This is a genomic window from Amycolatopsis sp. DSM 110486 (genome assembly GCF_019468465.1).
Classification (GTDB): Bacteria; Actinomycetota; Actinomycetes; order Mycobacteriales; family Pseudonocardiaceae; genus Amycolatopsis.
On record NZ_CP080519.1, the window covers coordinates 4003734 to 4059674 of the forward strand.

Genomic DNA, 55941 nt, shown 5'->3' on the forward strand with positions numbered 1-55941 from the left:
GTCCGACGTCGCGCTGCCGCAGCCCGTGCGCACGCCGCCGGTGAAGAAGCGCGTCGGCGCCTTGCGGTAGGTCTGGCCGCTGCGCGCGAACTCCTGCGACCAGTAGTCCTGCACGGAGTTGATGATCGCGACGATCGCGCAGTCGTGGTCGCGGTTCGCGTCCGCGCCGGTGTGGCACTTCTGCGAGAGCGTGGTGCTCTCCAGTTGCTGGCCGGACCCGACGTTGTCGAGGCCCAGTCCGCTCGACGCGCTGTTGGTTCCGAGGCTCGCCCCGCCGAACTGCGAGATCAGGAAGTAGATGATCAGGCCCACCACCCCGATCCCGCCACCCCCGATCGCCACGCGGCCGCCGATGCCACCGCCGCCACCACCGCTGCCGCGGAGGTCCTGGACCTCCGAGGTGTCCAGCCCCGCGTCGTCGTCGAATTGCACAGCGGCAGCGTAACGGGCGAGCCGGACACAAGCCGTCCTGCGGGCCGTACCCCGGATACAAGCCTGGGTGCGGCCCATGCGCTGCGGACCGCACCCAGGAACTACCGAGGTTCTTCTGTTGACGGCGGTTGGCCACCGGCCGGGCCGGCGTCCGGCGGAGCCGTCGCGGTGCCGAGGCCGCGAGGAGAGAACAACGCCAGATCGACGCCGGATGCGCGAGAAGAATGCCGAGCGCACCGTAGATGCCCACTCGTGCTGTTCACAGTCGCGACCGGTCCGTATTCAGGCCGTGCCGGCCGCGGGGACACAGCGGGCGGTCAACCGCGGGAATCACCTGCCATGCAACCACCTGGCCTTCCCGGTGGGAGGTCGGTCCGACGGTGCCCTGACGGCCCGCCTGATACCTGATCAGCCCATCCGTTGACAAGAAGGATGCGCTTTTTCGGCTCAAGTCTCAACCGTTTCGTAACCCACCTTCGGGGGAAGCTTCCCGAGTTTTTCACCTGACTCCTCGGTTGGGTCTCGACCTGGTGCCGGGACGCGCAGCGCGTCGGCCCGCCTTCTACCCTTTTGCGATGACCGACGAGCAGGCCGTGCGCTGGCTGACCGGCGTCGAGCAGCACGCGTGGCAGATGTACATCGTCGCCTCGCTCCGGCTGCGCCAGCGCCTGCATCGCGAGCTCACCGAGGCCCACGGGGTTTCGCTCGCCGACTACGAGGTGCTCGTCTGCCTCGCCATCTACCCCGACAAGCGCGTCCGGATGTCCGAGCTCGCCTACCAGCTGGGCTCCACGAAGAGCCGCCTGTCGCACCAGATCAGCAAGCTGGAGGTCGGCGGCCTCGTCCGGCGCTGCCCCGACCCGGACGACAAGCGCGGCGTCATCACCGAGCTCACCGGCGCCGGCCAGGCCCTGCTCGACGCCGCCGCGCCGACCCACGTGCGCGGCGCCCGCGAGCACCTCATCGACCTGCTCACCCCGGAGGAACAGTCCACGGTCGGCGCGGTGTTCGGCCGCGTCCTCGAACACCTGGACGACCTGGACAACCGGCGCGATACCCTGACCGACAGGGAAGCGTGGCAGAGCGGCCGAATGCAGACGCCTTGAAAGCGTCCGTAGGGAAACCTACCGGGGGTTCAAATCCCTCCGCTTCCGCAAGTGCTCGTCGAAAAAGCCGCTGAGGGCGGCTTTTTCCTTGCGCAGCATGGTCTCCGGGTCTACGTCGCCGATCACGGCGCGCACCTTCGCCGGGTCGGCGCCGAGCTGCGGCAGCCACGCCTGGTAGTCCGTGAACGAGCCGTGCTCGCCCGCCGGCTCGTGGAGGTCGACGAGCGGCCCCCGCTGATGGCTGACGAACGAAGCCCAAGACGGATCGGTCGCGCTGCTGTGGTCACCCGCGCTCATCAGCAGGAACGGCCGGTCCAGCCCCTCGGTCGCGGCTCGGCCGAACCGGCCCTCGGCCGCGTTGAAGACCATGCTGCCGTCGAGGTTCGCGCCGGCCACCACGCGCGGGTCGTTGGCCATGACCTCGGCCGCGGTGAACCCGCCGGCGGAGTGGCCGAACATGCCGACGCGGTCGAGCCCCAGCCGGTCCAGCACGAACTCCACGTCGGCCACGCGGGTGGCGATGAGCTTCCGGTTCACGGCTTCCGATGAAGGCGGCAGTGTGCTCGGTTCGACGCGTCCGCCGGGCAGGTCCACCGCGAGCGCGTCGTGCGTGTGGTCGAGGCTGACGACGACGTAACCCTCACTGGCCAGCTGCTCGACCAGCACGGTGCCGAGCAGGCGCGAGCTCTGCGCGCCGGGGGAGTAGAGGAGCACCGGGTGCCGGCCGGGCAGCATCGGCGCGCCCGCGCGGGCGGGCGTCGTGAAGCCGAAGTCGAACGGGCCGGCGCCGAGGGCGGCGTGGGCCTGCGCGTTCACGGCCGCGGCGATGCCGTCCGGCAGGTACGGCGCCGGCCGGCCGCCGGGCAGCGCCGGATAGGTGAGCGTGATCATCAGCTCGCGCGGCCCGCCGGTCCACGGGTCTTCGCGCGTCCGGTCCACGAGGTAGCGGTCCTGCGTGCCGACGGCGTGACGCCCGCTCGGCGCGGGCAGGTGCAGCCGCGGCGCGGCCGTCGCGGGGACGGAGCCGAGCAAGCACAGCGCGGCGGTGAAAACGGCGATCAGGGATCTTTTACGCATGCCGCCGACGCTAGGGAGACAGCCGGTCGGCGCGGATCGGGAACGTCCCCGAGCCCGACCCTGAACCTGTCACTCCGGCGGACCCCCAGGTCGCGCCTCGAACGCCTGACTCGTTCCCAGGCTGCGTCAGGGCTTCTTCAGTTCCTTCAACGCCATCCGCGCCCGCACTTCCGGCCGGCGCAGCGGCGGCACGGTCGCCGGGGGCTGACGGCGGTCCGGGAGCTCGTCCAGCAACCGCGCGGTGATCGCCGCGATTTCCGCCACCGCCGCCTCGAACGGGTCGCGCGTGGCGTCCGAAAGCGACTGCACGCCGGTCACCTTGCGGACGTACTGGCGTGCTGCCGCTTCGATCTCTTCGGTTGTCGCGGACGGTTGGAGCCCGCGCAGCGTCGTGATGTTTCGGCACATGCGTGACAGGGTACGTCCCTTCGGGAGCCCTCATCACACTGTCGGGCCATCCTCGTTGACGCCGCCAGACGCGCTTGGGCAGTCTCGATGAAGTGCCCCTCAGACCACGTTCGCTGCGTCCCGCCCGCTCCGCCGTCGCTCAAGAAGTCCCTGAAGACACACCGATTCCCGAACAGGTCTGGCAGCGCGTGCCCGCCGATGAACTGGTCACGCTCGTTTCCCTGATCCTTGTGGCACATGATTTTCCCGACGATCGTGCGCGCATGGCCTCGGAAGCCTTGTGCCACGGCGATCTCACGGGTTCGCCCGACACCGGCGTCGTGGAGCTGCTGCGAATTCACCTGCCCGCTTTGGAAAACGGTGAGGTCGCGGCGCGCGCCGAGCCGTTGCTGATCGCCGACCGCGGTGCCGCCGCGCTCATCGACTACCGGCGCGCCACCGGCCTGTGGGCCGTCGGCGACGCGATGGACCGCGCCGTCACGCGGGCCGGGCGCTTCGGCGTCGGGCTGATTTCGATGCGGGGCGTCGGGCCGTTCGGTCGCGTCGGGCACCACGCGGCGCGCGCGTTGCCCCACGGGATGATCGGCCTGGTGATGGCCGCCGGCGAGGTCGGTGCCGGCCACCCGCTCGGCATGGCCGCGCCCGCCGGCGCATACCCGGAGTTCGTCCTCGACGTCGACCTGGGCGACGCCTCGCGCAACCCGCAGTTCGCGGGCTTCGCGTTGCTCGTGGACGTGCTGGCGGGCGTGCTCTCCGGCGTCGCCGACCACGAGAACGACACGGGCCTGCTCGTGCTCGCCATCGCACCCACCACGCTGCGCAGCGCCGACGGCTTCTACCGCGCGGCCAGCGCCTTGTTCGGCAGCATGCTCGGCTGGGAAGGCGGCACGCCGATCCGCTACCCGGGCTGGCGCGAAGCCCAGTACCTCGAACAATGCCGGGCGCTGGGCGTGCCCCTCAGCGCCCCGGTGCGGCGTCAGCTCGATTCGCTGGCGCTCGGGTTGGGGCTACCGCCGCTGACCAGCATGGGTTAGCGCGCGAGCGCCACCCGTCCGCGGTCGCCACCGACGGCCACCACGTCGCCGTCGGAGAGCTGGCGGCCGCGGCGGGTCTCGACCTCGTCGTTCACGGTGACCTCTTCGTTCTCGATGAGGTCCTTGGCGTGGCCGCCGTCCTCGGCGAGACCGGCCAGCTTCAGGAACTGGCCGAGCCGGATCGGTTCGCCGGTGATGGGCACGTCACGCACGGGCTCGCTCATACGCCGCATCATCCGCCATCGGCGCTCATGGGCGCGAGGTGGCTTGCCGGTACAGCGCGGTGACGTCGTCGTCGAAGTAGCTGGAGTACGACACGTCGTCGGTATCGCCGCCGGTCTCAAAGCCGCCGATCACGCCGACGACGGTGCCGAGCTTCGTGCGCGGGTGGGCGTCGACCACGAACGGGCCGCCGCTGGTGCCGGTGGCGAAGCCTGGGCAGTCCACGCGCAGCTGGAACGTGTCCTCCTTCGACGTCGTCGTGCTGCAGACGGCGGGGACGTCGGAGCCGTCGGGGTAGCCGGTGACCGTCACGGATCGCGCGAACGGACCGTTCGCGCCGAGGCGGTTCGCGCCCGTCACGGTCTCGAGCGGTCCACTCGCGCCGGCCTGGTGGGCGGTGGCGAAGCCGACGTCGAGGTCCGGGTCGGAGTCGTCGGCCCAGCCCTGCGCCACGAGCTCGTCGCCGACATCCCAGAAGCCGAACGGAGCGACGCCGTCGTGGAAGCCGGGCGCGAAGGTGACGCCGGTGAAGTACGTGCCGCCCGCGCGGTCGTGGAGGCAGTGGGCGGCGGTGAGCAGCTCGTCGCCGCGGTCGCTGTGGACGACGCTCGCGGTGCAGTAGTGGGAGCCGTTGAGGAACAGCGCGCCGACGGCCGCGGTGTCGGGCTGTGAAGCCGTTTGCGCTGGTGACGCACGGTGTCCGGCGACGGCCACGACGGTCCCCGTCGCGCCGAGCACCACCACCGCGCCCAGCGCGAGCACCACCCGTGCCCGCCGCATCCATCCTCCCGAAGATCGCTCCCGCCACTAGTATCCAAAACCTGGAGCACCGGACGAGGGGAGCGGCGATGAAGGAGTTCACCGACAAGGTCGCGGTCATCACCGGAGCGGGCTCGGGCATCGGCCGCGCGCTCGCGCTCGGGCTGGGCCTGCGCGGCGCGCGGCTGGCACTGTCCGATGTGGACGCCGAGGGCCTGGAGAGCACGGTCGAGGCGGCGAAGGCGCAGGGTGCGGACGTACGGGGTTACTCGCTCGACGTCTCCGACCGCGCCGCCGTACTTGTGCACGCGGACGAGGTGGCCAGTGCGTTCGGCCGCGTCAACGTCGTGGTCAACAACGCCGGCGTCGCGCTGGGCGCCACGGTGGAGGACATGACGTTCGAGGACTACGACTGGCTGATGGGGATCAACCTCGGCGGCGTCGTGAACGGGACCAAGGCGTTCCTGCCGCACCTCATCGGCTCCGGCGATGGACACCTCGTGAACATTTCGAGCGTGTTCGGATTCGTCGGAGTGCCCACTCAGAGTGCTTACAACGCGGCCAAGTTCGCCGTTCGCGGATTCACCGAGGCGTTGCGCGAAGAAATGCTCGCGGCGCGTCATCCGGTGGCCGTGAGCTGCGTGCACCCGGGCGGCATCAAGACCAACATCGCCCGCCACGCGCGCGGCGGCAACGACGGCGATCAGGAGGCCGCGGCGGCGGGCTTCGAGAAAATTGCGCTGACCACACCGAAGAAAGCCGCCGAAACGATCATCCGCGGGGTGGAACGGCGGTCCGCCAGGATCCTCATCGGACCCGACGCGTACGTCATCGACGCCATCCCGCGATTGCTCGGGTCGGCGTATCAGCGGCCGCTCGCGACTATGGCGCGGCTCGGCTTCAAACGGATGGGGAAGAACTGAATCGCGTCCGACGTGCGGGAGTTCGGTTGCCCCGGAAAGTCACCGTCACCCAATGGAGTTGCCTTTCTGACAAACCCGTCGGAAATGCACCAGAATGCTGACGTCCATCCGAGTGCCCGTACCCCGGAGGTACCTTCCATGCCGCGCACCGCCGAGCGACGCGCCACCTCGCCCGCCGATGAGCTGCTCGACCGCACCGGCATCCTCGCGGCGAGCGTGCCGCGCGGGCGCCGCAGTCCGGAGGACACCCAGCCGATCCCCGTGGTGCCCGCCCTCCTGCCCATCGCCGGCGACGGGGCCAGCGCCACGGTGCTCGCGTTTCTCGCGCCGCGCCCGCGCGTCGTCGCCCGCCGCCGCACGCGCGGATGGGTCGCCGGCACCGCCGCTTTGGCCCTGCTCGCCCTCGGCTGGTTCGCCGGCGGTCTCTTCTCGGGCTCCTTCACCGGCCGCACCACCACCGATGACGTCGCCGTGCCGGCCGACCAGCGCGAGCTTGTCGCCCCGGCCGCTCCGCTTCCAGCCCCCGCCTCGACGCCTGTCGCCCCCGCCGCGCCCCCGGCCGCCCCGGTGACCGTGTACGTCCCGGTCCCCGACCACAAGGCCGCCACGCCCGCGAAGCAGCACGTTGCCAGCCGCCCCACCACCCCCCGCACCTCCGCCGGCGGTTCCGACCACCGCCCCACCTCCACCCCGGACGACGACGACCTCCGCTCCGACACGAAGTCCACTCCAGCCAAGTCACCGGCCGCCACGCAGTTCGACGAGTACATGTCGCAGTGGCAGCCGTGGATCGACTTGGCGGACCGAATGTCACGTCGCTGACCAGCGGTTCTTTGAGTCCGGCCAGGGTCAGCCGATCCAGACGTACTCGTGTTCCGGGCGTCCGGTCGCCCCGTAGCGCAGGCGCATTTCCACCGCGCCCGAGTCGGCCAGGGCGGTGAGGTAGCGCTGGGCCGTGGCGCGCGCCATGCCCAGCTCGCCAGCGATCTCCGCTGCCGACAGCGGAGCGCCCGACGTCCGCAGCTGCTCCGACACGAGGCGGGCCGTCGCGCTGGACTGGCCCTTCGGGGTGGTCGCGCGGTCCTGGTCGTGCAGTGCCCGGTAGGCGCGGTCGACGTCGTCCTGGGTGAAGGGGCGGTCGGTGGTCACCTGGGTGCGGAAGCGGGCGTACGCGGTGAGCCGCTCGGCCAGCTGACGCGTCGTGAAGGGCTTGATCAGGTAGTTCAGGGCGCCGGCGCGGATGGCGGCGGTGATGGACGCCGCGTCGGTCGCGGCGGAGAGGACGATGGTGTCCGTCGCGAGGTCCGGCAGCACGGAGAGGCCGGGCTCGTCGGGCAGGTAGACGTCGAGCAGCACGAGGTCCGGCGTCAGTTCGCGCACGCGGGCGCGCGCCTCCGCGGCGGTGTGCGCGATGCCAGCGACAGTGAAGCCCGGCACCTCCGCCACGAACCCTGCGTGGACGCCCGCCACCCGGAAGTCGTCGTCGACGATGAGCGTGCGGATCATGAGCGAGCCTCCACCAGCAGATCAGGGAGTTTCGCGACGAACAACGCGCCCGCCGCCTCGCCGCCGGCGTCGGCGAGCCAGACGTCCCCGCCGCGAACGCGGGCCGCCTGCCGCGCGAGGGCGAGCCCCAGCCCGTGGCCGGGCGTGAGTTTCGTCGAGACGCCTTCGTCGAAGAGTGTGTCACGCAACGGCTCCGGCACGCCGAGCCCGCTGTCCACAACGGACACGTGCAGCGCCGAGCCCTCCGCGAACAGCCCGACCTCCACCGTCGCCGGCCGGCGCGGACCCATGCGGGCGGCGTGCAGGGCGTTGTCCACGAGGTTGCCGATCACGGTCCCGGTCGCGACGGGGTCGGTCACCGAGCCGCGCACGAACGAGTCGTCCGCCAGCTTCAGCTCCACGCCCTTTTCCAGCCCCTGCTCGGATTTCGCCACCAGCAACGCCTGCAGGTACGGGTCGCGCACCGCGTCTCCACCCAGCGGAGCCGAGCGCGCGGACGTCGTCTCGGTCAGCGTCTGCAGGTACTCCTCAGCCTCTGCGTGGTGCCCGAGCTGCAACAGCCCCGACAACGTGTGCAGCCGGTTCGCGAACTCGTGCCGCTGCGCGCGCAGGCCGTCGGACAGCGAGCGGATGCCGTCGAGCTCGCGGCTGAGCGTGTCGAGGTCGGTGCGGTCGCGGAACGTCAGCACGGTGCCAAGCGCCCGGTCCTCTCGCTGCACCGCGCGGGAGTTCATCACCAGCACGCGGTTTCCCGCCACCGCAAGGAGATTGTCCACGGGCTGCCCGTCGGCCACGGCCTTGCGCACCCGCGGCGACAGCTCCAGCTCGTCCAAAGTGGCCCCCACCGGCAGGTCGATCCCGAGCAGCCGCTCGGCTTCGTCGTTGCGCACCGACACCCGGCGTGACCCGTCGACGGCCAGCATCCCCTCGCCGATCCCGTGCAGCACGGCTTCGCGTTCGTAGAGCAGCTCGGTCAGCTCGTGCGGTTCGAGGCCGTGGGTCACGCGGCGCAGCCGGCGGTTGAGCAGTGCGGACGCGCCGGCGCCGAGCAGCAGCGCGCCCGCCGCGAAAGGAAGCGTGATCAGCAGCAGCCGGTCGAAGTCCTCGGTCAGCTTGCCGACCTGGTAGCCGACGCTGACCTCGCCGACCACTCGTTTCCCTTGCCAGATCGGCGTCTTGCTCCGCACGGAAGGCCCGAGCGTGCCGCCGTCGAACTCGCTGATGACATCGTTGCCCGCCAGCGCTTCCGCTGCCGAGGTACTGACCTTGTCGCCGATCTCGGTCGGCGTCGGGTGTGCGAGGCGGATGCCGCGGTCGTCCGTGACCACCACGAACAGCGCGCCATTGACCTTCGACACCGCGGCCGCGTGCGCCTCCAGCACCCCACCTTGCCGCCGCGCCGCCGCACCCTCCACCACCACGGGGTCCACCGCCACCGACTTCGCGACCGCCAGGGCGCGCTCGCCGTATTGCTCCGTCAACGTCGACCGCAGCTGCCAGCTCACGAGAGCGACGCCGAGCCCCACCACCAGCACCACCACCCCGATCTGCAACAGCAGGACCTGGCGGGTGAACCGCATGCGTTCGAACAACGCCCACTTCGGCATGCCAGGCAACATACCCCCAGCTCAGGGCCGTGCGCGAAATGAGCAAAACGTGGAGAACGAGCAGAGCGCACGCAGAACGTCGACAAGCTTCCCGGGCTCTTGATGCGCTCTTAACCTCCGTCGCAGTCCCCACCGTGACGAAGGAGTCACCACGATGGCGCCACCCCTCATCGAACTCGAGCACGCGACCAAGAGGTTCCCCAGCGGCTCCGGGTCCGTGCACACCGCGGTCCGCGACCTGACCATGACCGTGCAGCCGGGCGAGTTCGTCGCGGTCGTCGGTCCCACCGGCTGCGGCAAGTCGACCACGTTGTCCCTGGTCAGCGGCCTGCAGCCGGCCTCGGCCGGCAGCGTCCGCGTGAACGGCGCCGAGGTGAAGTCCATTCCGGACGGTGTGGGCTACATGTTCCAGACCGACGCCGTGATGCCGTGGCGTTCGGTGCTGGATAACGTCGCGTCCGGCCCGCGCTTCCGCGGAGTGTCCAAAGCGGACGCTCGCGAGAAGGCCCGTGACTGGATCGGCCGCGTGGGGCTCGAAGGCTTCGAGAAGTACTACCCCCACCAGCTTTCCGGCGGCATGCGCAAGCGCGTCGCCCTGGCGCAGACGCTGGTCACCGACCCGAAGATCCTGCTGATGGACGAGCCGTTCTCCGCGCTCGACGTGCAGACCCGCGCCCTCATGCAGGACGAGCTGCTGCGCTTGTGGTCCGGTTCCGGCGCCGCCGTGATCTTCGTGACGCACGACCTCGACGAGGCCATCGCGCTCGCCGACAAGGTCGTGGTTCTGACCACGAGCCCGGCGACGGTGAAGGACGTCTTCGAGATCCCGCTGGAACGTCCACGCAAGGTCGAGGACCTGCGCCTCACCGAAGAGTTCCGCTCGATCTACTCCGACATCTGGGAATCGCTGCGCGGCGAGGTCGACAAGGCCCGCCAGAAGGGGGCGACCAGTGTCGCTTGACACCACCGCGGCACTGTCGGTGCCGGTGCTCGAAACCGAAGAGGACGTGCTCGCCAAGGCCAAGCGGTCCGCCGGGCGGCGCAAGCGGAACGTGTGGCTGCTGCGGCTGGCGATCGTCGTGGTGTGGCTCGGCAGCTGGGAGGTCGCCGGCCGCTACTGGATCGACCCGTTCTTCTACTCGATGCCCTCGAAGATCTGGGAACGGATCGTGGAGTGGTTCACGACCGGGACCGACTTCGGGTCCATCTGGTACCAGATCTTGGTGACGGTCGAGGAAGCCGTGATTGGCTTCGTGCTCGGCGCGATCGCCGGTGTGCTCTGCGGTGTGGTGCTGGGGCGCAGCCGTTATCTCGCGGAGGTGCTCGCCCCGTTCATCAAGGCCGCCAACGCTTTGCCGCGCATTGTGCTCGCCGCGTTGTTCGTGATCTGGTTCGGGCTCGGGCTCTCGTCGAAGATCGCGACCGTGTTCATCCTGGTGTTCTTCGCGGTGTTCTTCAATGCCTTCACCGGTGCTCGCGAGGTGGACCGCAACCTGATCGACAATGCCCGCATCCTGGGCGCGACCCGGTGGCAGGTGCTGAAGTCGATCGTGCTGCCGAGCGCGACGTCGTGGATCCTGTCGTCGCTGCACGTAGCGTTCGGGTTCGCGCTGATCGGCGCAGTGGTCGGTGAGTACACGGGTGCCAAGGCGGGTATGGGTTTCCTGATCTCCAACGCGCAGGGCACGTTCGACACCGCGGGTGTCTACGCCGGGATGCTGATCATCACGGTGGTCGCACTGTTCGCGGAGTGGCTGATCGGCACCGCGGAAAACCGACTGCTGAGTTGGCGGCCGCAGATGGCCGCGGACGACGGACGTCGGGACATCTGATGCGTCTGAAAAGGACACTCGCGGTCGGCGCCGCTCTGCTCACCCTCGCCGGCGTCACGGCCTGCCGTGACTCGCGCCAGATCGACCTCGGCAACGGCGGGAAGCCGCACCTGAAGATCATGATCGGCGGCATCTCCAAGGTCATCTACCTCCCAGGTCAGCTCGCCCAGCAGCTCGGCGAATACGAGAAGCAGGGCCTCGACGTCGAGCTGTTCGACCAACCGTCGGGCGCGAATGCGGAGACGTCGCTGCTGGCCGGTGAGGTGCAGGCCGTGGTCGGGTTCTACGACCACACGATCGACCTCCAGGCCAAGGAGCAGTGCCTCACGAGCGTGGTGCAGTTCTCGAACGTTCCGGGTGAGGCCGAGATGGTCGCGTCCGCCAAGGCGCCGGAGATCCAGTCCGGAAAGGACTTCCGCGGCAAGAACCTCGGCGTGACGTCGCTGGGTTCGTCCACGGACTTCCTCACCAAGGCGCTCGCGAGCCGCGGCGGAGTGGACGGCAAGGACTACACGCCGGTGAAGGTCGGCGCCGGCCAGACGTTCATTTCCGCCATGCAGCAGGGTTCCATCGACGCGGGCATGACCACGGACCCGACGATCGCGCAGCTCACCAACACCGGCCAGGCCAAGATCCTCTACGACATGCGCACGGTCGAGGGCACGCGCGCCGCGCTCGGCGGGCTGTACCCGGCCAGCTCGCTCTACATGAGCTGCGAGATCGTGAAGCGCTACCCGGACATCGTGCAGAAGCTGGCCAACGCGTACGTGGATTCGTTGCGGTGGTTGAAGAACCACACGGCGGAGCAGGTCGCCGACGTGATGCCGCCGTCGTTCGCGGGCGGGGACAAGGCGTTGTACGTGAAGTCCCTCAAGGACAGTCTCCCGATGTTCACTGCCGACGGCCGCATGGATCCGGCCGGGGCGCGGAACGTGCTCAACGTGCTCGGCGCGTCGTCGAGCAACGTGAAGCCGAAGAAGGACCAGATCGACCTCTCGAAGACCTACACCACCCAGTTCGTGGACGCCGCGCTCACGCGCTCGGCGCGGTAGTCCACCCGTGTCCGTCCTTCCGCGCGGAGGACGGACACACCGTGGCGGCCGCCTCGCCTTCCCGGGGCGGCCGTCACGGACTTCGGCGTACAGAAGGGAAATTCGGGACATATTGGTGAAGTTTTCCCGAGATGTGAATACCCTTCGAAAGTAGCTACCCACCTGCTCACGCGGATCCAACACTTGTTACCGGTGCGCACCGCCTGTAACACCCCGAGTCCCCATCGGTGATCAGATTGGATCCGCATGAACTCCCTCCTCTCCTCACGGACCGCGCGGGTGCTGGCCGTCACGGCGGCCGCCGCGGCGAGCATCGCGGCCGCGGCCGGCGTCGCCACGGTCAGCACGCCGTCGTTCGGCTCGTTCCACGGCCAGAGCTTCTCGGGCGGCAACTGGGGCGGCTACGTGAGCTTCGGCAGCTTCACGACCGCGACCGCGAGCTGGACGGAACCGTCGGTGACCTGCCGGTCCAGCAACGACCTGTTCGCTCCGTGGGTCGGCATCGACGGTGACGGATCGTCCACTGTGGAGCAGACGGGCGTGGCCACGGACTGCTCCAGCGGCCGCCCCGTCTACCAGGCCTGGTACGAGATGTACCCGGCGGCGCCGGTGTACTACTCGTCCTCGTCCGCCCCGGTCAGCGCCGGTGACCACATCGCCGCAACGGTCACGCGCACCGGGACGAACACCTACAAGCTGGACATCAGCGACACCACCAAGGGCTGGTCGAAGACGATCAGCAAGACCTTGACCTCCAAGCACTCCTCGGCCGAGGCGATCATCGAGTCGCCGACGGACTCGTACCCGACGATCTCGGGCGGGATCTCGTTCAGCGGCGTGAAGTTCAACGGGCAGAGCCTCGCGTCGACCAGCCCCGAAGGCCTCGACGCGGACGACCGCGGCTCCGCCACCTTCAGCCCGGGCGCCATCGGCTCGGACGGCCAGAGCTTCACGATGACGCGGCACTGACGTTCGGTCCGGTCCGCGGGGCTCGGTGCTTCGCGGACCGGACGTCAGCGCGTGAAGCCGTACGACCGCTCGACGCGCGCCACCCGCACTTCGAACTCCTCGTACCACTCCGCGCGGCCCCGTCGGCGGCTCTCGGTGTGCTCGAGGTTCTTGCGCCAGCCGGCGATGGCCTCCTCGTCCCGCCAGTACGACACCGTGATCCCGAGGCCCGACTCGTCGCGCGCCGACTCCTCGCCGAGGTACCCGTCCTGCTCCGCCGCGAGCGCCGACATCCGGGCGGTGCGCTCGGCGTAGCCGTGGTCGCCTTCGGTGCGGCGGGACGTGAAGATCACCGCGTAGTACGGGGGTTCGGGCATGCTCGGTGTATACCTGGTTGGGCCCGTGTCGCGCGAATGCTTATCCCTGCAGCGCTCCGACCGCCCACGCGAACACCATCACCGCGAGCAGCAGCGACACCCCGGCCTGCACCATCATCGTCAGCTTCGCCCAGATCCGCAGCGGCATGACGTCGGTGGGACTGAAAGCCGTGGAGTTGGTGAAGGAGAGGTACAGGTAGTCGGCGTAGCGCGGCTCCCAGTCCTCGCTGGTGAGCTCGGGGCTGTCCATCTGAGGGAACTGCAGGTCGGGGAACTCCGCCCGCCCCTTCGCCCGACGCGCCGGTCCGCCGCGGTCGAACTCCCAGTACCAGAGCGAGAAGACGACGATGTTCGTCCAGTACACGATCGCGCCACTCACCAGCACCTGCGGCGCGTGCCCGCTGAACGACCCCTGCACGATCCCCAGCACCAGCCGCACCGCCGACGCCGCCGTGGTCGCGCTCACCAGCGCCAGCAGCACCAACGACACGATCCGCTCGACCCTGCTGAACTCGCCCATCCGCCCGGGATTGATCAACAACAACGCGACGAGCAACAGCACCGACACCGCGGGCAACAGCCACCACGGCCTCAACACCACCCTGTCCGGCAACGCCAACTGCAACGCGAGCGTCCCCACCACCACCCCGGCCGCCGGCCACCGCGTCTCCCCGGCGGTCGCCCTCCGCCATGCCGGCAGGGCGCCGGCTTCACCTGAGTTCACGTGCGTCACGGTAAGGCGGTGGGGGGTGTGGTGCAGCACGTGGTGGTGGGGTGGGGTGTTTGGCTTGATTGGGTATCTCGCTCGTTCCGTCACGACGGAGCGGCTGGAGTCTGCCGCCGAGCTCTCCGCTTCACGGCTACCTGCCGAAGCGGCTTCAACCGTTGCCCGCCGCGGTCCACGGCCCGCTTCCGCGGCATCCCGCGACGAATTTCTCGCGATTCCGAGCTTTCACTCGGGCGGGCCCATCCCGCGCGACTCCGGGACACCCACGCCGCCGGCACTTCCCTGCTGCTGCGCGAAGTCCGGCCGGTCGCTCGGTTGTCCACAACCATGCCGAGTTGTGGACAACTGAGGCCCCTGACTGCGGACTTGGGTTTTTTGTCGTACCCCGCCGATAGACTTGGCTTGGGGACGCCCCCCAAGGGAGGGCGGGGGCTGTGTGTCGGGCGGCCGGAGGCGGGCAAAAGCGCCGGCACCTGACCGGCGGCAGCGCACATGTACCGGCGCGCCGGGTACGACCTACGGCACCGCCGCAAACGCGTCATACGTCCGCGGGTCGAACCGGGCGCCTTGGGAGCCCTGCGCTGTGTCGGCAAGGACTGGGGTAGGGCCGGCGCCGACCGGCGACCACCACACCGCGGCGCGCCGGATACGGACTACAGCACCGCCGCGAACGCGTCATACGCCCGCTGATCAAACAACACAAACCGCACAAAATCGAACGCCGACGTATCCGCATCCCGAACCGTCGACACCGCGATCCGCGCCGCATCCTCGAGCGGCCACCGATACACGCCCGTCGAGATCGCCGGAAACGCGACCGTCCGAGCGCCGAGGGAAGCGGCCACCGCGAGCGAGTTGCGGTGGCAGTCCACCAGCAGGGAGGACCGGTCTTCCGAAGAAGACCACACCGGCCCCACCGTGTGGATAACCCAACGGGCAGGCAGCCGGCCCGCGGTAGTGGCCACGGCCCGACCTGTGCGGAGCCCCTTCCCGTAGTGGCCGGCGCGCAACGCACGGCACTCGGCCAGGATCTCGGGGCCGCCCTTGCGGTGGATGGCGCCGTCGACTCCGCCGCCGCCGAGGAGCGAGGAGTTGGCGGCGTTGACGATGGCGTCGACGTGTTGTTCGGTGAGGTCGCCGAGGGCCAGTTCGATGGGTGCCATCCAAGCACCCTGTCACGAAACCGCCGCATCTCCCGACGGAAGGTGGCGGCCGACGTCCGCCCGCCCCCGTGCCCCCAGCTTGCGCAGCACCTTCGCCACGTGTTGCTCCACCGTGCGCGGCGACAAAAACAGGCCGTCGGCGATCTCGCGGTTCGTCCGGCCTTCGGCGAGCATGCGGGCGACCTCGCGTTCGCGCGGGGACAGCTCGCGGCCGTAGCCGCGGCGGCCGCGTTGCGAAGGGGCCCACGCGCCGTGCTCGCGGAGCAGGTGGTGGCAGCGGCCGGCGTCGCGCGTGGCGCCGAGGCGTTCGTACGCGCGGGCCGCGGCGGACAGCGCGTCGACGGCCGGGCGTTGGCCCGCCAGCAGGCGCAGGCAGGCGGCGCGCTCGACCATCGACGTCGCCAGGTACGGCATCGGCAGGCGTGCGTATGCGGCGGCCGCCGCGTCGAAGCCCGCGGCCGCGGCCAGGTGTTTGCCGCGGGCGCCCGTCAACACCGCGCGGCCCGCGGACAACGCGGCCACGGCCAGGGGTGCGTCGCGGCCGGTGATGCCGCGCGCGAACTCCTCGACGAACGCGTCGGCGTCCGACCAGCGGCCCGCGCGCGCGAATGCCTCGGCCGCCGCGGGCACCAGGGACGCCGCCCACACCCAGACGCCCTTGCGTCGCGCCGCATCGACGGCGACGTCGGCGACGGCGACGGCACCCGCCACGTCCTCGCCCGCCAACAGGATCCCGATCTGCACCGAAGCGGCCGAAAGCACCACGGGGATCGGTCCGTCAGCGGGAACCGACGCGCGCGCCAAATGTTCAGTAGCCACAGCGAATTCGCCCCGAACCGCCGCCAAACCGCCGAGCACCAGCGAAGTCTCCATCACGATCGGCCCCAGCTCCGGGTACCGCGAGCGCACGTCCTCCGCCGTCTCCGCGAGCCCGTCCCACTCGCCGCGGAACCACGCCAGCCGCGCGTGTGTGCCCTGGATCAGGCCGATCGCGTACAGCGCCCCCGCGTCCGAAGCGCGCCGCGCGCCCTCCTCGACGAGCCGGGTGGCCCGGTCGAGGCGCCCGGCCCACGACTGCGCGTCGGCCAGGTTGCACCACAGCCGCGCGAGCTGCACGCGCTCGGCCACGCTGTCGCCGACGTCCGGCAGCGCCTCGAACTCCGCCCACGCCGAACCGTCGCCGATGTGCGAAGCGTTGGTGATCCGGTCGACGGTCAGCGCCAGCCGCAGCTCCGGGTCCGGCAGTCCGGAATGGACTTCCCGCGCCCGCCGCATCCAGCCTTCGTGCCACGAAAGGGGAGTGAGCCCGTCGATGGGTTGCGCCAGCAGGTTGATGCCGCGCGCGGCCAGCTCCGGCCGGTCCACGAGCTCGGCGACGGCACGCTCCACCTCCTCGCGCCCGCGTTCCAGCCGTCCGATCGTGCGCACCAGCAGCATGCCGAGCGACAGCCGGATCGTCCCGCGCACGGTCGGCGGCAGCGGCCGGTCCTCCAGCACGCGTTCCAACGTCTCGATCACGTCCGGGCGAAAGCCGCGCAGCGCCACCTGGCTCAGCTTCGTGGCGAGCCGTCCGGCGTCGTCAGAGGCCGGCAGCACGGCCTGCAACAGGTCGATCGCGCGCGAGGTCTCGCCGTGGACGATGGCCTCGTCGGCCGCCGCCTCCGCGTAACGAAGCCATTTCTCCGTGCGCCCGGCCGCATAAGCGTGCTGAGCCAGCAACAACGAGGGCGGCGACGGCAACGAACCCAGCACCCGCATCGATTCCGTGTGCAGCAAGGTGCGCTCCGGGCCGCTCACCGTGTCGTACACGGCCTTGCGCACCAGTGGATGCCGGAAGCCGTACCGGTTCTCACCCAGCTCAGCCACCAAACCCCCGGCCAACGCGGCCAGCAGCGCCGCCCGCAGCGACTCCTCACCGAGCCCCGCCACCTCGGCCAGAGTCGCCGGCTCCGCGGGCACCGCCAGCACCGCCGCGGCCCGCGTCAGCTGCGCCGCCTCCGCGGGCAACGCGGCCAGCCGCTCCGTCACGGACTCCCGCAACGGCGCCGGCACCTCCAGGTTCTCCAGCAGCCGGTCCGACAGTCCCTCGCCGGCCGGCAACGGCACGTTCCGTAAGGCCCGCAACGTTTCCTCGACCACGAACGGGATCCCACCCGTGCACTCGTGCAGCTTCGCCGCGAACTCGTCAGTCACGCGCGGCAGCTCAAGCACGTGCACAGCCATCGCCCGCACCGCCGCGACGTCGAGCGGCCCGAGCGCGACGCGTGCCGTGTGGACACTCGGCGCCGCCCGCACCGGCGCGCCCAACGGCCCCGGCCACGGCTGCGCGCCCGTGCGATAAGCGGCCACCACGGCCAGCTCGGGCGGCAGGTCGACGGCGAGGAACCGCATCAGGTCGCACGTGCCCTCGTCGGCCCACTGCAGGTCGTCGACCAGCAGGATCGTCGGTCCACAAGCGACAAACAGCTCCCGCACGGCGCGGAACACGCGGTGCCGCTGCGCGTTCGGGTCGTCCAACGGCTCGGGCGTCGGCGGCAGCCGGTCGGCCAGCTCCGGCAGCAGCGGCCGCAGCACGCCGGCCACGGGGCTCAGCGGTCCCAGCGGACGCTCGCCCACCGCGTGCAACGCCTCCAGCACCGGCCCGTAGGGGAACGGCTCGCGCAACGGCTGGCAAATCCCACGCAGCACGCGGCCATCGGAGAACTCGGGCCGTCGCGCCAGCTCGGCCAGCAGGCGCGAGCGGCCCATCCCCGGTTCACCCTCCACGAGCACGGCGGCCGGTCGGTGGGTGAGTACCTCGGCCATCGCGGTGAGCTCCTGGTCCCGGCCCGCGAAAGCCGTCGGCCCGGTGCGCACGGTGACCGACGTCGGACGGGGGACGGCCTGCGACATGTCGACCTCCCTGCACGCTTGTCCGTTTCGTCGGGAGCCTAAGCAGCGTTCAGCCACCCGTAAACCAGCCGACGACCTGCGTCTCGGCACCCGGCTCACACGTCTGCGTACACAGCGTCACCGGTTGGCAGACGGATCTTCGGCGCAGGATCACCATGCGTACGAAACTTCGGGCATCCCCTCGTTCCAGGGGCGCATAACACGTTCCGGCCGCTGAAAGAGCTACGCAAAGTAGTTGCCGGAATCCCTACTTATGGACGGTGCCGCGAGAGAAAATGGTGCCGATACGGCGTCTGGAGCAGGACGTTCGGCCAAGGGGATTGCGTATACCTATCCGCGCCGAGCCCTTATTGCAGTGGACTGGACCACGCTGCACGCTCTCATCCCGGGGGAAGGGATGCGCCGCGTGGCCGCACCGGTGCCGCGCGTAATCACGAGGGAGGAAGCATGAAGATCATCAGATTCCTCGGTATCGCCGCCGTCGCCGCCGCGACGGCGGGCACGATGGCCGCGGTCACGAGCCCGGTCGCGGGTGCCACCTTGTTGAACCCCGACATGGTGCCGGCGATGCAGCGCGACCTCGGTCTCACCCACGACCAGGCCATCGCCCGGCTCGCCGCCGAGGACTCCGCAACGAAGGTGGGCCAGGCGCTGGAAACCGCGCTCGGCGACAGCTTCGGCGGCGCGAGCTACGACGCGGCCACGGGCAAGGCGCGCGTCGGCGTGACCGACGCTTCGCTCGTGGAGAAGGTGCGCGCGGCGGGCGCGGAGGCGCAGGTCGTGCGCTTCAGCGAGCGTCAGCTCGACTCCAGCGTGGCCAAGCTCAACGCGGGTGAGAAGACCGCGCCGCAGTCGGTCACGGCGTGGGGCGTGGACCCGGCGTCGAACCGAGTGACGATCACCGTCCTCAAGGGACAGCGGGCGGCGGCGGAGAAGTTCGCCCGCCAGTCCGGTGTGGACACTTCCGCGCTGGAGGTCACGGAGACCGCCGCCAAGCCGCAGCTGCACTACAACGTGCTCGGCGGTGACGCGTACTACATCGGCGGTTCGTCGCGCTGCTCCGTCGGCTTCTCCGTGAACGGCGGCTTCCTCACGGCCGGCCACTGCGCCGCGCTCACCGGTGCGGGCCCGCTGACCGGCTACAACCGGGTGTCCATGGGCTCGTTCTCCACCTACCGTTTCCCGGGCAGCGACTACGCGTACGCACGGGTCAACAGCAACTGGACCCCGGTCGGCCAGATCAACAACGGCACCCGCGTGACGGGCTCGACGGCTGCGGCCGTGGGCGCGTCCGTCTGCAAGTCGGGCTCCACCACGGGCTGGACCTGCGGCACGATCCGCGCCAAGAACCAGACCGTGCGCTACCCCGAGGGCACAGTCAGCGGCATGGTGCTCACCAACGCCCGCTCCGACCACGGCGACTCGGGCGGCTCGTTCATCTCCGGCAACCAGGCGCAGGGCCTGCTTTCCGGCGGTGACACCGTGAACACGTACTTCTACCCGATCGTCAGCGCCCTGTCGGCAACCGGCACGACGCTCGTGCGCGGCTGATTTCCCCCGCGAACAGAAGAAGGGCGGATCGAGTGCCTCCAGAGCACTCGAGCCGCCCTTCTCCTGTTACTAGTCCGGCCAAAAGTAGGCCGAACCCCACCCGGCACGTAACCGTTGCTACGAAGCCATTCGGCCGTGACTGTGGTCGGACTGGTAACGATCGGCCCAGTCCGCCGCGGGATCGGCAGTCTCAGGGGTCAGACGTTGCTGATCTCCTCGATCAGCCCGTCGATGTCGAAGTTTTCGCTCTCGGTGCCGAGTGGAACCAGTTCGTAGGAGGACTCCAGGAACGTCTCGACGTCCTCGCGCTCCAGCTCGAACGACGCGTACCCGTCGGGTGACTCGATCTCCAGTGTGAGCATCGCCGGATCCTGGGACAGGTCGGGGCGGATGCGCACGTCGCCCAGCCCGGATGGCTCCTCGAGCCCGGTCACGAGCAGGTCACGTGCGAACGTCCACTCGATCCACCGGCCGCGCTCGGTCCGGAACGCCACGGTGACCGCGAACGGCTCCGCGCAGTGGTAGGACAAGCGGGACAGCACCGGCGTGGTGCTCTCGTTCAGCAACACGAACTGGGTCTGGTGTACGGCGTCGGTGTGCACGGCTGCTCCTGGGGTTTCCTCCGGTGGTTCGCGCCCTGCGAACTGGTCGGCAAGGAGATGATCAGCTTCGGCTCTCGTGACGCCGGTTTCCCGCCATTCACGCGATCGGCTGCATCCGTCCTCAATGGCGTAACACGGACCACATACCCCTTGCGTTCGACCGCTGACCATCCGTCACCCGGGAGGGCAGGGGGTGGGGGACTTTCGTGCAGGGTCACGGAAGTGTCACGGTCCGATGTAGACCGTGGCTTTTCCGGTGCTTTCCGTGGGGTTCAGTCCAGTGGAAGCGTGAGCCCGACCTTCACCCGGTCCATGGCCACGCTCGTGGTGAAGTGCCGGACGTTGGGGTTGTCGAAGAACATCCGCCGCGTGAATGCCTCGAACCCCGCCATGTCGGGGCAGGTCACGATCAACACGAAATCCGCCGTGCCCGTGACGTAGTAACACTGCTGCACGCAGTCGTCGCCCAGCACCTGCCGGCGGAACGCGTCCAGCACGGCCAGATTCTCCCGCTCCATCTCCACCATGACGACGAACGTCATCGACAGCCCGAGGGCGCCGGGGGACAGCACGGCGACCTCCTTCTCGATCACGCCCGTCTCGCGCAGGCGCTTGATGCGGCGCTGCACGGCGGCGGCCGAGAGGCCCACCTTCGCGCCGATGACCTCGGCGATTGTGCGCGAGTCGGCCTGCAGGCAGGCGAGGATGGCGAGGTCCAGCCGGTCGAGGTCGGGAGTGAGCACGCTTCAGGCTAACCGGGTGCACCGACTCGACGCTTCGTCTTTACCGAGGCTCACCCACTGATCAAGAACGGGTTCGCCCAATACCTCCTATCGAGCGAACGTGAAAGAGGAGGATTAGTGACGTGCACCACAACTGACCGGTCTACCCAGGGGTAGCCCATAGAAGTGGAGCGAGCCGGTGGAACCGCCGTCCACCGGCCGGGGAGGTAGTAACTGTGAGTCCTGTCGGGTTCCCACCTGGTCGTACCGCTGTCGTGACCGCTCTCGGCCGCGCGCTGCCCGAACGGGTCGTGACCAACGACGAGATCGCGCAGACCCTCGACACCTCCGACGAGTGGATCCGCACGCGCACCGGCATCCGCGAGCGCCGCATGGCCGCGCCCGGCGAGTCCACAGTGGATCTCGCCGTTGCCGCGGGCCGCGAAGCGCTCGGCGACAGCTCCGTCGACGCCGTGGTGCTCGCCACCTCCACCGCCGACCAGCTCTGCCCCGCCAGCGCGCCCCAGGTGGCCGCGCGGCTCGGGCTCGGCACAGCCGCCGCGTTCGACGTGAACGCCGTGTGCAGCGGCTTCGTCTACGCCCTGGCCACCGCGCAGGGCTTCATCGCCGGCGGCATCGCCAAGCGCGTGCTGGTGATCGGCGCCGACGTCTTCACCTCGCTGGTCGACCCGACGGACCGCACCACCGTGCCCATCTTCGGCGACGGCGCGGGCGCGGTCGTCCTGCGCGCCGGCGACTCGAACGAGCCGGGCGCGATCGGCCCGTTCGACCTCCACAGTGAGGGCGAGCTGGCTGACCTGCTGTGGGTCGAGGCGGGCGGCTCGAAGCACCGCTTCTCCGAGGACCCGCGCGACCATCACCTCGTCATGCAGGGCACGGCGGTGTTCCGCCACGCGTGTGCGCGCATGGCCGAATCGTCGCGTGCCGTGCTGGAGCAGGCCGGCTGGATGGTCGGCGACGTCGACCGGTTCGTGGGCCACCAGGCGAACATCCGCATCCTCCAGGCGACGGCGAAACAACTCGGGCTGCCTGCGGACGCTGTGGTGGCCAACATCGACCGCGTCGGCAACACCAGCGCCGCCTCGATCCCGCTCGCTTTGGCGGACGCCGTGGAGGACGGGACGTTGGTGCCCGGCCACCGGGTGCTGCTGACCGCGTTCGGGGCCGGGCTGACCTGGGGTTCGACGTTGCTGACCTGGCCTGAGCTGGGCTAGATCGTCCAGGCCCTAGTTCGTCCACGCCTCAGTCGCTTGCTGACGGCCGCGCAGCAGGAGCGGGCCGTGCGGCTGCCAGAACTCGCGCTCGCCGCCGAGCGCGGCTTTCACGGCGCCTTCGCTGGCCAGGATGCGTGACGGCACGGACTTCGCGTGCTCGGTGAGCCGCGCGGCTTCGTTCACGGCGTCGCCGATCACGGTGTACTCCAGCCGGCTCGACGTGCCCAGCTGGCCCGCGAACACCTGCCCGCACGCGACGCCGATGCCCAGGTCGAGTTCGCCGTCCGCCACCACGGCGTCGCGGATCGCGCGAGCGGCGGCCAGCGCCATGGTCGGGGCGTCGGACAAGCGCGTGGGCGCGCCGAAGATGCACAGGGCCGCGTCGCCCTGGAACTTGTTGACCAGGCCGCCGCGCGCGTCGACGGCCGAGACCACGCTGGCGAAGAAGCGGTTCAGCTTGGCCACGAGCTCCTCCGGCGGCGTGCGCGACGCGAGCGCGGTGGAGTCGACGACGTCCACGAACAGCGCCGTCACCTCGCGCACGTCGCCGGACAGCGAGGCGCCGTATTCCAGGGCGTGCCGCGCGACGTCCGTGCCGACGTGCCGGCCGAACAGGTCCCGCATCCGCTCCTGCTCGCGCAAGCCGGCGGCGAGCTCGTTCACGGAGGTCTGGAGCATGCCGATCTCGCTGGAGTCGTCGACGTCCACCGACACGTCCGTGGTCCCGCGCGCGATCCGGTCCAGCGCCACGCGCAGGCGGTGCAGCGGCGCGGCGACGGCGCGGGCGAGCAGCGCCGTGCCGATGGCGCCCGTGGTGAGGCCGATCACGGACAGCGTGATCAGGCTCGCCGTCGGGTTGGCGCGGCTGACGTCGGGCGGCGTCGCGACCAGCAGCACGCCGACGAGCGGCACGCCGCTGGCCAGCGCCCACGTGACGATCAGCCTGGTCAGCACGGTGACCGGCAGTGAGCCGTGGGGCGGCGTCACGTCGAGCGCGATCGTCATCACCGGCCGCGCCACCCACTCCGCGGCGAGGTACATCAGGCCGACGGTGGTCAGCCCGCCGAGGCCGATCGTCAGCGCCATGCCGGACGCGTCGTCGAACGAGCCGAGCACGCCGGCCAGCGTGCCGAGCGCGATCGTGCCGATGAGCCACAGCGTGCCGCTGACCACGGCCATGTCCACGGGCAGCCGCAGGGCGCGCTTGGCCTCGTCCTCGGTCGGCGGGCGGCCGATCGTGAACCACACCACGGTGCGTCGCTGCAGGTAGGCGGTCCAGAGCGTGCCCACGAGCAGGCTCGCGGCCACGATCCCGCCCGCCGTCAGGCCGAGGATCCACCCGCGGTCGCCGACGTCCCCGGGCAGCCCCTGCAGGAACAGCAGCAACGCGACGACGGCCGACCCGGCGACACTCGACCCGATGCCGAGCGCGGCGAAGCCCAGACTGGTGCGCAGGACCAGCCGGAACCGCCCCGCCGTTCGCTTGCGCACGCCGCCGATCGTACGGGCTGGCGCTCGCGTCCGGCTCGGCGAGAAAAGGCGTGGCAGCTCTCGCGGCCGCGTCGCTACCGTGCTGCCCATGCAACCCCTCGACGCCGACGCGATCCGCGCCTCCTTCGTGAACTGCTCCCGCGGCGAGGCCAAGTCCGTCACCCTCCCCGCCGACGTCCCCTGGGCCACGCGCGACTTCCTCGGCTGGCGCGACCCGAAGGCCCCCGGCCGCGCGTACCTCGTGGTGCCCCGAGACGGCGGGGTTGTGGGGCTGTCCCTGCGCGCCGCGCCCCCCGCGACGTCGCGCTTGCGCAGCAACATGTGCGCCTTCTGCTCCACCACCCACGCCACGTCCGACATCACCCTCTTCTCCGGCCGCCGCGCCGGCAAGTCCGGCCGCGAGGGCAACACCCTGGGCACGTACGTCTGCGCCAACCTGTCTTGCAGCGCGTACGTCCGCGGCGAACTCAAGCCGGCCGTCCCGCAGCCCGTGGAGACCCTGACCCTGGACGAACGCGTGGCGCGCATGGAGGACCATGTGCGGAGGTTTGTGGACCGGATCCTGGAACCGCACTAATGCGGGTGCTCGTCACAGGCAGGTCGGGGGTGGGCAAGAGCGCCCTGTTGGCCGAGCTGGGCGCCAGCGGGTTCTCGACCGTTGACACCGACTACGGCCCGTATACCGAAGTGGTTGACGGGGAACGGTTGTGGCGTGAGGACGTCATGGCGGAGTGCTTCCACCGAAGTTCGACCGCGATTTTTGTTTCCAGCACCCACCTTCGCGCCCGCCAGACAGCCCCCGCCCTCCCAAGGGGGGCGTCCCCATCCCAGTTTACCGTTGCCAGGCCCCGAAAAACGGCCATCGGGGAATCTGTGGACAACTGCGGTATCGACTGCGGGAGGTGTGGACAAGTCGGGGGTCGCGGTTGACACCGAGCGCCGCCCGTGCAGGTCCGAGGCCGCGGCGGAGTAGTGCCGACGCGCCGGGTCCGGGCGATGCACGCGGAAGCTCACGCAACAGCCCAGGCACAGCGTGCTCGGATTTCCCCGACGTACTTCAGCCGGCTCCGACTCGGCTACACGGCAGAGTCGTTGCCCGCCGCGTAATCGTGGGCATAAGACTTCGCATCCAACAAATGCTTCAGCGTGATCTCCCGCGCGGCAGGTCCGTCGGAGGCCTTCAAGGCCGACAGGATCGCCCGGTGTTCATCCACCGCCTTGCGGATCTGGCCCGGTAACCGCAGCGCCGCCCGGCGCTCCTCGCCCACCAGGGCCAGGACGGAACGCAGGAGGTCGGCGACGTCGTCGTTGCCGGCGTTGCCCGCCATGACGCGGTGGAACTCGGCGTCCGTCGCGATGACGCGCAGCATGTCGCCCTCGGCGGCCGCGGCTTCCATCTCGGCGACGTTGTCCTCGAGCTTCTGGATCGTCCGCGGCGAGTGGTTGCCGGCGAGTCGCTCCGCCAGCGTCGGCTCGACCGTCGCGCGCAGGTCGAACAGCTTCTCCACCAGCTGCTCGTGCTCGGAGAACCAGCTACTCAGCGGCGCTTCGGTCTGCTCGCGGACGTAGGTGCCGGAGCCCGCGCGGATCTGGACGTAGCCGATCGAGTCCAGCACCCGCAGCGCCTGCCGCAGCGATCCGCGGCTGATGCCGAGCTGCTCGCACAGGGCGCGTTCCGCGGGCAGCCTCGAGCCCGGCGGGAGCTCGCCACTGTCGATCATCGCGCGCAGGCGGTCGACGGTGGCGCTCCAGACCTGTTCGGATTCGTGGGCCACCCGCCCATCCTGGCAGGTCGCGGCGGGCGGCGGAAAATGTCGGTGGTGCGTGCCACTCTGAGGACGTGACTGCGAAGTTCAAGGATTTGGCCCTCGACGCCCAGGACCACCAGAAGCTGGCCGACTGGTGGTGCGTCGCGCTGGGCTACGTGCGGCGCGGCGAGACCCGCTCAGCCGACGACCCGGTGCCGATCGTCGACGCCGCCGGGGTGGGGCCGTTGATCTGGGTCAATCCGGTGCCTGAGGTGAAGACGGTGAAGAACCGGATGCACCTCGACGTGTTCGGGGATGTGGGGGAGTTGGTTTCGTTGGGGGCGGTGCTGGTGAGGAACAAGGGTGCGGATATCGATTGGTGGGTCATGGCGGATCCGGAGGGGAATGAGTTTTGTGTGTTTGAACCACGGTGAATGGGCGGCTCGACCCGCTGCGTGGATCATTGCGCCCCGGGGGTGAGTGTTGACACCTCGATCCCGCGTGGAGGGCGGGGATCGAGGTGTCAGGGCCGGGTCTGGGTGCAGTTGGAGTTGGGTGGCTGCTTTCAGTTGCTGACTGCCGGAAGGCTGTTTCCCCGTTGCTGATGCCAATTCTCACCGGCGTCCGGGTGATCCGTCGAACGGCTCAGTTCCGCCCATTTCTCGTCCACAGCCAAGCGGTTGCGCCAGACTTCGCGGCCGTATTCGTACGCGTCGCTGCCGGCCAGCAGCCGCAGTGGTGGGTCCGGAAGCTCCGCAACGCGAAGCACCAGGTCGGCGACGAGAGCCGGGTCGCTGGTCGCGGTCTTCTCGAACCCCGCCATGGCGCGGGCGGAAGCGCCGACCGTCGGCTCGTAGGGCGCGCTGATCGGCGGCGTCGCCATCGACGAGCCGGCCCAGTCGGTGCGCATGCCGCCCGGCTCGAGCACGGTGACCTTGATCCCGAGCGGCACGACCTCCGCCGCAAGCGCCTCGCTGAACCCGCCGACAGCCCACTTCGCTGACTGGTACGCCGTCATCCCCGGGCTCCCGATCCGGCCGCCCACCGAGGAAATCTGGATGATCCGCCCGCCGCCCTGCCGGCGAAGTGCCGGAACAGCGGCCTTCGTGACATAGACCGTGCCCAGGAAATTGGTCTCCACCTGGCGCCGGAAGACGTCCAGCGACGTGTCCTCAAGGGCCGCTCGATCCCCCTGGCCGGCGTTGTTCACGACGACGTCGAGGCGCCCGAACGCCCGAACACCACCGGCGACAGCGGCCTCCGCAGCAGCAGGATCGGTGACGTCCAGCGCCTCGACGTGCACCTGCGACCCGAAGCGTTCCCGCAGGTCATCGAGCGAACGCGGGTCACGGGCGGTCGCCACGACCTGGTGCCCGGCCGCCAAGGCGCGCTCCACGATCTGGCGGCCCAGGCCGCGCGAAGCGCCGGTCACGAAGAAAACCACGACAACCTCCGAAGTCCGATTTAACGCAAGTTGATTGCGTTACCAGGACCGTAGCACCCCGAGACGGGGTAACGCATCCGGCTTGCGTTAAAGTGTGGTGTGCATCGCCGAGCGCGTTCCGAGGAAGCCAAGCTGCAGCGCGCCGAGGACCTCCTCGCCGCGGCCCGCGGGCTGGCCGTCGAGCTGGGCGGGGTGCGGCACGTGACGCTCGCGGCCGTCACGGAGGCGGCGGGGCTGCACGCGTCGGCCGTGCGGCGGTACTTCGCCAGCCGCGAGGAGCTGTTCCTCGAGCTCGCCGAACGCGGCTGGGAGGAATGGCGCGACGTCCTCACCGCCCGCCTCGCCGGCGCCCGCGGCCTGCCTCCGGGCGAGCTCGCCGAGGCGCTGAGCACGACGATCGTCACGCTCCCGCTCTTCTGCGACCTGCTCACGCACGTGTCGCTGAGCCTCGAAGGCGACGTCTCCGTCGAGCGGGCGCGCCAGTACAAGACGAGGTCCTTCAAGGCGTACGACGTGATCGTCGACACCCTCGTCAACGCCGGAACCCTTACCGCGCAACAGGTCCACGACGTCATCGCCGCGCTGCTCGGCACCACGTCGTACTTCTGGCAGCTCTCCCACCCGACGGCCACCCTCGCCGAGCTCTACCGCCAGGAACCCCGCTGGTCCCACACAGCGCTCGACTTCGAGCCCCGCCTCACGCGGCTGCTGAAAGCCACCGCGGAAGGCCTCGCCGAGCGTTAACCGAGCGCGTTCGACGCCAGGTGCAGCGCCTCGATCAGGTGCGCACGGTGTCCGGGGTGGACGTTGATGCGCGCCTCGCCGTGGGTGTTGCCGATGAACGTCAGCACGCGGCCGCGGTCGGTGAGGTCGAGGACGGACATCGGGGTGCTGCGCGTCCGCCGGCCCGCGTCGTCGCGCGTCGCGACGTACAGCTGGTGCGCGGCATCGCGACCGGCGCGCATGAGGCGGCGGAGCTCGTCGGCTTCATGGGACATCTCGGTCAGTGGATTGTCGGACTCGTAGTCGCGCCCCGCGTCCTCGAAATGGGCCTTCGGCACGCTCATCGGCGCCAGCCGCGCCGGCGGGCGCGTGGGCAGCGCGTCCACCAGGTGCTCCGCAACCTCCCGCGCCGGGATCGGGTCGAGCTGCACCACGCGGTGGTCGGTGATCAGGCGGACGGCGTCACGGCCCGACTCGGCCACGAGGATCGCGCCGTCGTCCGCGCCGTCGCGGAAGTTGCTCCACGAGTACATCTCGCGCGCCGGGTCGGCGAGGACGTCCAGCGTCGCGCGCCACGGCCGGGCGAGCTCACCGGCCGATGTGGCCAGCCCCCGGTCGTACAACGCATCCAGCGCACGTCGGCGCAGCGTCGCCTCGGCTTCGTCGGTGCGGTACGTCTGGTCCGGCCCCACGACAATCGGCGGCTCACCGAGCGCGGCGACGGTCCAGGCAACCAGGAACACCGGCCGGGGCAACCGCACCGGTCTGTCGATGATCGTCATCGGTCTGCTCAGGCTCCGATGGTCGGGGGCGTCGGCGGAAGGCCGGTGTGGGGATCGAGGAGCCTGCCGTCTTCGTCGTCGAGGAGCGAGAAGGCGGAGTCGTCGTCGATGCCGTACTTGCGTTGGTGCTCGGCGTCTTCCTCGCCCTTGCCCTTGTTGCCGGCTGCGCCCATGCCGCCCATTCCGGGCGAGCCCTTGGCGCCGGCCACCCCACCTCGGCTGCCCAGGGCGCCTGCTTCACCGAAGGCGCCGGACCCGGCACCACCACCGAGCCGCGACCCGGTTCCAGTCCCCGCCCCGCCGCGTCCGCCGAACGCCCCGGACCCACCTGCGCCGCCCGCACCGGCACCGGCGCCGGCGCCTACGCCGAAGCCGCCAGGCCCGAAGCCGTCCCCTCCCGTCGCCGACCACGACGGATTCCCACTGCCGACCGGGAACCTCTGCCCCGGCGGCGGAACTCGCGGATCGTCCAGATCACTCGACGTGTGCGTGTCGTCATCGTCACCCGGCCGCCTACCCGGCCGCTCCTCATCCCGCGGCGGCCACTGCTCCGGCGGCACCACCGGCCGCCCTGTCGGCGGCGGCAACACTGTCGGCGGCGGAATATTGGGCGGCGGCGTGGTCGGCGGGGGTGTCGTCGGCGGAGGCGTCGTGATGTGCCGGGTGTCGACCTCGGACTGTGAGGTGGAGGTGGTGTCGTCACCGTCTTTGCCGTCGTCCCGCTTTTTCTTGACCAGGTGCTTCACGGGCTTCGTCGGCTGGGTGATCGTGACAGTTCCGCCGAAATTGTCGAGCGTCCCGTAGTCGTTCTGGAGGCCTTGGCCGCTGGTTTGCGCCTGGCTCGCGTAACTCTGATACCGCGCGAGGTTCTGTTCAGCCAGCTGGTTGTACTGGCTGATCTTGTCCTCGGTGTCCGTGTCCCACGGCGTCGCCACGTCGATGAAGTCCTTGTGCGGCGGCTGGTTCGGCATGTCCTGCATCGACTGCCTCATGGAGTCGAAGCCGTGTGCCAGGCCATCCAAATTTTCCTGATTGCTCGTGTATGTCTGCGCGGCGGACGTCGTGGCGTTGGTGAACATCCTGATCCGGGCCTGCGCGGCGTCGGCGCCGCCACCTGTCCACACGGATTCGAGATTGGTGCTCAGGCCCTGGATGTCTCCGCTGAGCGTTCGGTGGTCGTCGGCGAGAGCGCCGGCCTTGACGGCGCCGTCGTGCCAGCTGGCGGCGCCTGCGCTGTTCTTGATCTTTTGCACCAACTCAGGTGTCGGCACCGACTGCGTGCCGACGTTGCCGTGCCAGACGTCGTCGGCCCAATGCCCGACGTCGCTGAAGCGGTCGCCGACCCACTTCGCGCCATCCCCGAGCATGTCAAAGAAGCCCATTACGCACCGGCTTTCTGGCGCAGGTTGGTGACAATCATGTCGACTACTTGAGCCGCGACGTCGCAGGGATCTTTTGTGCCGATCTTGGCAGAGCTGAGGTACAAGGAGGTGTCGAAGGAGAGATCGTCGCGGATGCCGGTGCTCACTTCACAGAAGGAGCTCGTGTTGCCGGCGCTTTCCGTCGAGTACGCGACTGCCGGGAAACCTTGGACCGGAGGGAGTACCTGCCAGCGCTTGACCTGCCGCTGGGTGTTCTCGTAAACACCGCTGAGCCCTTGATGGGTCTGGGTCACGAAGCTGACGCCAACGGCTGCCCCGCTGGTGCTGTTGTGCCAATTGCAGGCGGGGCCGAGGCCTGCCGAATCGTCCCGCGCGCCCTGCGGTGTGATGGTGAGGATCCGATTGAGCTGGTCCGGAGTGAGCGCGTCTTGACACGGGTCACCTGACAGCACCGATGCCGGAAGCGGGTGCTCGACGCGCGGGGCACCGTCATGAGGCAGCGCGGCCGTGGTCGCCGACGGCGCGGTGCTCGCCGGTGTGGACGGGCTCGCGGTCGAGCAGCCGGCCGCGACAGTCAGCACCGCAGCGGCAGCGGACAAGGTCATGACCACCCGATACTTCGTCACGCCAACCCCGTGTTCTGTTGTCCGGCCGCCGCGTTCTTCACGTCGGTTCCGGCTTGTTCGTCGGCCGTCACTGTGAGTCCCAGCGCTTTCTCCAGCGCCTGTACCAGATCTGAAGCGTATTTCAGCTCCTGTGTGACCTGATCATTGCCGGAGGCGAAGGCTCCTGTGCCCTGCCCGCCGACGAGCAGAGAGTTGTAGCTGACACTGCTGGGGTCGTCAGCCGGGGCCTTGATCTGGAGCAGTTCGATCGCCTTGTGCTGGAGGTCCTGAAGTCGGTCGCGGACGCTCCTGGCGCGGGTGAGCATGCCCTGGGCCTCCTCGCGGCTGAGGCTGAACCGTCCGGCGCCCGGCCCGCCGGGATTGGGTACGTCGCCGACAGCACCGCCACTGGCCGCACCGCCGCCGGCGGGTGCGTCGGTGATGACGAAGTCGAGCCCGGTGAGCCAGCTTGGCTCCGAGGCAGTCTCAGCCACTGCCTTCCCCCTCTGAAAACACGTCGGTCCGGCCGTGGACCGCCCCCTGCGGTCTACCGTAATGGACTGATCACCCTCGGGTGGGCATTTTGCCGAAGTCGGGCAAAGGGCGCCAGGGCGCAGTCGCCGATCGGGTGGACGGCCGTCATCCGGCCGCGCGCCGGCGGAGGTTGGTCACGAGTAGGTCGGCGATTTGGGCCCCCACGTCACAAGGCGCGGCCTTGCCGACCTTCGTGCTGCCCAGGTTGAGCGAGACATCGACGGTCAGGTCGTCCCGGATGCCAACGCTCACCTCGCAGAAATCCTTCTCGGCCTCCGCCCCGACAGCCACGTCCGAGACGGCCGGGAACCCCTGGATAGTCGGCAGCTCCTTCCACAGGCTGGCTCGTGGTTTCGTGTTCGCGTACACGGCGCTGAGCCCGTCGTGCACCTGTGTGGTGTAGCTGATGCCCACGACGGCGCCCGTATCGCTGTTCGTCCAGCGGCACGCGGGCCGAGAGACGGGAGGTCGTCACGTTTGCTGGGCACCGCACTTCCGAAGACCTGCTTGACCTGGTCCGGAGTCAACGCCTCCTGGCACGGGTCACCGGAGACCACGGAGGCGGGCAGGTGGTGCTCGACCTTCGGGGCGCCGTGGTGGGGCAGCGTCTCGGTGGCCGGGGAGGTGGTGGCCGGAGCGGCCGGGGGCTGCTCGAGCAAGCGGAGACGGCTATCGCGGCCCCGCACAACGTGACCAGCCCAGCAAATCCACGCACGGCCAGCCTCCCCGAGTGTTCAGGCCGCGATCGGCCGGTTACTTCAGGTTACCGAGACAAAGGGGACAGGGCGTCACCTACTAGGGGCCAACCGGCACTGTCGCTCCTGACACATCGCGTCGCGGGGGTGGGCGGGGGTGCTTAGGGTGCCGGGGTGGGTGCGTTATGACGTGGTGGCATGCGGTGATCATCTTCGTCGCCGGGGTGTGGGCGGGGACGATCAACGCGGTGGTCGGGTCGGGGACGTTGGTGACGTTTCCGGTGCTCGTGGCGTTGGGGTACCCGCCGATCACGGCGACGACGTCCAACGCCGTGGGGCTCGCGCCCGGCACGATCAGTGGGGCGTACGGCTACCGGGCCGAGCTGGAGGGGTACTGGCCGCAGGTGCTGAGGTTCTCGGTGGCGTCGTTCTTCGGCGCGATCGGGGGGACGATTCTGCTGCTGACGTTGCCCAAGGACGCCTTCGAGACGATCGTGCCGGTGCTCGTGGGGCTGGCGGTGGTGCTGGTGATCGTGCAGCCGAGGGTGTCGAAGTGGGTGCAGAAGCGTCGTGACGCCAACGGCACCGAGCACAAACCCGGGCCGCTGCTTCTCGGGTTGCTGTTCGTCATCGGCATTTACGGCGGCTATTTCACCGCCGCGCAGGGCGTGATGATGATGGCCGTCATGGGGATGCTGCTGTCGGAGCCCCTGCAACGGCTCAACGGGGTCAAGAACGTCCTCGCGGCCGTCGTCAACGTCATCGCCGGCCTCATCTACGCCGTGGTCGCCCCGGTGAGCTGGCCGGTGATCGGGCTGCTGGCCGTCGGGTCGACGATCGGGGGGCAGATCGGGGCGAAGGTCGGCCGCAAGTTGTCGCCGACGGTGTTGAGGGCCGTGATCGTGGTGATCGGTGTTGCGGCTGTGGTGGAACTAGTCCTGAAGTGACTGCCACTGCCACGGTCGTGAGTGTTGTGCACGGGTGATGGCAGGGGTGAGACGCCGGCCGCTGATGTCTTCGTGGTGACTTGCCACTGTGGCAAGGAGCGTCCTTGATCGGTCGGTGTCGAGGGCGAATTCTTTGACCCGGTCGAGAACTTGCCGGTACTCACTGAGCTCGTTTGGGCTCTCGAGGTACAGCGACGTGAATTGATTCTCCGCGTACACAACCGGCTTGTGGTTCCGGAAATGCAGCAAACGAAACGCCGGTCCGAAAACCCCGGCCGGGCAGCTGTCGGCCGGGATCACTCGCACAGCACAGTGCGGCTCCGACGAGACGAACAGCAGGTGGAAGAGCTGATCACGCGTCACCTCGGGCTCCGCGACCGGCGCGCGAAGCACGTCTTCGTGGATGGACGCGCTGAACCTGGGCGGGTTCACGCGGCGCAGAAGCTTCTGTCTGTTCAGCCAGTCCCACTCGCAGAGGGAGTGCGACGCGGCAAGATCAGCGGAACGGATGCCGTCCCGCCGACCCATGCCACCCTGTCACACCAAAGATCACACCAAAAACTCCCGGGCGGCCGCCAGGAACAGGTCGTTCTCCTCCGGGGTCCCGATGGTCACGCGAGCACCATCGCCCGGGAACGGGCGCACGATCAGCTTGCGGTCCAGCATGTGCTCGGAGAAGGCGACCGTGCGCTCGCCCAGTGGGAACCACACGAAATTGGCCTGAGTAACCGGAATCTCGTAGCCCATGGAAACCAACGCTGTACGCACGCGGTCGCGTTCGGACATGATTTCGGCGCAGCGTTCCATGAGCTCGTCGGCGGCGTCCAGCGAAGCCATGGCGGCGACCTGGGCGATGGCGTTCACCGAGAAGGCCACGTACACCTGGCGAAGCGCCTCCGCGATTGAAGCGCAAGCCACGGCGTAGCCCACCCGCAGGCCGGCCAGCCCGTAGGCCTTCGAGAAAGTCCGCAGCACCGCCACGTTTTCCCGGGTACGCGCGATTTCCACGCCGTCCGGCACGTCAATATCTGTGACGAATTCCTTGTAGGCCTCGTCCAGCACCACCAGCACGTGGGGCGGCACGGCGTCGATGAAGCGCTCCAGCTCGTCGTGCGTCAGCACGGTGCCGGTGGGGTTGTTGGGGTTGCAGACGAAGATGAGCTTCGTGCGGTCGGTGATGGCCGCGAGCATGGCGTCGAGGTCGAGCCCGTGCCCGGAGGTCAGTGGCACCTTGACCGACTGAGCGTGCGCGACCTGCGTGACGATCGGGTACGCCTCGAACGAGCGCCACGCGAACATCACCTCGTCGCCAGGGCCGCAGACGGCCTGGATGAGCTGCTGGCACAAGGAAACCGAGCCGCAGCCGACCGCGAGGTGCTCGATGGGGACGTCCAAGTCACGAGCGAGGCGTTCGCGCAGGGCGTGGGAACCGCTGTCGGGGTAGCGATTGACGTCGGCCATCGCGTCGGTGATGGCGGCGCGCACGCTGGGCAGCGGGCCGCCTGGCACCTCGTTGCTCGCGAGCTTGATCGCGCCTTGGATCGTCCGGCCGGGGACGTACTTCGGCAACGAATCGAGGTCGGGGCGCGGTGCGAGGGACGGCATCGTCGGTACTCCTCGGGTCAAACGGGATGGCCTGGCCACCGTATCTCGCGACGTCGGATCCACAAAGGTTCCCAATGTTCACCCGGAGGTGATTGCATGAGGTGATGACGTCGACGAGCACCGTGGATTACCAGCGTACCGACGGTCGCGCGCTGCGCCTCACCTTCGCGGAGCCCGACGGTGCCATCCGCGGCGGCCTCGTTGTCCTGCACGAAGGCGACGGGGTCACCGACGGTGTGGTGCTGCTCGTCGCGAGCCTGGCGAACGAAGGCTGGCTCACCGTCACGCCCCACATCGACGGCGGCGAGAAGCTCACGCAACAGGACCTCCTCGACGCGACGGACATCACACTCGAATGGCTGGTCGAGCACGGTGTGGAGGCCGATCTGCGCGGCGTCGTCGGGTTCGACCTGGGTGGCACGGCGGCGCTCGTGGTCGCGTCGCACCGCCGGCTCGGCGCGGCGGTGAGTGTGGGCGGCCAGCGCGTGACGGAGCTGCCGCGGCTGCTGGACATCGCGGGCCACCTGACCAGCCCGTGGCTCGGCATGTACGGCGACGCCGGTGACGAAGCCGGCGGCGCCGAGGTGGAGCAGCTGCGCGAAGCGGCGGCGTCGGCGAGGGTGGCCACGAACGTCGTGCGCTACCCGGGCGCCAACCACCGCTTCGACGCCGACCCCAGCGCGGCCGAGGAAGCCTGGCAGCGCACGTTGGACTGGTTCGACGCGCACCTGCGGTAGACCGAAGACAGGCCAGAGACAAGACGGTGGCCGGGGTGGTTAGCCGCAGTTAACATCGGCGGGTGACCCAGACTGCCGATGTTCCCGAAGTGCTCTGGCGACCCGACCCGAGCCGCGTGTCCGACACTCGCATCGAAGCGTTCCGCAGGTGGCTGCGGGAAGAACGCGGCGTGGAGGTCGACGACTACGACTCGCTCTGGCGCTACTCCGTGGAGCACGTGCCTGAATTCTGGGCGGCCGTCGCCGAGTTCTCCGGCGTGCGCTGGCACGAGAAGCCGCGAGAGGTCCTCTCGGGCGCGATGCCGAACGCGAAGTGGTTCGACGGCGGCACGCTGAACTACGCGGAACACGCGCTCAGCCCGGGTGTCGCGGGCGCGGCGAAGAGCGACGACGAGCTCGCCGTGATCTTCCACCGCGAAGACGGCTTCGCCGAGCAGCTCACGTACGGCGACCTTCGCGCGCAGGTCGCCGCGGCGCGCGGAGCGCTGAAGGCGTTGGGCGTGGCGAAGGGCGACCGGGTGGTGGCGCTGGCACCGAACTGCCCGCAGACGCTCGTCGCGTTCCTGGCGGCGGCGTCGCTGGGCGCGATCTGGTCGTCGTGCTCACCGGACTTCGGCGTGCGCGCGATTTCCGACCGTTTCACGCAGATCGAGCCGAAGGTGCTCATCGCGGTGAACGGCTACGCCTACAACGGCCGCGAGTTCGACGTCACTCCCACGGTCGAGCGGTTGAGTGCCGACATCCCGTCGCTGAGCGCGACCGTTCTCGTGAAATACGTGGGTGGCGGGACCGTTGACGGCGCCCTCGACTGGAACGCGCTGCTCGCCGAGCACGCCGGCACCGAGCTGGCGTACGCGCCGGTGGAGTTCGGGCATCCGCTGTGGGTGTTGTACTCGTCCGGCACCACGGGTTTGCCGAAGGGGATCGTGCAGGGGCACGGCGGGATCGTCGTCGAGCACCTCAAAGCCCTTTCCCTGCAAGCGGATCTCGGGCCGGGCGAGCGGTTCTTCTGGTTCACCACCACCGGCTGGATGATGTGGAACTTCCTCATCTCGGGCCTGCTCGTGGGGTCCACGATCGTCCTCTACGACGGCAGCCCCGGCCACCCGGACCTCAACGTGCTGTGGCGCCTGGCCGAGCAGCACCGCATCACGTACTTCGGCACGTCGGCGCCGTTCATCCAGAGCTGCCTCAAGGCGGGGCTGGAACCGTCGGCGCGTTACGACCTGAGTGCGTTGCGCGCCTTGGGTTCCACGGGTGCGCCGCTGTCGGTCGAGGGCTTCCGGTGGATCGCCGACAAGATCGGGAAGTCGGTGCAGATCTGCTCTGTCTCCGGCGGCACGGACCTGTGCGCGGCGTTCGTGGCGGCGTCGCCGGACGTGCCGGTGTGGCTGGGCGAGCTATCGTGCCGGGCGCTGGGCGCGGCCGTCGCGTCGTACGACGAGGCCGGTTACCCGCTGGTCGACCAGGTCGGCGAGCTGGTGATCACGGAGCCCATGCCGTCGATGCCGGTGTTCTTCTGGAACGACCCCGACGGCACGCGGCTGCACGAGGCGTACTTCGACATGTATCCCGGCGTCTGGCGCCACGGCGACTGGATCCGCGTGACCCCGCGCGGCTCCGCGGTGATCTACGGCCGCAGCGACTCCACGCTCAACCGCGGCGGCGTGCGCATGGGCACGGCGGAGTTCTACCGCGTGGTGGAGGGTTTCGACGAGGTCGCCGACTCCCTGGTCGTGGACACTTCCGCGGTCGGCAACGACGACGGGCAGCTGCTGTGTTTCCTCGTGCTGGCGCCGGGTGTGGATCTTGCCGACGTGGAGCCGAAGCTGCGGAAGGAGCTTCGTAGCGCTCTGTCACCGCGCCACGTTCCCGACCGGTTCGTGGTGGTCGGCGAAATCCCCCGTACCTTGAACGGTAAGAAGTGTGAGGTGCCGGTGAAGAAGATACTCTCCGGAGTCGCGCCGGAGAGGGCTGTGAGCAGGGACGCGCTGGCCAACCCGGCCGCGTTGGCCCCGTTCACGGAGCTCGCGGGGGAGCTCGCCGGGCGGTGACGAAGCAGGGGGAAGCATGGCTGGGCCGTACGTGTTGCACGCGTGGTGACGGGGACACGCGCGCAGCACAGCTGGCAGGTGGCGGGCGTGACGACCGTCAAGGCGATCACCTGGGTGACCAGGCTCGCCGGCCTGCTGACACTACTTTCCGTGGTGGTTCCCTCCGGCCGTAACCTGCGTGGTCACCTGGCCGAGTGGCTGGAGCTGCCGCCGGGGGCGACCGTCGCGGCGGCGACCGTGGCCGTGGTCACGGGCGTGTTGCTGATCATGCTCGCGGCGGGACTGCGGCGGCGCAAGCGCCGGGCGTGGCAGCTCGCGGTCGGCTTCGCGGTGTTGTTGACCTTGTCACACTTGGGGCTGCGGCACGTGTTCGGCGCGGGCGTGGTGTCGGTGGTGCTGCTGGTCGGGCTGATCGTGAACCGCCGCTACTTCGTCGCGGAGCCGGACCCGACCACGGGCCGCTGGCGCGCGGTGCGGGTGTTCCTGCAGCTGGTGCTGGCGGGGTTCGTGATCAACGTGGTGCTGCTTTCGGTGGCGTCCGGGCGGATGCTCGAGCCGCTGAGCTTCCCCGGCCGGCTTTCACAGTCCGGGCTGGCGCTGGTGGGCGTGAGCGGTCCCGCCGTGTTCCACGGCGCGTGGCTGGAGGACCTGTCGGCGGCGATCGGGCTGCTGTTCAGCATCGCGGCGGTGCTCGTGTCCGCGTACTTCCTGCTGCGTTCGGCGGAGCCCGCGCCGGAGCTGTCGGACGACGAGCTGGCGCGCCTGCAGGCCCTGCTGGCCGAGCACGGCGACCGCGACTCGCTGGGCTACTTCGCGCTGCGGCGTGACAAGTTCGCGGTGTTCTCGAAGACGGGCAAGGCGGCTGTGACGTACCGCGTGATCGCCGGCGTTGCGCTGACGTCGGCCGATCCGCTGGGCGACCACGAGGCGTGGCCCGGCGCGATCGAGGAGTACCTGGAGATCTGCAAGCGCAACGCGTGGGTGCCGGCGGCGATGGGCGCGTCGGAGCTCGGGGCGACGGTGTGGGCGCGCTTCGGGCTGGAGGTGCTGGAGATCGGCGACGAGGCCATCGTCGACACGGCCGGCTTCACGCTGGAGGGCCGTATCATGCGCGGTGTCCGCCAGGCGGCTTCGCGGACGCGCCGGGCGGGGTACAAGGTGCTGGTGCGGCGGGCGGAGGACCTGCGGCCGGGGGAGCTGGACGAGCTGGTGCTGTTGGCCGCTGCGTGGCGGGGCACCGAGACGGAACGCGGCTTCTCGATGGCCCTGGGTCGCATGGGCGACCCCGGCGCGGTGATCGTGACGGCCGAACAGGGCGGACGCGTACGCGGCGTTCTGCAGTTCGTGCCGTGGGGTGCGCGGGGCCTGTCGCTCGACGTGATGCGGCGGGACCGTTCGGCCGACAACGGCGTGAACGAGCTGATGATCTCGGAGTTGCTGGTCTATTCGCACGAGCACGACATCGACCACGTCTCTCTGAACTTCGCCGCGTTCCGGTCATTGATGGAACAGGGGCAACGCATCGGCGCGGGTCCTGTGGCGCGTATCTCGGCAAAGGTCCTGCACTTCTTCTCTCGCTGGATCCAGATCGAGAGCCTGTACCGCTTCAACGCCAAGTTCCAGCCGCGGTGGGTCCCGCGGTACCTCGTGTACCCCGGCGTGCGCGAACTCCCGCGCGTCGGCGTGGCCACCTTCGAAGCCGAGGGCCTCGGCGGCCGTTCCCCCTGGTTGCGGCGCCTGCTGCAACGCTGATCTTCACTTTCGGGGGGTGCCTTCGCGGGGTAATGGGGGGTGTGTAAGCTATCTGGGCAGTGGTCGACAAGGCCCAGGAGGCTTCGCCTAGTCTGGTCTATGGCGCCGCACTGCTAATGCGGTTGGGGGTAACCCCCCCTCCCGGGTTCAAATCCCGGAGCCTCCGCTGGTGCCTGTTTCGGCAGGTGCTAGATTAACAACTGAACAAGCGCCCGTAGCTCAGCTGGATAGAGCATCTGACTACGGATCAGAAGGTCAGGGGTTCGAATCCCTTCGGGCGCACGTCTGGTTGAGACAGCAGTACCAAGAAGCCCGCCGGAGACGGCGGGCTTCTTGCTGTCCGGGCTTTGTTCAGTAGCCAGGGCCGGTTCGCTCAGGGGGACCCCGCGCACGGAGCAGACCCCGCCCGGGGCCGTGTCCAGGCGGGGTCTGCTCGGGGTGGTCCGTCGACCACCGCGGGTGGGCGGCGAAGAGTCACGCCCGCCCGGGGTCACTCAGGTCAGCACCGGGCGGCCCAGCGGCAGTCCCTTGCCGCCCGTCGCGGCGGACATCGCGCCGAGGTACAGGTAGACGCCGACCGCGGCGAAGACGAAGCAGACGTAACCGCCGGCGGTGGAGGCGCCCGGGGCGTCGCCCACCGTGCCGTAGAGCACGAGGGCCACGGCGAGGTCGATCAGCACGAACAGCACGGTGAACATGGCAGGCAGCCGCAGCGTGCCGAGGGTCAGCAGGACGATCGTGATCAGCCAGGCGATCAGGAAGATGCCCTGCGTGGCGATGGCCGCGTCCGAGGTGATGCCGAACCAGTTGTGGGTCAGGCCGAGCACCAGCGCCGAGTAGCTCCACCAGAACCCGGCGAAGATGCCGAACACCGAGGCGACGGCGTTCTGGCCCAGCGACAGCGCCCACACCGCGGCGACGAACTGGCCAAGGCCCGTCGCGGGCAGGATGATGGCGATCGAGGCGCCGACGGCACTGGCCGGGACGTACCCGGTCAGAACCAGGCCGAGCGCGATCGTGCCGACGATGAAGGTGGGCAGCCCGATCATGCCGGGGTCGCCCACGGGTGCGGTTTGGGCAGGGGCTTCGACTTCGGTGGCAACATCAGTGGACATCGTGTACTCCTCGTTGAGCTGCGAATGATCCTCGAGTGCGGTCAGGCTGGGCGGTGGTCCGAGATCGGCCGGACGGGGTTACGCGGTGGCACCGCCCGCTTTCCGAGCCGAGCTGGTCACCGGCTCCGGGCTGAAGCGGCGGACCTGTCGGCGATCGGGCCGATGGAGAGACGCGGTGGGACCACCCGCTTTCTCCGCCTAGCTGGTCACCGGCTCCGAGCTGAAGCGGCGGACCAGCCGGAGTGAGAGACGCGGTGGCGCCACCCGCTTTCCGTCCGAGCCGGGTCAGTGGCTCCGGGCCGAAGCGGCGGACTCGTCGGTGATCGGCCGGACGCGGAGACGCGGTGGCACAACCCGCTTTCCACACCGAGCCGGGTCACCGGCGCCAGGGCGAAGCGGCGGACCCGGCGGATCGAACTGCGCCGTGACGACCGCCTGCGACTGAGCGGGCCGCGCCGGGTGATCTCCCGATGGGGGAGAACCGCTTCACTGGGTTCTGGGCCACATTCCTGACAGCTCGGGGTGGTCGTCGTCGATCAGGCGGTGCGCCAAGGCGATCGCCTCTTTGGGATCGATCTGGTCGAAGTCGGGATGCCCCTTGGCGATTCCCTCGAAGACGGCGGCCAGCTCGGTCGCCGCGGTCGGGGACAGGCTGGTGTCCTGGCTGCACTGCACGTAGCGCAGCCGCAGCACCCCCGCGGCCTGCATCAGCAAGGCGCAGTACGTATTGTGCGCGGCTGGTGCCCGATCGGATCGAGCACCTGACTGTTTGCCTTTCACGCGGACTCCCTTCTCTCGTCAAGTCTCCCGACGCGGCCGGTCAGGCGGTGGCGCGCTTTTTGAGTTCCTTCGCTGCGGCACCCGGGTCGGCAGCGTTGTAGATCGCACCCCCCGCAACAGCGACCGTGGCACCGGCGTCCCGCACAGCGCCGATGGTCTCGATCTTGATGCCGCCGGCGATGGAGAACGGGACACCGGCGAGGCGGCCGTCTTCCAGCAGGGTGTCGATCGTGTAACCGGGGCGGGCCTGCTCGTCCAGACCGGCGTGGATCTCCACAAAGGACACACCCAGCTTTGAGACCTCCCGGATCCGCGCGACCCGGCCCTCCACCACCGTGATCATGTCCGCCACGACCTGCTTGCCGTACTTACGACCCGCCGCCACCGCACCGCGCACAGTGTCGTCATCAGCCGCACCCATCACCGTCACCAGGTCCGCGCCCGCCTCGAACGCCAGCGCCGCTTCCAGCTCACCCGCATCCGCGGTCTTCAAATCCACGAACACCAGCTTGTCCGGATGAGCCGCCTTGATCGCACTCACCGCCGCGATCCCCGCCGACTTCACCAACGGCGTCCCCAACTCCAAAATGTCCACATGCTCAGCCACCTGATTCGCCAACGTCAACGCCGCCGGCAGATCCAACACATCCAACGCCACCTGCAACCGCACAACGATCTCCTCACAACCCACCGACGGCGAACCCGCCGACCAACCAACCGATAGCCCCCACAACAATCCTCACCCGCCCGAAAACCGGCAACACTCCACCACATGCAAAAACACAATCCCCCAATGCGCACAACAAATACCCACCCATCGACCGGTCGAGCCGCGTCGCCGGCCGTGGCCCGAGGCGGCCGTCATCGACCTCGGGCCTCGGCTTCGTGCTGTGCGATCGCCTGCCCGATCATCGAACAACAGCAGGTCACAGGCTGTTTTTGGCGGGTTGCTCGGCACTGGCCGCACCGCCGTGGACGCGGCAGTCCGCTCGTGGTGGCGCGGCGGCCGTTCGTCCATGATTCGGTGCCGGTCGTTCGCGATTGGTTGCCAGGCCAGGCGAGGGCGAAGAAGCTGGGAAAAGACAAGCCGAGTTCAGGGCGACGTTACCAGAAAGCCGCCCTGGTCGAACCCTTGACGGGCAACGGTGCCTGAGTTTATCCGGCCGTTGTCGGGGTCGAATGTGAGGGAGGACGCCATGAGGTGGCAAACGCCTTATTTCGCGCTGCTCGACGCGTGCTCCGACGCCGGCCCGCGCCGGTATTGACGGATTGTTTTCGTACTGTGTTCATACATTGCCTCGGAGCCGCGGCTGGTGGCGGTTATCCGCAGTGGAATTGCGCTTGTGCCGGCTGCCGCAAGGCCCGGGCCAAGCCTGAAGGCGCGACGACACACGCCGGGATCGCGGTTTCCGGAGACGGCGAACAGTGGGTCCTTCTGAACGCGACCCCGGACGTCCACCACCAGATCGCGGCGGATCCCTCGTTGCACCCCGGCCCGGAGGTCAGGAAGACGCCGGTTGCCGGTGTGTTGCTGACCGACGCGGAGTTCGACCACACGATCGGTCTGCTGATGCTGCGCGAAGGGTCTTCGCTGACGGTGTACGGGACATACCCCGTGCTGGAGGCACTGACCTTGTGGTTCCCGATCCGCGAACTGCTCAGCGACTACGCGGACTTCACCTGGTCCCAGGTCGAGGTCGGCAAGCCGCTGGACCTGGACGATCGAGTGCGCGTGACCCCGTTCCTGACCGGTTCCAAGGCGCCGCGCTACATCGGGGAGTCCCGGCTTCGCGGCCCGTCGTCGGAGTGGGAGGTGGGCTACCGCCTGGAAGACAAGGTGACCGGCGGGATCGCGGTGTACGCGCCGACACTGCCGAAGTGGGACGACAAGTTCTCCGAGCAGGTGGCGTCGGCCGACTGCGTCTTCGTGGACGGCACGTTCTGGACGGACGACGAAATGGCCGGCCAGGGTGCGGGAAGCCGGACCGGGCGCTCCATGGGCCACATGCCCGTCAGCGGTGACGACGGTTCGGCCCGCGCGCTGGCCGCACTGCCCGCGAAGCGAAAGATCTACACGCACATCAACAACACGAACCCGATTCTCGACGAAGAGTCCCCGGAACGGCGTTGGGTGACGGACTTGGGCATCGAGATCGGCCGAGCCGGCTTGGAGGTGGAAGTATGAACCCGTGGTCTGCCGAGGAGTTCGAGGCGCACCTGCGGTCCATCGGAGAAAAGCGGTACCACCATCTGCACCCGTTCAACGAGCGGATGCACTCGGGCACGCTGACCGAGGAGGAGTTCCGGGGTTGGGTGCGGAATCGCTTCTACTACCAGATGAACCTGCCCAAGAAGGACGCGTTCATCCTGACCAAGCTCCCCGGCCGGGAGGATCGGCGCCAGTGGATCCAGCGCATCATCGACCATGACGGGCGAACGGGCGCAGAGGGCGGTCTCGAGAAGTGGATTCGCCTCGGCGCGGCTGTCGGCCTGAGCCGCGAAGCGTTGTTCGACACCGACACGGTGCTTCCCGGAGTGCGGTTCGCCGTCGACGCCTATGTGGACTTCTGCCGTCAGAAGCCGTGGCTGGAGGCCGTGGCGTCGGCGCTGACCGAACTGTTCGCGCCGGATCTGCTCAGCCGGCGGATCACCGACGTGCAGCACCATTACCCGTGGATCGCTTCGGAAGGCCTTGAGTACTTCCGGGCGCGGCTCACCCAGCAGCCCAAGGACATCGCACACCTGCTCGAACTGGTGCTCAACCACGCGAAGTCGAAGGAACAGCAGGACGCGTGCGCACGAGCCCTGGAGTTCAAGTGTGACGTCCTGTGGAGCCTGCTGGATGCCGTGGAACTCGCGTACAGCAAGAGTTCGTGATGGACGAATCCGACTTGACGGCCATCCCGAAGCTGGCGACCAAGGCGATGCTCAAGCACGACAACGTCCGTGACGTGGAGCTGCTCCTGTTGCCGGAGCGGGTCGTGCTCCTGAACAAGTCCGGGGCGGCGATCTTGGGGCTGTGCGACGGCAGCCGGACCGTGCGGCAGCTGGTCGACCAGCTCGAGCAGGACTTCGCGGCCGCCGATCTCGCGAACGACGTGATGACGTTCCTCCAGGATGCCCGCGGACGGGGTTGGGTGGTGGTCTCATGAACGGCACGCCGCAGCCGTACGGCCTGCTGGCCGAAGTCACGCACCAGTGCCCGTTGCACTGCGTCTACTGCTCGAACCCGTTGGAGCTGCTGGATCGGCAGGACGAGCTCACCACCGAAGACTGGTTGCGGGTGATCAACGAGGCGGTTGGGCTCGGGGTCGTGCAGGTGCACTTCTCGGGCGGTGAACCCCTCGTTCGCGGCGATCTGGAGACGCTGGTCGCCGAATGCCGTCGCCTCGGGCTGTACACGAACCTGATCACCAGCGGCCTCGGGCTCACGGAGAGCCGGGCGAAATCACTTGTCGAGGCCGGCCTCAACAGCGCGCAGCTGAGCATCCAGGGCGACGCCGCCGAGTCGACGAACCTGGTCGCGGCGAGCAAGCGGTTCGACAAGAAGGAGGCCGCCGCACGCATCATCCGCGACGCCGGCCTGCCGTTGAACATGAACGTGGTCCTGCACCGGATGAACCTGCCGCGGCTGGACGCGATCATCGACGTCTGCGTGTCGTGGGGCGCCGAGCGGCTGGAGCTCGCGAACTCCCAGTACTACGGCTGGGCCCTGCGCAACCGTGATCTGCTGATGCCGACCAAGGCCCAGCTCGACGACGCGGTCGGTGTTTACGAACGCCGGAAGGCCGAGCTGGGGGAGAGCATGGAACTCCTCTGGATCCTTCCGGACTACTACGAGCCCTACCCGAAGCCGTGCATGGGCGGCTGGGCGCAGAACGCACTGACCGTCGCGCCGGACGGCACCGTGTACCCGTGCCCGGTGGCCGCGGAGATCACGACGATGACCTTCTCCTCGGTTCGCGACCACGATCTCGCGTGGATCTGGGAGAAGTCCGAGGCGTTCCAGGCCTACCGCGGAACGGAGTGGATGCCCGACCCGTGCCAGAGCTGCCCGCGCAAGGAGCTCGATTTCGGCGGCTGCCGGTGCCAGGCGTTCGCGTTGACCGGTGACGCGGCGCGCACCGATCCCGTGTGCATGCACTCGCCCGACCACCACTTGGTGCAGGACGCTCTCGTTCGCGCCAACCAGGAGGATGTCCCGACCGACGGTGAAAAGCTCCGCGAAAAGCTGGTTTACCGCCGCCCGACGGTGTCGGCGCACCGGCCCTGACGGATGCCGTTCGACGGCCGGGTCGCCTCCGGTGACAAGCTGACGCAGGACGAGGCGGCAGCGCGTTCGGCTGAGGTCTTCGACGTCCATTACGCGGTGGAGCTCGACTTGACGGTCGGTGCGCGGAAGTTCGCGACGAGCACGGTGGTCCGCTTCCAGGCTCGGTCCGGGGATGCGTTCGTCTTCCTCGACTTCGCGGGGCAGGTCGAGTCGGCCGAGTGCAACGGCCGTGAGCTGGGGCCGGACGCGCACGAAGGGACGCGCGTCCGGCTGGCCGTGCGCCCCGGCGGGAACACCGTTCGCGTGGCCGGCTTCGCGGCGTATTCGCGAACCGGTGAGGGGCTGCACTGGTTCCAGGACCCGCTCGACGGCCAGGTTTACGTGCACACGAAGTTCGAACCTTTCGCGGCGCACCAGGTGTTCGCGTGCTTCGACCAGCCCGATCTGAAGGCGACGGTCGACCTGACTGTCACCGCCGACGCCGGCTGGGTCGTGGTCGCCAACACCGACCCCGAGGAACCACCGACGCCGGTCGGCGATCGTTCGACGTGGCGCTTCGGCCGTACGCCACCGCTGCCGCCGTACCTGGTGGCTTTCGCCGCCGGCCCGTTCCGGCGGCTGCGGTCCAGCCACCGCGCCGTGCCGCTGGCGCTGTACGCGCGTGGCTCGCTCTTCGAGGAGCTCACTCGCGACGCGCCCGAACTCTTCGACGTGATCGGGCGCGGGCTCGACTTCTACGGCCGGTTGTTCGACCTGCCGTACCCGTTCACCAAGTACGACCACGTTTTCGCGCCCGAGTACGCGTTCGGCGGGATGGAACACCCGGGCTGCGTGACGCTCAACGAGCGGTTCGTGTTCCAGCACCGGGTCACCGCGGAAGCGCGGCGAAAACGCGCCGAGGTCCTGCTGCACGAGATGGCGCACATGTGGTTCGGCGACTACGTGACGATGCGCTGGTGGGACGACCTGTGGCTGAACGAGGCCTTCGCGACGATGATGGCCGTCGTCGCGCAGGCCGAAGCGACGCCGTACGGGGAAGGCTGGACCGCGTTCGCCCACCACGCCCTGCCGGCCGCCCGGCACGCCGACCGGCTGCCCACGGCCCACGCGATCCGGGTGGAAACCGCCGACACCGCCGCCGCGCGGTCGAATCTCGGGCCGATCGTCTACCTGAGGGGCGCGGCGGTGCTCCACGACCTCGCTTCGCGCGTGGGCTGGGAAACTTTCGTCGCCGGCGTGCGGACCTTCTTGCGGACGCACGCGTGGGGCAACGCCGACCTCGAGGATTTCGTGGCCGCGCTTCGGAAGCTGTCGAACGAGGACGTGGACCGGTGGGTCGACGAGTGGCTGCTGCGCCGCGGGGTCAACACGGTCGAGGTGGCTCGCGGCCGCCTGGTCCAGCTTCCCGATCCGGAGGTTCGGCCGCGCCACTTGACGTTGCGGGTCGCCGCGTTTGACGAACGCGAGGGCGAGCTGCTGCTGCGGCACCGCGCGCACGTGTCACTCGGTCCCCGTGAGGGTGACCGTGCCGTCGCCGGCGCCGACCTGCTCGTGCCCAACGACGACGCGGTGCGCCACGTCAAGGTCAGGCTGGACCCGCGGTCCCGGCGGACGGCCCTGCGGAGTCTGTCCACATTGGATGATCGGCGGGCGCGGGCAGTCGTCTGGGGAGCGTTGTGGGACGACGTGCTCGACGCACGCCTGCCGGCACGCAGCTACGCGGCGGCCGTGCTCACCCACGGCGTCCGGGAGAGCGATGTCGGTGTGCTGGAAGCGTTGGTGGAACGTGCGGTGCGAGCGGTCGAGCTCTACGGAGACCCGCTCGACCGGGACCGGCTGCTCGAAGCCGTCGCGCGCCGGGTGCGCGCGCAGCTGGCCGCCGCCGCGCTCGGCAGTGACCGCCGGCTGGTTCTCGCCCGAGCTCTCGTCGGTGTCGGCCAGGACCACGGCTTGCTGAGCGACCTCGTGCGCGGCCGGTCGCCGTGGCTGGACCTGGAAGTGGATCGGGACCTGCGGTGGCGGGCAGCGGTCCGCCTGGCCTTGACCGGAGGCGACGTCGACGGACTGCTGCGCGTCGCACGGGAAGCCGATCCGGGGGACGGCGGCCGCCGCAACGCCTTGACGGCAGAAGCCGCGCGTCCCACGCGGGCCGCCAAAGAAGAGGCCTGGACGCGGGTGGTCGGCGAGGATTTCTCGCTCGCGGAACGGAAAGCCGTCATGGCGGGGCTGCGGCAACCGGGGCAGGAGGCGCTGCTCACCCCGTACGCGGACCGCTACCTGCGGGCGTTGGAGAGCGGCGCAGGCGAGGCTGAGTTCCCGCTGGCGTTCGCGCGGGGGCTGTACCCGCGGTTCACGACCGACGAGCACGCGGTGCTGGCTCGCACGGATCGCCTGCTGGAGAGCGGATTGCTCCCCGAAAACGTGCGTAAGGTCGTCCGCGAGGAGCGGACCGAACTGGCCCTCATGCGGGCCGCGCGGGCGTGCGACGCGGCGCGCTGAGGCGGAATCGAGGTGGATGGCGCAAGGCCCCGGTGCTCTGTGCAGGCCGGAACCTTGCGCCAGCAGGAGTCCCGCCCGCGGGTGCCGGCCGACCGCCGCGATGGCGAGAAAGGGAATGGAACTGTTACTGTCCGGGAAAAGCAGCTGCGTCCCGAAACCCGGAACTTCGTCGCCGAACTATGGTCGGCGCGTGGAAATTGCGGCAAGCCAGGTCGAACGAATGGCCGTGAATCCAGGACGAACGGTGTCGGGGCTGCCACGAAGGGGAACACGAGTCCCTTGACTACCGGCCGTTCGCCGTGTTGAGATTGCCGAACGGGTGCAGTTCACGGCCTCTTCGCCGCCGCCCGATTACCCCGAACGTCCGTATGTGGCGCGGTGCACACCGTTCATGTCCGCACAGTGCGCGTTCGTGCTCAACAGATTGACCACGCAATCCGGGCCGGGCACGCTCGTTGCACACCGGGAGCCGCCGGTGTAGCCGACAACTGCTTTTCTGCGGAGCGAGAGGTGGAAACGTGGTTCTTCCGTCAAAGATGCCTCAGCTCGCCGACCTCGATTTACTGCTGTCAGTGGAAAGTTATGGCAGCGTGGGAAAAGCCGCTCAAGCGCACAGTCTTTCGCAGCCGGCCGCCAGTATCCGGATCAGCGCGATGGAACGCCGTCTGGGTCTTCGGCTGCTGGAGCGTTCTCCTACCGGTTCGAAGCTCACCGAGGACGGGGAAATGCTGGCGAAGTACGCCCGCAACGTGATGAGTGCCGCGCGGGAGTTGCTGGAGTTCGGATCCGGGGCTCCGTCCGCCGATGCGAAACGGCTGCGGGTCGCGGGCAGCCCGGCCGTCTCCGAGCATTTGATCCCTGAATGGCTGAACCGGTCCGGGTTCTCGTTCGGTGAGGCCCGGGTGGAGGTGCAGACCGGCAGCATCGACGAGCTCCGCCGGCTGATCCGGGCGGGCCACGTCGATCTCGCGTTCATCGATGGCTGGTGCCAGGCCGGAAGCCACGTGCAGAAGCAGTTCGGCGACGACATGGTCACCCGCTACATCTGCGACGACATGCTGGCCGTGGTGGTCGGCGCGAAGCACCCGTGGGCCAGGAGGACCCGTCCCCTGACGGTGCGGGAGCTGGCATCCGCGCCACTCGTCCTGCGCGAGCGCGGTTCAGGACTCCGGGAGTTCACGGATGAGCTGCTGGGAACTGCCCGCACCCCGCGCAGTTACGTCGAATTTCCCTCCAGCGCCGCGATCAAGCAAGCGGTCGCGACGAGCCAGCGGGTGACCGTGCTGAACATTTCGACCGTGCGGTCCGAACTCGCGGAAGGCCGGCTGCACCTGGTGGCAGTCGACCAGGAAATGCCGGCGAAACCCATCTACGCGGCGTGGAGTGAGCGCCGGGATCTCCCGGGGTACGCGCGGGAACTGGTGGAGATCGCAGCGTCGAAAGGCAGTCCGATGCCGGTTTTCGTGCCTGGGCAGAAAGTCAAAGGCAGTCGGCTCGCGGTCGCGAAAACCACCACCAAAACGTAAGACGACGGTCAACGTCGGTCGAGACTCAGGAGGAGCAAGGTAGATGTCAGCACTGAATAAAATCGCGCGCACGCTCGTCTCCAACAGGCGCGGTATTCTCGCTGCCGATGAGAGCATCGGGACGATGTCTTCTCGCCTGGAGAAGGTGGGGGTCGAGCCGACCGAGGAAAGCCGCCGGGTCTACCGCGAGCTGATCGTCACGACCCCCCGGCTCGCCGAATCGATCAGCGGCGTCATTCTCGCGGACGAGACGTTCCACCAGAAATTGACCAACGGACGTACGTTCCCGGAGTTCCTCGACGATCTCGGGATTCTGGCCGGGATCAAGGTCGACACCGGGGCGAAGCCGTTGGCGGGAGCCTCCGACGAGAAGATCACCGAAGGGCTCGACGGGCTGCGTGAACGAGTCGCGGCCTACGTGCGAGGCGGAGCGACGTTCGCCAAGTGGCGCGCGGTGATCACGATCGGCGACAACGTGCCGTCGGAGCGCGCGGTGCACGCGAACGTGCACGCGTTGGCGCGGTACGCGGGCCTCTGCCAGGAAGGCGGCCTGGTGCCCATCGTGGAACCCGAGGTGCTGATGGATGGTTCCCACTCGCTGGCCCAGTGCCGGCAGGTGACGACGTCGGTGCTGGAGGTGTTGTTCGAGGAGCTCGACCTGATGCGGGTGCAGCTCGACGGCATCGTCCTCAAGCCCAACATGGTCGTCGCCGGAGCGGGCAGCTCGGATCGGCCCTCGGTCGCCGATGTCGCCAAGGCCACAGTGGACACTCTGCGCGCGACGGTGCCGGCGTCCGTGCCGGGCATCGCCTTCCTTTCCGGTGGGCAACGCCCGGAGGTGGCGACCCAGCACCTCGGAGCGATGCAGAAGCTCGATCCGCTGCCCTGGGAGCTCACGTACTCCTTCGGCCGGGCACTGGTCGGGCCGGCTCTGGAGGCGTGGCGGGGCGACGAGGGCAAGCGGGCCGCCGCCCAGCAGGTGCTCTCCGACCGAGCTGTCGCGAACGCCGCCGCCCGCTGAGCGTTCGAGCCGGGGGGCCGTCCGCGGTGCCGGCGGCCGGCGCCTCCTTGAAGGGGGCGACCGGAACGGCGAGGTGGTCTGCCGGTCCGGTCGCCCTCGGTTCGGTGTTCACGACAGCACACCCTTCACCGACCAGTCCGAGGGGATTGAGGTTCATGAAAACCAAAGAATGGGCCACCGGCGTCGACGGACTCGATCACGCCCTTGCGCTCGAACTCGTGCAGGTCACCGAAGCCGCCGCGCTCGCGGCCGGCCGGTGGGTCGGGCACGGTGACGAGATCAGCGGCAAGGCCGCCGCCGTCGAGGCGATGCACAACGTGATCGGGTCGGTGCCGATGCGTGGCGTCGTGGTGCTCGGCGAGGACGGGAAACGACTGATCAAGGGCGAAGAGGTCGGCACCGGAGCCGGGCCGGCCTGCGACGTCGCGATCAACGCGGGTGACGGCGCGCTTTCCGTGGCCAGAGACGTGCCGAACGCGCTCGCGGCGGTCGCGGTGGCCGAGCGTGGTGCGCTTTTCGACCCGCCGCCGGATGTCGCCATGGAGAAGCTGGTCGTCGGGCCCGAGTGCGCCGGCGTCGTCGAGCTCGACCGCCCGGTGGCCGAGAACCTGCGAGCGGTCGCCTCGGCCAAGGGCGGCCGGGTTTCGGACGTCGTCGTCGCCGTGCTCAACCGGCCATGGCACCGGGAGCTCGTGCACGAAATCCGCGACGCGGGTGCGCGCGTGCACCTGATCGAGGGCGGCGAGATCGCGGGTGCGATCGCCGTGGCCCGTCCGGAGAGCCCGGTGGACGTCTTGCTGGGCACCGGGGGCGCGGCGGAGGGGGTCATGGCCGCGGCTGCCCTGTCCTGCCTCGGCGGGTCCGTGCAGGCGCGGTTGCGGTCGGACGACTCCGGCACCCGCCACGATGTTCTCCACACCGAGGACCTGGTCCGCGGCGAGCGCATTCTGTTCTGCGCCACCGGGGTGACCGGCAGCGAGGTGCTGCGCGGGGTGCAGCAGCACGCCGGCCGGACCACGACACAGTCCATTGTGCTGTGTTCGCAGCCGGAAACGGCGCGGATCGTCAAGACCCAACACCGATCCGCATGACCGGGGACACCACGACGTCCGTCCGGGCCGAGCCCCTCATCACGCGCTACCGCGGACTGATCTGCGATCTCGACGGCGTGGTCTACCGCGGGGCGGACGCGGTCCCCCGTGCGGTGGAGACCTTGAACCGGGTGACGGCGGACGGTGTCCCGGTCGTGTTCGCGACCAACAACGCGTCGCGCCCTCCCGAAGACGTGGGCAACCACCTGCGCGGGCTGGGGATCGCACCGCGGCGCTGGTCGGTCGTCAACAGCTCGCAGGCGGCCGCGGCGTACCTGGCCGAGCGGCTGGTGCCGGGTGCGCTGGTGTGTGCGGTGGGCGGCCCGGGCGTCGCCCAGGCACTCACCGAAGCCGGCTTGACGCCGGTCCGCGTCGCGGATCTGAGCGGCAGGCCGGTCGAAGCCGTGGTTCAGGGGCTGGGATCCGACGTCACCTGGACCGAGCTCGCGGCGGTGGGCTACCTCGTCGGGGCCGGAGCCACCTGGGTGGCCACGAACGTCGACCTCACGCTGCCCACGCCGTACGGAGAAGCGCCCGGCAACGGCGCGCTGGTCGCCTTGGTGCAGACGGCGGTCGACGCGGCGCCCCACGTCGTCGGCAAGCCGCAGGCCGCCCTGTTCGACCTGTCCCGCTCCCGGCTCGGGACCGATCGGCCGGACACCCTGGTGTGTGGGGACCGGCTGGAGACCGACATCGAGGGCGCCAACTCGGCCGGCCTCGACTCGCTCTTCGTCCTGACCGGGGCGTCGCGGCTGCGGGACCTGGCCTTCGCCGAGCGAGCCGCGCGTCCGACGTATGTCGCCACCGATCTGAGCGGGCTGCTCGCGCCCGCACTGCGGTTGTCCGCCACTTCGCCCGAGCACCTCGTCGACCTCGGGCCGGACGCCGTCCCCCGAATGCCGTACGGCGGTGACGACGGCCAAGCGCTGCGGTCCGTCGTCATCACGGCGTGGGCCGCTCGCGACGCCGGTCGTGCGGTCTCCGACGACGACGGCCGGTGGGACGAGATCGAACGACAGCTCGGACTCCGCCGGATGGATCAAGCCCGGTGACCTGGTTGCTGTGAAAGCGTTCGTGAGGGGCCGCGCCGGTTCTCCCCGGCGCGGCCCCTCACGTCACTGTCCTGGCAGCGCGGGCGGTTCACCGGTGCGCTCGTAGTCGGCCAGCAAGTCGATCCGGCGCTGGTGGCGGCCGCCCTCGAACTCGGTGCCGAGGAACGCGTCCGCGATGCGCTCGGCCTCCTCGACGGTGTGCATCCGGGCGCCGATGCCGGCCAGCTGTGCGTTGTTGTGCCGCCGGGCCAGCTTCGCCGTGTCCTCGTTCCAGGTCAGCGCGGCGCGGGCGCCGGGCACCTTGTTCGCGGCGATCTGTTCCCCGTTTCCGGAACCGCCGATGACGAGACCGAGACTGCCTTCGTCGGCGACCACGCGCTGCGCCGCCTCGACGCAGAACGGTGGGTAGTCGTCATTCGCGTCATAGGTCGCGGGGCCGACGTCGATCACCTCGTGGCCGAGGTCGGTGAGCCTTTTGACGAAGTGGTTCTTGAGTTCGAGTCCGGCGTGATCGGAGCCAAGGTAGATTCGCACGTGAGCAGTCTAATTCCGGATTTGTGAATCGGTGCTTCGTTATTCGCTGGGACGGCATTGGGATCGTTGATGGGGACGATTGACGTCCGCGCCCGCTGACTCGTACTCTGGCGCTGGAGTATGTCCGAGAACGGGCTTCGACACAGCGGGGTCTGCCGGCGGGGCCAGGTGTTGCCCGCCGCCGCGGCACCGGTGTCGGTCCAGCTGCTCGCGACCACGTTCTCGCAGGTCGTAGGGGTGTTTGGTGGGACGGCCGGGCGTCGTGCCGCGTGCCGTCGGTGAGCGTGCCTCCTCCACTCGTCGGCCTCAGGGCGCCGTTCGACACCGGTTCCCGACCACTGGTTCAAGGTCGGTTGCGACACCTACGTTAAATCCAAGATGCTGTTTCATGACCGCGAAATTTCGCGACGTTGTTCGCGAAATTGCGCGGATCACGGATGTCCGGTTTTGGCTCAGTCGCCGGGCGCAGCCAACAGCTGAGGAGGAAAACATGCAGTGGGAAACTCCGGAGTACACGGTCGTCGAGGTGTGCGCTGAGGCCACCGGCTACTTTTACCGGGCCTGACAGCCGGGCTCCACGGCCCGTGTCGCTTGATTTCTCGTAGCCGCGGCAGAGGGCTGAAATCCGCGGCCAGGCTACCTCTGTGTTGACGCAAGGCCCCGGAGCGAGTGAATCCATCGCGCCGGGGCCTTGCGGCACCCGCGGAAAGTAGCAAAACCCCCTGTCGAGAACAGGCTGATATTCACAGTCTCCCTCCCCGGTGAACCCTGGTTGATCTGTTGAGGTGGTTCAGGTGTCTCTTGAATTTCTTCCGCTGATAGCGCTTGCCTTCGGGCTCAGTCTCGACAATTTCCGCTCGTCGATCGCTATCGGAACCATTCCTTTCGGTTGGCGTCGCGCCGTGCAGGTCGCCGTCGTCTTCGGAGTGTGGGATGCCGTGAGTCCGCTGCTGGGCGGGTTGATCGGGCACTTCCTGGGTGACTTCCTCGGAGACTGGGCGGACTACGTCGGGGCGGCCGCGCTCGGGTTGTACGGCATCTACTTCATCGTCGGAGCGATCCGGAACCCGGAGCCGGCGGAGGAAGACCTGGACCACCCGTGGGTGACGCTCTTCGGCATGCCGCTTTCGCTGAGCATCGACAATTTCGTCGCGGGCGCCGGTCTGGGGATCGCCGGGTTCTCCCTCATCGTCCCCATGGTGGCCTTCGGTGTCATGACGATGATCATGTCGTTCGTCGGGCTCTTCGTCGGGAAGATGGCGGCCAAGGTCATCCGCGTTCGTGCCGACTTGCTCTGCGGCATCTCGCTGCTCGGCGCGGCGATCCTGCTGCCGCTGGTCTTCGACTGATCGACGCGGCCGGGGGAGGACAGCCATGCCGGAGAATCCCGATACCCACGTCTACCGCACTTACGACCGGGTCCTGGAAGAGTCGCGGCCGGCTCGGCGGCGCAACCACCCCACGGCGAGCGGCAACCCCAACGACTGGTGGCCGCACCGCATCGACTTGAGGACCTTGCACCGCAACCAACCCGCCGACAGCCCGCTGGACCCGGATTTCGACTACGCCGAGCAGTTCGCGACGGTGGACCTCGACGAGCTGGCGCGTGACGTCGACGAGGTGCTGACAACCTCGCAGGACTGGTGGCCCGCCGACTTCGGGCATTACGGCCCGCTCGTGCTGCGCATGGCCTGGCACGCCGCGGGTACCTATCGCGTCAGCGACGGCCGAGGCGGTGCGAGCGCCGGGATGCAACGCTTCGCCCCCTTGAACAGCTGGCCCGACAACCGAAACCTGGACAAGGCGCGCCGGTTGTTGTGGCCGGTGAAGAAGAAATACGGGCGCGGGATCTCCTGGGCGGACCTGATGGTCTTCGCCGGCAACCGGGCACTGGAGTCGATGGGCTTCAAGACCTTCGGCTTCGGCGGCGGCCGGGCCGAGGTGTGGGAGCCCGACGAGACGTACTGGGGGCCGGAACGCAAGTGGTTGGCGGACGACCGGCACAGCGGCCGCCGTGACCTCGACGAGCCGCTGGCGGCCAGCGACATGGGCCTGATCTACGTCGACCCGCAGGGCCCCGCCACCAACCCCGACCCGGTACTCGCGGCCCGCGACATCCGGCAGACGTTCCGGCGGATGGGCCTGAACGACGAGGAGACGGTCGCGCTGATCGCCGGCGGCCACAGCTTCGGAAAGACCCACGGGCTGCTGGACCCGGCCGTGCACCTCGGCCCCGACCCCGAAGCCGCGCCGCTCACCGCGCAAGGCCTGGGCTGGGCGAACGAACACGGCACCGGCAAGGGCCCCGACACCACGAGCAGCGGGCTGGAGGGGATGTGGACGCGCACGCCTGTCACGTGGGACCACACCTTCTTCGAGACGCTGTTCGAGTACAAGTGGGACGTCGAGCTCAGCCCGGCCGGGCTGTGGCAATGGATCCCGGCCGACGGCCAGGGTGAGGGCACCGTGCCGGACCCGTACGACCCGGACGAGAAGCACCACCCGGTCATGCTCACCACGGACCTGTCCCTGCAGGAGGACTCGGCCTACGAGCGGATCTCCCGGCGTTTCCTGGAGCACCCGGACGAGTTCGAGGACGCGTTCGCGCGGGCCTGGTTCAAGCTGACGCACGTCGACATGGGCCCGATCCAGCGTTATCTCGGGTCGCTCGTCCCGGCCGAACGGCTGATCTGGCAGGACCCGGTGCCGGAGTCCGACCACGCGCTCGTGGACGCCTATGGCGTCGCCGCCCTCAAGCGCGAGCTTCTCGAATCGGGCCTGACGGTCGCGCAGCTCGTCTCGACGGCGTGGGCCTCGGCGTCGACTTACCGCGACAGCGACAAGCGAGGTGGCGCGAACGGGGCGCGGCTGCGGCTCGAGCCGCAGTGCGGCTGGGCGGTCAACGAGCCCGAGCAGCTGGATGTCGTCCTGCCCGTGCTGGAGGCGATCCGGGAGCGGTTCAACGCCTCGCAGCCGTCGGGCACACGGATCTCGATGGCCGACTTGATCGTGCTCGGCGGGTGTGCCGCGGTGGAACACGCCGCCGCGGCCGGCGGCCACGTCGTCGACGTCCCGTTCCGCCCCGGGCGCACCGACGCGACGCAGGACTGGACCGACGTCGAGTGGTTCGATGCGTTGCGGCCCCTTGCCGACGGCTTCCGGAACTACCTCGGCGACGGCTTCTGGATGTCGCCGGAGCACTTGCTGGTGGACCGGGCGAACCTGCTGACCTTGACCGCGCCCGAGCTGACCGTGCTGGTCGGCGGGTTGCGCGTGCTCGGAGCCAACCACCGGCGGTCCCCGCTGGGTGCGTTGACCTCGGCGCCCGGGACGTTGACCAACGACTTCTTCGTCAACCTGCTGGACCTGGGGACGG

Annotated in this window: 56 protein-coding genes and 3 tRNA genes (2 of these 59 running past the window's edge); 32 read left to right on the forward strand and 27 right to left on the reverse strand. The window is 69.2% G+C overall.

Annotation, left to right across the window (positions count from 1 at the left end; all coding sequences use genetic code 11):
- On the reverse strand, positions 1–432 hold the 5' portion of the coding sequence (locus K1T34_RS19390; protein WP_220245650.1) for a neutral zinc metallopeptidase. Its footprint begins 501 nt before the window's first position; only the first 432 of its 933 coding nucleotides appear in the window; its start codon is at positions 430–432; the stop codon falls past the left edge of the window.
- 575 nt (positions 433–1007) lie between these two features.
- On the opposite strand from K1T34_RS19390, the gene K1T34_RS19395 reads away from it, so the two are divergent.
- On the forward strand, positions 1008–1538 hold the full coding sequence (locus K1T34_RS19395) for a MarR family winged helix-turn-helix transcriptional regulator (protein ID WP_220245651.1): 531 nt from the start codon (positions 1008–1010) through the stop codon (positions 1536–1538).
- Positions 1502–1586, forward strand: a tRNA-Ser gene (locus K1T34_RS19400). Before K1T34_RS19395 ends, K1T34_RS19400 begins: the two co-directional genes overlap by 37 nt.
- On the opposite strand, the gene K1T34_RS19405 is transcribed toward K1T34_RS19400, so the two are convergent.
- Positions 1557–2615, reverse strand: a complete 1059-nt coding sequence (locus K1T34_RS19405; RefSeq protein ID WP_220245652.1) for an alpha/beta fold hydrolase — start codon at positions 2613–2615, stop codon at positions 1557–1559. The two genes, K1T34_RS19400 and K1T34_RS19405, sit on opposite strands and share 30 nt — an antisense overlap.
- Positions 2616–2741: 126 nt before the next feature.
- Positions 2742–3023 carry a DUF2277 domain-containing protein gene (locus tag K1T34_RS19410; RefSeq protein WP_220245653.1) on the reverse strand — a complete coding sequence of 94 codons (282 nt, stop codon included), beginning with the start codon at positions 3021–3023 and terminating at the stop codon, positions 2742–2744.
- Between the two features lie 92 nt (positions 3024–3115).
- Between K1T34_RS19410 and K1T34_RS19415 the strand changes: the two genes are divergently transcribed.
- Positions 3116–4057: an Ldh family oxidoreductase gene (locus K1T34_RS19415; RefSeq protein WP_220245654.1), complete on the forward strand. Its 942-nt coding sequence runs from the start codon at positions 3116–3118 to the stop codon at positions 4055–4057.
- Here K1T34_RS19415 and K1T34_RS19420 read toward each other — a convergent pair.
- Positions 4054–4281: an RNA-binding S4 domain-containing protein gene (locus K1T34_RS19420; protein ID WP_220245655.1), complete on the reverse strand. Its 228-nt coding sequence runs from the start codon at positions 4279–4281 to the stop codon at positions 4054–4056. The two genes, K1T34_RS19415 and K1T34_RS19420, sit on opposite strands and share 4 nt — an antisense overlap.
- Positions 4282–4306: 25 nt before the next feature.
- The gene (locus tag K1T34_RS19425; RefSeq protein ID WP_220245656.1) at positions 4307–5059 is read right to left on the reverse strand and encodes a serine protease; all 753 of its coding nucleotides are present in this window, start codon (positions 5057–5059) and stop codon (positions 4307–4309) included.
- Between the two features lie 68 nt (positions 5060–5127).
- Between K1T34_RS19425 and K1T34_RS19430 the strand changes: the two genes are divergently transcribed.
- Together K1T34_RS19430 and K1T34_RS19435 are read left to right on the forward strand one after the other, a co-directional pair.
- Positions 5128–5961, forward strand: a complete 834-nt coding sequence (locus K1T34_RS19430; RefSeq protein ID WP_220247291.1) for an SDR family oxidoreductase — start codon at positions 5128–5130, stop codon at positions 5959–5961.
- Between the two features lie 138 nt (positions 5962–6099).
- Positions 6100–6783 (forward strand): hypothetical protein, encoded by a 684-nt coding sequence (locus K1T34_RS19435; RefSeq protein ID WP_220245657.1) that lies wholly within the window; start codon positions 6100–6102, stop codon positions 6781–6783.
- Positions 6784–6810: 27 nt separating this feature from the next.
- Here the strand turns inward: K1T34_RS19435 and K1T34_RS19440 are convergent, their stop codons facing one another.
- On the reverse strand, positions 6811–7467 hold the full coding sequence (locus tag K1T34_RS19440) for a response regulator (RefSeq protein ID WP_220245658.1): 657 nt from the start codon (positions 7465–7467) through the stop codon (positions 6811–6813).
- Positions 7464–9047 (reverse strand): sensor histidine kinase, encoded by a 1584-nt coding sequence (locus K1T34_RS19445; protein WP_220247292.1) that lies wholly within the window; start codon positions 9045–9047, stop codon positions 7464–7466. The genes K1T34_RS19440 and K1T34_RS19445 overlap by 4 nt, the downstream gene beginning before the upstream one ends.
- Before the next feature lie 181 nt (positions 9048–9228).
- On the opposite strand from K1T34_RS19445, the gene K1T34_RS19450 reads away from it, so the two are divergent.
- The 4 genes from K1T34_RS19450 (at position 9229) to K1T34_RS19465 (ending at position 12927) form a co-directional block, all read left to right on the forward strand.
- Complete coding sequence (locus tag K1T34_RS19450) at positions 9229–10035, forward strand: ABC transporter ATP-binding protein (RefSeq protein WP_220245659.1); 807 nt, start codon at positions 9229–9231, stop codon at positions 10033–10035.
- A complete protein-coding gene (locus K1T34_RS19455; RefSeq protein WP_220245660.1) occupies positions 10025–10906 on the forward strand; it encodes an ABC transporter permease in 882 nt (293 codons plus the stop codon). The genes K1T34_RS19450 and K1T34_RS19455 overlap by 11 nt, the downstream gene beginning before the upstream one ends.
- Positions 10906–11958, forward strand: a complete 1053-nt coding sequence (locus tag K1T34_RS19460; protein WP_220245661.1) for an ABC transporter substrate-binding protein — start codon at positions 10906–10908, stop codon at positions 11956–11958. The genes K1T34_RS19455 and K1T34_RS19460 overlap by 1 nt, the downstream gene beginning before the upstream one ends.
- Positions 11959–12204: 246 nt before the next feature.
- On the forward strand, positions 12205–12927 hold the full coding sequence (locus tag K1T34_RS19465) for a G1 family glutamic endopeptidase (RefSeq protein WP_220245662.1): 723 nt from the start codon (positions 12205–12207) through the stop codon (positions 12925–12927).
- Between the two features lie 44 nt (positions 12928–12971).
- Here the strand turns inward: K1T34_RS19465 and K1T34_RS19470 are convergent, their stop codons facing one another.
- The 4 genes from K1T34_RS19470 to K1T34_RS19485 form a co-directional block, all read right to left on the reverse strand.
- Positions 12972–13283, reverse strand: a complete 312-nt coding sequence (locus K1T34_RS19470) for an antibiotic biosynthesis monooxygenase (protein WP_220245663.1) — start codon at positions 13281–13283, stop codon at positions 12972–12974.
- 40 nt (positions 13284–13323) lie between these two features.
- Positions 13324–13929: a DUF1345 domain-containing protein gene (locus tag K1T34_RS19475; RefSeq protein ID WP_255638774.1), complete on the reverse strand. Its 606-nt coding sequence runs from the start codon at positions 13927–13929 to the stop codon at positions 13324–13326.
- Between the two features lie 734 nt (positions 13930–14663).
- A complete protein-coding gene (locus tag K1T34_RS19480; protein ID WP_220245664.1) occupies positions 14664–15173 on the reverse strand; it encodes an O-acetyl-ADP-ribose deacetylase in 510 nt (169 codons plus the stop codon).
- 12 nt (positions 15174–15185) lie between these two features.
- Positions 15186–18065, reverse strand: a complete 2880-nt coding sequence (locus tag K1T34_RS19485; RefSeq protein WP_220245665.1) for an AAA family ATPase — start codon at positions 18063–18065, stop codon at positions 15186–15188.
- Positions 18066–18512: 447 nt separating this feature from the next.
- On the opposite strand from K1T34_RS19485, the gene K1T34_RS19490 reads away from it, so the two are divergent.
- Positions 18513–19616, forward strand: coding sequence for a S1 family peptidase (locus K1T34_RS19490; protein ID WP_220245666.1), 1104 nt, complete (start codon positions 18513–18515; stop codon positions 19614–19616).
- A gap of 197 nt (positions 19617–19813) precedes the next feature.
- On the opposite strand, the gene K1T34_RS19495 is transcribed toward K1T34_RS19490, so the two are convergent.
- A complete protein-coding gene (locus K1T34_RS19495; protein WP_220245667.1) occupies positions 19814–20218 on the reverse strand; it encodes an SsgA family sporulation/cell division regulator in 405 nt (134 codons plus the stop codon).
- 272 nt (positions 20219–20490) lie between these two features.
- The gene (locus K1T34_RS19500) at positions 20491–20961 is read right to left on the reverse strand and encodes an Lrp/AsnC family transcriptional regulator (RefSeq protein WP_220245668.1); all 471 of its coding nucleotides are present in this window, start codon (positions 20959–20961) and stop codon (positions 20491–20493) included.
- A 254-nt stretch (positions 20962–21215) separates the two neighbouring features.
- Between K1T34_RS19500 and K1T34_RS19505 the strand changes: the two genes are divergently transcribed.
- On the forward strand, positions 21216–22175 hold the full coding sequence (locus tag K1T34_RS19505) for a beta-ketoacyl-ACP synthase III (RefSeq protein ID WP_255638587.1): 960 nt from the start codon (positions 21216–21218) through the stop codon (positions 22173–22175).
- Positions 22176–22187: 12 nt separating this feature from the next.
- Here K1T34_RS19505 and K1T34_RS19510 read toward each other — a convergent pair whose 3' ends face one another.
- Complete coding sequence (locus K1T34_RS19510) at positions 22188–23666, reverse strand: adenylate/guanylate cyclase domain-containing protein (RefSeq protein WP_255638588.1); 1479 nt, start codon at positions 23664–23666, stop codon at positions 22188–22190.
- Between the two features lie 88 nt (positions 23667–23754).
- Here K1T34_RS19510 and K1T34_RS19515 point away from each other — a divergent pair, with 88 nt between their 5' ends.
- Positions 23755–24243 carry an FBP domain-containing protein gene (locus K1T34_RS19515; protein WP_220245671.1) on the forward strand — a complete coding sequence of 163 codons (489 nt, stop codon included), beginning with the start codon at positions 23755–23757 and terminating at the stop codon, positions 24241–24243.
- Between the two features lie 499 nt (positions 24244–24742).
- Here the strand turns inward: K1T34_RS19515 and K1T34_RS19520 are convergent, their stop codons facing one another.
- Entirely contained in the window at positions 24743–25441 is a 699-nt protein-coding gene (locus K1T34_RS19520) for a FadR/GntR family transcriptional regulator (protein WP_220245672.1), read from the reverse strand.
- A 65-nt stretch (positions 25442–25506) separates the two neighbouring features.
- Between K1T34_RS19520 and K1T34_RS19525 the strand changes: the two genes are divergently transcribed.
- Positions 25507–25848 (forward strand): VOC family protein, encoded by a 342-nt coding sequence (locus tag K1T34_RS19525; protein ID WP_220245673.1) that lies wholly within the window; start codon positions 25507–25509, stop codon positions 25846–25848.
- A 131-nt stretch (positions 25849–25979) separates the two neighbouring features.
- On the opposite strand, the gene K1T34_RS19530 is transcribed toward K1T34_RS19525, so the two are convergent.
- The gene (locus tag K1T34_RS19530) at positions 25980–26858 is read right to left on the reverse strand and encodes an SDR family NAD(P)-dependent oxidoreductase (protein WP_220245674.1); all 879 of its coding nucleotides are present in this window, start codon (positions 26856–26858) and stop codon (positions 25980–25982) included.
- 99 nt (positions 26859–26957) lie between these two features.
- Between K1T34_RS19530 and K1T34_RS19535 the strand changes: the two genes are divergently transcribed.
- Positions 26958–27602, forward strand: a complete 645-nt coding sequence (locus tag K1T34_RS19535) for a TetR family transcriptional regulator (RefSeq protein ID WP_220245675.1) — start codon at positions 26958–26960, stop codon at positions 27600–27602.
- Here the strand turns inward: K1T34_RS19535 and K1T34_RS19540 are convergent.
- The 5 genes from K1T34_RS19540 to K1T34_RS19560 all read right to left on the reverse strand — a co-directional run bounded on the left by K1T34_RS19540 (position 27599) and on the right by K1T34_RS19560 (position 31298).
- Complete coding sequence (locus K1T34_RS19540) at positions 27599–28363, reverse strand: ESX secretion-associated protein EspG (RefSeq protein ID WP_220245676.1); 765 nt, start codon at positions 28361–28363, stop codon at positions 27599–27601. The genes K1T34_RS19535 and K1T34_RS19540 overlap by 4 nt on opposite strands.
- A gap of 8 nt (positions 28364–28371) precedes the next feature.
- Entirely contained in the window at positions 28372–29745 is a 1374-nt protein-coding gene (locus tag K1T34_RS19545) for a hypothetical protein (protein ID WP_220245677.1), read from the reverse strand.
- Positions 29745–30371, reverse strand: coding sequence for a DUF3558 domain-containing protein (locus K1T34_RS19550; RefSeq protein WP_255638589.1), 627 nt, complete (start codon positions 30369–30371; stop codon positions 29745–29747). Before K1T34_RS19550 ends, K1T34_RS19545 begins: the two co-directional genes overlap by 1 nt.
- Entirely contained in the window at positions 30368–30844 is a 477-nt protein-coding gene (locus K1T34_RS19555; RefSeq protein WP_220245678.1) for a hypothetical protein, read from the reverse strand. The genes K1T34_RS19550 and K1T34_RS19555 overlap by 4 nt, the downstream gene beginning before the upstream one ends.
- Before the next feature lie 145 nt (positions 30845–30989).
- Complete coding sequence (locus K1T34_RS19560) at positions 30990–31298, reverse strand: DUF3558 family protein (RefSeq protein ID WP_255638590.1); 309 nt, start codon at positions 31296–31298, stop codon at positions 30990–30992.
- Positions 31299–31764: 466 nt separating this feature from the next.
- Between K1T34_RS19560 and K1T34_RS19565 the strand changes: the two genes are divergently transcribed.
- Complete coding sequence (locus tag K1T34_RS19565) at positions 31765–32526, forward strand: sulfite exporter TauE/SafE family protein (RefSeq protein WP_220245679.1); 762 nt, start codon at positions 31765–31767, stop codon at positions 32524–32526.
- Here the strand turns inward: K1T34_RS19565 and K1T34_RS19570 are convergent.
- Together K1T34_RS19570 and hisC are read right to left on the reverse strand one after the other, a co-directional pair.
- Positions 32512–33054: a DUF5753 domain-containing protein gene (locus K1T34_RS19570; protein ID WP_220245680.1), complete on the reverse strand. Its 543-nt coding sequence runs from the start codon at positions 33052–33054 to the stop codon at positions 32512–32514. The genes K1T34_RS19565 and K1T34_RS19570 overlap by 15 nt on opposite strands.
- A gap of 21 nt (positions 33055–33075) precedes the next feature.
- A complete protein-coding gene (gene hisC, locus K1T34_RS19575; protein WP_220245681.1) occupies positions 33076–34131 on the reverse strand; it encodes a histidinol-phosphate transaminase in 1056 nt (351 codons plus the stop codon).
- A 104-nt stretch (positions 34132–34235) separates the two neighbouring features.
- On the opposite strand from hisC, the gene K1T34_RS19580 reads away from it, so the two are divergent.
- The 5 genes from K1T34_RS19580 to K1T34_RS19600 all read left to right on the forward strand — a co-directional run bounded on the left by K1T34_RS19580 (position 34236) and on the right by K1T34_RS19600 (position 38956).
- The gene (locus K1T34_RS19580; protein WP_220245682.1) at positions 34236–34868 is read left to right on the forward strand and encodes a dienelactone hydrolase family protein; all 633 of its coding nucleotides are present in this window, start codon (positions 34236–34238) and stop codon (positions 34866–34868) included.
- A 62-nt stretch (positions 34869–34930) separates the two neighbouring features.
- Entirely contained in the window at positions 34931–36922 is a 1992-nt protein-coding gene (locus tag K1T34_RS19585) for an acetoacetate--CoA ligase (RefSeq protein ID WP_220245683.1), read from the forward strand.
- Between the two features lie 42 nt (positions 36923–36964).
- Complete coding sequence (locus K1T34_RS19590; protein ID WP_220245684.1) at positions 36965–38674, forward strand: phosphatidylglycerol lysyltransferase domain-containing protein; 1710 nt, start codon at positions 36965–36967, stop codon at positions 38672–38674.
- Between the two features lie 76 nt (positions 38675–38750).
- Positions 38751–38840: transfer RNA gene (locus tag K1T34_RS19595), tRNA-Ser, on the forward strand.
- Between the two features lie 42 nt (positions 38841–38882).
- Positions 38883–38956, forward strand: a tRNA-Arg gene (locus K1T34_RS19600).
- Positions 38957–39168: 212 nt separating this feature from the next.
- Here K1T34_RS19600 and K1T34_RS19605 read toward each other — a convergent pair.
- The 3 genes from K1T34_RS19605 to hxlA form a co-directional block, all read right to left on the reverse strand.
- Positions 39169–39789: a GPR1/FUN34/YaaH family transporter gene (locus tag K1T34_RS19605; protein ID WP_220245685.1), complete on the reverse strand. Its 621-nt coding sequence runs from the start codon at positions 39787–39789 to the stop codon at positions 39169–39171.
- 486 nt (positions 39790–40275) lie between these two features.
- Positions 40276–40569 (reverse strand): hypothetical protein, encoded by a 294-nt coding sequence (locus K1T34_RS19610; protein ID WP_220245686.1) that lies wholly within the window; start codon positions 40567–40569, stop codon positions 40276–40278.
- Between the two features lie 40 nt (positions 40570–40609).
- Positions 40610–41239, reverse strand: a complete 630-nt coding sequence (gene hxlA, locus K1T34_RS19615) for a 3-hexulose-6-phosphate synthase (protein WP_220245687.1) — start codon at positions 41237–41239, stop codon at positions 40610–40612.
- 531 nt (positions 41240–41770) lie between these two features.
- On the opposite strand from hxlA, the gene pqqB reads away from it, so the two are divergent.
- From pqqB to K1T34_RS19660, 9 genes are all read left to right on the forward strand, one after another.
- Positions 41771–42754 (forward strand): pyrroloquinoline quinone biosynthesis protein PqqB, encoded by a 984-nt coding sequence (gene pqqB, locus K1T34_RS19620; RefSeq protein ID WP_255638591.1) that lies wholly within the window; start codon positions 41771–41773, stop codon positions 42752–42754.
- Positions 42751–43446 carry a pyrroloquinoline-quinone synthase PqqC gene (pqqC, locus tag K1T34_RS19625; protein ID WP_220245688.1) on the forward strand — a complete coding sequence of 232 codons (696 nt, stop codon included), beginning with the start codon at positions 42751–42753 and terminating at the stop codon, positions 43444–43446. The genes pqqB and pqqC overlap by 4 nt, the downstream gene beginning before the upstream one ends.
- Positions 43446–43721, forward strand: coding sequence for a pyrroloquinoline quinone biosynthesis peptide chaperone PqqD (gene pqqD, locus K1T34_RS19630; protein ID WP_220245689.1), 276 nt, complete (start codon positions 43446–43448; stop codon positions 43719–43721). The genes pqqC and pqqD overlap by 1 nt, the downstream gene beginning before the upstream one ends.
- Complete coding sequence (gene pqqE / locus K1T34_RS19635) at positions 43718–44842, forward strand: pyrroloquinoline quinone biosynthesis protein PqqE (RefSeq protein ID WP_220245690.1); 1125 nt, start codon at positions 43718–43720, stop codon at positions 44840–44842. Before pqqD ends, pqqE begins: the two co-directional genes overlap by 4 nt.
- Before the next feature lie 3 nt (positions 44843–44845).
- Positions 44846–47341, forward strand: coding sequence for an aminopeptidase N (gene pepN / locus K1T34_RS19640; protein ID WP_220245691.1), 2496 nt, complete (start codon positions 44846–44848; stop codon positions 47339–47341).
- Between the two features lie 536 nt (positions 47342–47877).
- Positions 47878–48867: a LysR substrate-binding domain-containing protein gene (locus K1T34_RS19645; protein ID WP_220245692.1), complete on the forward strand. Its 990-nt coding sequence runs from the start codon at positions 47878–47880 to the stop codon at positions 48865–48867.
- A 43-nt stretch (positions 48868–48910) separates the two neighbouring features.
- Positions 48911–49888, forward strand: a complete 978-nt coding sequence (locus K1T34_RS19650; RefSeq protein ID WP_220245693.1) for a class I fructose-bisphosphate aldolase — start codon at positions 48911–48913, stop codon at positions 49886–49888.
- A gap of 155 nt (positions 49889–50043) precedes the next feature.
- Positions 50044–50979 carry a fructose-bisphosphatase class II family protein gene (locus K1T34_RS19655; RefSeq protein ID WP_220245694.1) on the forward strand — a complete coding sequence of 312 codons (936 nt, stop codon included), beginning with the start codon at positions 50044–50046 and terminating at the stop codon, positions 50977–50979.
- Complete coding sequence (locus K1T34_RS19660; RefSeq protein WP_220245695.1) at positions 50976–52031, forward strand: HAD-IIA family hydrolase; 1056 nt, start codon at positions 50976–50978, stop codon at positions 52029–52031. Before K1T34_RS19655 ends, K1T34_RS19660 begins: the two co-directional genes overlap by 4 nt.
- Before the next feature lie 63 nt (positions 52032–52094).
- Here the strand turns inward: K1T34_RS19660 and K1T34_RS19665 are convergent, their stop codons facing one another.
- Positions 52095–52565, reverse strand: a complete 471-nt coding sequence (locus tag K1T34_RS19665) for a ribose-5-phosphate isomerase (RefSeq protein WP_220245696.1) — start codon at positions 52563–52565, stop codon at positions 52095–52097.
- Positions 52566–52953: 388 nt separating this feature from the next.
- Between K1T34_RS19665 and K1T34_RS19670 the strand changes: the two genes are divergently transcribed.
- From K1T34_RS19670 to katG, 3 genes are all read left to right on the forward strand, one after another.
- Positions 52954–53130, forward strand: a complete 177-nt coding sequence (locus tag K1T34_RS19670; protein ID WP_220245697.1) for a hypothetical protein — start codon at positions 52954–52956, stop codon at positions 53128–53130.
- 220 nt (positions 53131–53350) lie between these two features.
- A complete protein-coding gene (locus K1T34_RS19675; RefSeq protein ID WP_255638592.1) occupies positions 53351–53914 on the forward strand; it encodes a manganese efflux pump in 564 nt (187 codons plus the stop codon).
- A gap of 25 nt (positions 53915–53939) precedes the next feature.
- Positions 53940–55941: the 5' portion of a catalase/peroxidase HPI gene (gene katG / locus K1T34_RS19680; RefSeq protein ID WP_220245698.1), read on the forward strand. Its footprint extends 236 nt past the window's final position; the window shows 2002 of its 2238 coding nt (coding positions 1–2002); its start codon is at positions 53940–53942; its stop codon lies beyond the right edge, outside the window.

Coding starts and splice junctions, on each gene's coding strand:
- K1T34_RS19425 (WP_220245656.1), bottom strand. CDS start 5,059: ATGCGGCGGGCACGGGTGGTGCTCGCGCTGGGCGCGGTGGTGGTGCTC.
- K1T34_RS19465 (WP_220245662.1), top strand. CDS start 12,205: ATGAACTCCCTCCTCTCCTCACGGACCGCGCGGGTGCTGGCCGTCACG.
- K1T34_RS19445 (WP_220247292.1), bottom strand. CDS start 9,047: ATGCGGTTCACCCGCCAGGTCCTGCTGTTGCAGATCGGGGTGGTGGTG.
- K1T34_RS19420 (WP_220245655.1), bottom strand. CDS start 4,281: ATGAGCGAGCCCGTGCGTGACGTGCCCATCACCGGCGAACCGATCCGG.
- K1T34_RS19645 (WP_220245692.1), top strand. CDS start 47,878: ATGCCTCAGCTCGCCGACCTCGATTTACTGCTGTCAGTGGAAAGTTAT.
- K1T34_RS19655 (WP_220245694.1), top strand. CDS start 50,044: ATGAAAACCAAAGAATGGGCCACCGGCGTCGACGGACTCGATCACGCC.
- K1T34_RS19410 (WP_220245653.1), bottom strand. CDS start 3,023: ATGTGCCGAAACATCACGACGCTGCGCGGGCTCCAACCGTCCGCGACA.
- K1T34_RS19405 (WP_220245652.1), bottom strand. CDS start 2,615: ATGCGTAAAAGATCCCTGATCGCCGTTTTCACCGCCGCGCTGTGCTTG.
- K1T34_RS19490 (WP_220245666.1), top strand. CDS start 18,513: ATGAAGATCATCAGATTCCTCGGTATCGCCGCCGTCGCCGCCGCGACG.
- hisC (WP_220245681.1), bottom strand. CDS start 34,131: ATGCCGTCCCTCGCACCGCGCCCCGACCTCGATTCGTTGCCGAAGTAC.
- pqqD (WP_220245689.1), top strand. CDS start 43,446: ATGGACGAATCCGACTTGACGGCCATCCCGAAGCTGGCGACCAAGGCG.
- K1T34_RS19540 (WP_220245676.1), bottom strand. CDS start 28,363: ATGACGATCATCGACAGACCGGTGCGGTTGCCCCGGCCGGTGTTCCTG.
- K1T34_RS19605 (WP_220245685.1), bottom strand. CDS start 39,789: ATGTCCACTGATGTTGCCACCGAAGTCGAAGCCCCTGCCCAAACCGCA.
- K1T34_RS19440 (WP_220245658.1), bottom strand. CDS start 7,467: ATGATCCGCACGCTCATCGTCGACGACGACTTCCGGGTGGCGGGCGTC.
- K1T34_RS19580 (WP_220245682.1), top strand. CDS start 34,236: ATGACGTCGACGAGCACCGTGGATTACCAGCGTACCGACGGTCGCGCG.
- K1T34_RS19660 (WP_220245695.1), top strand. CDS start 50,976: ATGACCGGGGACACCACGACGTCCGTCCGGGCCGAGCCCCTCATCACG.
- K1T34_RS19470 (WP_220245663.1), bottom strand. CDS start 13,283: ATGCCCGAACCCCCGTACTACGCGGTGATCTTCACGTCCCGCCGCACC.
- K1T34_RS19480 (WP_220245664.1), bottom strand. CDS start 15,173: ATGGCACCCATCGAACTGGCCCTCGGCGACCTCACCGAACAACACGTC.
- K1T34_RS19570 (WP_220245680.1), bottom strand. CDS start 33,054: ATGGGTCGGCGGGACGGCATCCGTTCCGCTGATCTTGCCGCGTCGCAC.
- K1T34_RS19460 (WP_220245661.1), top strand. CDS start 10,906: ATGCGTCTGAAAAGGACACTCGCGGTCGGCGCCGCTCTGCTCACCCTC.
- pqqC (WP_220245688.1), top strand. CDS start 42,751: ATGAACCCGTGGTCTGCCGAGGAGTTCGAGGCGCACCTGCGGTCCATC.
- K1T34_RS19545 (WP_220245677.1), bottom strand. CDS start 29,745: ATGGGCTTCTTTGACATGCTCGGGGATGGCGCGAAGTGGGTCGGCGAC.
- K1T34_RS19395 (WP_220245651.1), top strand. CDS start 1,008: ATGACCGACGAGCAGGCCGTGCGCTGGCTGACCGGCGTCGAGCAGCAC.
- K1T34_RS19515 (WP_220245671.1), top strand. CDS start 23,755: ATGCAACCCCTCGACGCCGACGCGATCCGCGCCTCCTTCGTGAACTGC.
- K1T34_RS19650 (WP_220245693.1), top strand. CDS start 48,911: ATGTCAGCACTGAATAAAATCGCGCGCACGCTCGTCTCCAACAGGCGC.
- K1T34_RS19565 (WP_220245679.1), top strand. CDS start 31,765: ATGACGTGGTGGCATGCGGTGATCATCTTCGTCGCCGGGGTGTGGGCG.
- K1T34_RS19670 (WP_220245697.1), top strand. CDS start 52,954: ATGACCGCGAAATTTCGCGACGTTGTTCGCGAAATTGCGCGGATCACG.
- K1T34_RS19430 (WP_220247291.1), top strand. CDS start 5,128: ATGAAGGAGTTCACCGACAAGGTCGCGGTCATCACCGGAGCGGGCTCG.
- K1T34_RS19450 (WP_220245659.1), top strand. CDS start 9,229: ATGGCGCCACCCCTCATCGAACTCGAGCACGCGACCAAGAGGTTCCCC.
- pqqE (WP_220245690.1), top strand. CDS start 43,718: ATGAACGGCACGCCGCAGCCGTACGGCCTGCTGGCCGAAGTCACGCAC.
- pepN (WP_220245691.1), top strand. CDS start 44,846: ATGCCGTTCGACGGCCGGGTCGCCTCCGGTGACAAGCTGACGCAGGAC.
- K1T34_RS19485 (WP_220245665.1), bottom strand. CDS start 18,065: ATGTCGCAGGCCGTCCCCCGTCCGACGTCGGTCACCGTGCGCACCGGG.
- K1T34_RS19435 (WP_220245657.1), top strand. CDS start 6,100: ATGCCGCGCACCGCCGAGCGACGCGCCACCTCGCCCGCCGATGAGCTG.